This window comes from Paenibacillus sp. F4 (assembly GCF_002894905.1).
In the GTDB taxonomy this organism is placed as follows: Bacteria; Bacillota; Bacilli; order Paenibacillales; family Paenibacillaceae; genus Paenibacillus; species Paenibacillus polymyxa_B.
On the sequence record NZ_POVS01000009.1, the window covers coordinates 346030 to 403700 of the forward strand.

The 57671-nt window shown below is 45.6% G+C and carries 46 protein-coding genes and 1 pseudogene (2 of these 47 only partly in view); 15 read left to right on the plus strand and 32 right to left on the minus strand.

All coding sequences use genetic code 11. The features are described 5' to 3' along the window. Both C1T21_RS08580 and C1T21_RS08585 read left to right on the plus strand, forming a co-directional pair. Positions 1-1236: the final stretch of an efflux RND transporter permease subunit gene (locus C1T21_RS08580; RefSeq protein ID WP_103047931.1), read on the plus strand. It extends 1845 nt beyond the left edge of the window; only the last 1236 of its 3081 coding nucleotides appear in the window; its start codon lies off the left edge, out of view; it ends in the stop codon at positions 1234-1236. Then, positions 1233-2114 carry a TetR/AcrR family transcriptional regulator gene (locus C1T21_RS08585; protein ID WP_028542754.1) on the plus strand — a complete coding sequence of 294 codons (882 nt, stop codon included), beginning with the start codon at positions 1233-1235 and terminating at the stop codon, positions 2112-2114. The genes C1T21_RS08580 and C1T21_RS08585 overlap by 4 nt, the downstream gene beginning before the upstream one ends. A gap of 104 nt (positions 2115-2218) precedes the next feature. Here the strand turns inward: C1T21_RS08585 and C1T21_RS08590 are convergent, their stop codons facing one another. From C1T21_RS08590 to C1T21_RS08635, 10 genes are all read right to left on the minus strand, one after another. Beyond that, positions 2219-2857, minus strand: a complete 639-nt coding sequence (locus C1T21_RS08590) for a GDSL-type esterase/lipase family protein (RefSeq protein ID WP_061831326.1) — start codon at positions 2855-2857, stop codon at positions 2219-2221. Positions 2858-2928: 71 nt separating this feature from the next. After that, a complete protein-coding gene (locus tag C1T21_RS08595; RefSeq protein ID WP_103047932.1) occupies positions 2929-3351 on the minus strand; it encodes a GNAT family N-acetyltransferase in 423 nt (140 codons plus the stop codon). Between the two features lie 43 nt (positions 3352-3394). After that, positions 3395-3949 (minus strand): nucleotidyltransferase family protein, encoded by a 555-nt coding sequence (locus C1T21_RS08600; RefSeq protein WP_103047933.1) that lies wholly within the window; start codon positions 3947-3949, stop codon positions 3395-3397. A 34-nt stretch (positions 3950-3983) separates the two neighbouring features. Further along, a complete protein-coding gene (locus C1T21_RS08605) occupies positions 3984-5222 on the minus strand; it encodes an MDR family MFS transporter (RefSeq protein ID WP_103047934.1) in 1239 nt (412 codons plus the stop codon). Positions 5223-5276: 54 nt separating this feature from the next. Further along, positions 5277-6992, minus strand: a complete 1716-nt coding sequence (locus C1T21_RS08610) for an ATP-binding protein (RefSeq protein ID WP_103047935.1) — start codon at positions 6990-6992, stop codon at positions 5277-5279. A gap of 49 nt (positions 6993-7041) precedes the next feature. Beyond that, a complete protein-coding gene (locus tag C1T21_RS08615; protein ID WP_103047936.1) occupies positions 7042-8106 on the minus strand; it encodes a cobalamin B12-binding domain-containing protein in 1065 nt (354 codons plus the stop codon). Between the two features lie 194 nt (positions 8107-8300). Then, on the minus strand, positions 8301-8762 hold the full coding sequence (locus C1T21_RS08620; protein WP_013309820.1) for a MarR family winged helix-turn-helix transcriptional regulator: 462 nt from the start codon (positions 8760-8762) through the stop codon (positions 8301-8303). 199 nt (positions 8763-8961) lie between these two features. After that, positions 8962-9411, minus strand: coding sequence for a VanZ family protein (locus tag C1T21_RS08625; RefSeq protein WP_103047937.1), 450 nt, complete (start codon positions 9409-9411; stop codon positions 8962-8964). Beyond that, positions 9411-10079, minus strand: a complete 669-nt coding sequence (rpiA, locus tag C1T21_RS08630) for a ribose-5-phosphate isomerase RpiA (RefSeq protein ID WP_103047938.1) — start codon at positions 10077-10079, stop codon at positions 9411-9413. Before rpiA ends, C1T21_RS08625 begins: the two co-directional genes overlap by 1 nt. 60 nt (positions 10080-10139) lie before the next feature. After that, a complete protein-coding gene (locus tag C1T21_RS08635) occupies positions 10140-10610 on the minus strand; it encodes a GNAT family N-acetyltransferase (RefSeq protein WP_103047939.1) in 471 nt (156 codons plus the stop codon). Positions 10611-11077: 467 nt separating this feature from the next. Between C1T21_RS08635 and C1T21_RS08640 the strand changes: the two genes are divergently transcribed. From C1T21_RS08640 to C1T21_RS08650, 3 genes are all read left to right on the plus strand, one after another. Then, positions 11078-12847 carry a methyl-accepting chemotaxis protein gene (locus tag C1T21_RS08640; RefSeq protein WP_103047940.1) on the plus strand — a complete coding sequence of 590 codons (1770 nt, stop codon included), beginning with the start codon at positions 11078-11080 and terminating at the stop codon, positions 12845-12847. Between the two features lie 145 nt (positions 12848-12992). Next, positions 12993-16688: a non-ribosomal peptide synthetase family protein gene (locus C1T21_RS08645; RefSeq protein WP_103047941.1), complete on the plus strand. Its 3696-nt coding sequence runs from the start codon at positions 12993-12995 to the stop codon at positions 16686-16688. A 119-nt stretch (positions 16689-16807) separates the two neighbouring features. Continuing rightward, positions 16808-17806, plus strand: a complete 999-nt coding sequence (locus C1T21_RS08650; protein WP_103047942.1) for a polysaccharide deacetylase family protein — start codon at positions 16808-16810, stop codon at positions 17804-17806. Positions 17807-17896: 90 nt separating this feature from the next. On the opposite strand, the gene C1T21_RS08655 is transcribed toward C1T21_RS08650, so the two are convergent. Beyond that, positions 17897-18517: a TraX family protein gene (locus C1T21_RS08655; RefSeq protein WP_103047943.1), complete on the minus strand. Its 621-nt coding sequence runs from the start codon at positions 18515-18517 to the stop codon at positions 17897-17899. 23 nt (positions 18518-18540) lie between these two features. Next, complete coding sequence (locus tag C1T21_RS08660; protein ID WP_103047944.1) at positions 18541-19251, minus strand: CBS domain-containing protein; 711 nt, start codon at positions 19249-19251, stop codon at positions 18541-18543. A 185-nt stretch (positions 19252-19436) separates the two neighbouring features. On the opposite strand from C1T21_RS08660, the gene fsa reads away from it, so the two are divergent. From fsa to C1T21_RS08675, 3 genes are all read left to right on the plus strand, one after another. Further along, the gene (fsa, locus tag C1T21_RS08665) at positions 19437-20084 is read left to right on the plus strand and encodes a fructose-6-phosphate aldolase (protein ID WP_013309811.1); all 648 of its coding nucleotides are present in this window, start codon (positions 19437-19439) and stop codon (positions 20082-20084) included. A 188-nt stretch (positions 20085-20272) separates the two neighbouring features. Further along, a complete protein-coding gene (locus C1T21_RS08670) occupies positions 20273-20728 on the plus strand; it encodes a MarR family winged helix-turn-helix transcriptional regulator (RefSeq protein ID WP_103047945.1) in 456 nt (151 codons plus the stop codon). 1 nt (position 20729) lies between these two features. Further along, complete coding sequence (locus C1T21_RS08675) at positions 20730-21929, plus strand: MFS transporter (RefSeq protein ID WP_103047946.1); 1200 nt, start codon at positions 20730-20732, stop codon at positions 21927-21929. A gap of 54 nt (positions 21930-21983) precedes the next feature. On the opposite strand, the gene C1T21_RS08680 is transcribed toward C1T21_RS08675, so the two are convergent. Both C1T21_RS08680 and C1T21_RS08685 read right to left on the minus strand, forming a co-directional pair. Continuing rightward, a complete protein-coding gene (locus C1T21_RS08680; RefSeq protein WP_103047947.1) occupies positions 21984-23294 on the minus strand; it encodes an MFS transporter in 1311 nt (436 codons plus the stop codon). Between the two features lie 90 nt (positions 23295-23384). Next, the gene (locus tag C1T21_RS08685; protein WP_103047948.1) at positions 23385-25103 is read right to left on the minus strand and encodes a methyl-accepting chemotaxis protein; all 1719 of its coding nucleotides are present in this window, start codon (positions 25101-25103) and stop codon (positions 23385-23387) included. A gap of 271 nt (positions 25104-25374) precedes the next feature. On the opposite strand from C1T21_RS08685, the gene C1T21_RS08690 reads away from it, so the two are divergent. Further along, entirely contained in the window at positions 25375-26328 is a 954-nt protein-coding gene (locus tag C1T21_RS08690; protein WP_103047949.1) for a serine hydrolase domain-containing protein, read from the plus strand. Positions 26329-26486: 158 nt separating this feature from the next. On the opposite strand, the gene yicI is transcribed toward C1T21_RS08690, so the two are convergent. After that, complete coding sequence (gene yicI, locus C1T21_RS08695; RefSeq protein WP_103047950.1) at positions 26487-28811, minus strand: alpha-xylosidase; 2325 nt, start codon at positions 28809-28811, stop codon at positions 26487-26489. A gap of 181 nt (positions 28812-28992) precedes the next feature. Between yicI and C1T21_RS08700 the strand changes: the two genes are divergently transcribed. Next, positions 28993-29913, plus strand: coding sequence for an AraC family transcriptional regulator (locus C1T21_RS08700; protein ID WP_103047951.1), 921 nt, complete (start codon positions 28993-28995; stop codon positions 29911-29913). Positions 29914-29928: 15 nt separating this feature from the next. Here the strand turns inward: C1T21_RS08700 and brnQ are convergent, their stop codons facing one another. Beyond that, positions 29929-31287 carry a branched-chain amino acid transport system II carrier protein gene (brnQ, locus tag C1T21_RS08705; protein WP_103047952.1) on the minus strand — a complete coding sequence of 453 codons (1359 nt, stop codon included), beginning with the start codon at positions 31285-31287 and terminating at the stop codon, positions 29929-29931. A 773-nt stretch (positions 31288-32060) separates the two neighbouring features. Between brnQ and C1T21_RS08710 the strand changes: the two genes are divergently transcribed. Beyond that, the gene (locus C1T21_RS08710) at positions 32061-33335 is read left to right on the plus strand and encodes an oligosaccharide MFS transporter (RefSeq protein WP_069291668.1); all 1275 of its coding nucleotides are present in this window, start codon (positions 32061-32063) and stop codon (positions 33333-33335) included. 96 nt (positions 33336-33431) lie between these two features. Here C1T21_RS08710 and C1T21_RS08715 read toward each other — a convergent pair whose 3' ends face one another. Together C1T21_RS08715 and C1T21_RS08720 are read right to left on the minus strand one after the other, a co-directional pair. Further along, entirely contained in the window at positions 33432-35135 is a 1704-nt protein-coding gene (locus C1T21_RS08715; protein ID WP_103047953.1) for a methyl-accepting chemotaxis protein, read from the minus strand. Positions 35136-35168: 33 nt separating this feature from the next. Beyond that, positions 35169-36443, minus strand: a complete 1275-nt coding sequence (locus C1T21_RS08720; protein ID WP_103047954.1) for an ABC transporter substrate-binding protein — start codon at positions 36441-36443, stop codon at positions 35169-35171. A gap of 244 nt (positions 36444-36687) precedes the next feature. Between C1T21_RS08720 and C1T21_RS08725 the strand changes: the two genes are divergently transcribed. Continuing rightward, on the plus strand, positions 36688-37536 hold the full coding sequence (locus C1T21_RS08725; protein WP_103047955.1) for a copper amine oxidase N-terminal domain-containing protein: 849 nt from the start codon (positions 36688-36690) through the stop codon (positions 37534-37536). Positions 37537-37677: 141 nt separating this feature from the next. Here C1T21_RS08725 and C1T21_RS08730 read toward each other — a convergent pair whose 3' ends face one another. From C1T21_RS08730 to C1T21_RS08750, 5 genes are all read right to left on the minus strand, one after another. Next, positions 37678-38019 (minus strand): darcynin family protein, encoded by a 342-nt coding sequence (locus C1T21_RS08730; RefSeq protein ID WP_103047956.1) that lies wholly within the window; start codon positions 38017-38019, stop codon positions 37678-37680. Positions 38020-38102: 83 nt separating this feature from the next. Further along, positions 38103-38684, minus strand: coding sequence for a Crp/Fnr family transcriptional regulator (locus C1T21_RS08735; protein WP_103047957.1), 582 nt, complete (start codon positions 38682-38684; stop codon positions 38103-38105). Between the two features lie 125 nt (positions 38685-38809). Continuing rightward, positions 38810-40651 (minus strand): adenine deaminase, encoded by a 1842-nt coding sequence (locus tag C1T21_RS08740; protein ID WP_103047958.1) that lies wholly within the window; start codon positions 40649-40651, stop codon positions 38810-38812. A 153-nt stretch (positions 40652-40804) separates the two neighbouring features. Continuing rightward, positions 40805-43183: an RNA polymerase recycling motor HelD gene (helD, locus tag C1T21_RS08745; protein ID WP_258012398.1), complete on the minus strand. Its 2379-nt coding sequence runs from the start codon at positions 43181-43183 to the stop codon at positions 40805-40807. 356 nt (positions 43184-43539) lie between these two features. Continuing rightward, positions 43540-44571 carry an FUSC family protein gene (locus C1T21_RS08750; RefSeq protein WP_175405266.1) on the minus strand — a complete coding sequence of 344 codons (1032 nt, stop codon included), beginning with the start codon at positions 44569-44571 and terminating at the stop codon, positions 43540-43542. Positions 44572-44757: 186 nt separating this feature from the next. Here C1T21_RS08750 and C1T21_RS08755 point away from each other — a divergent pair, with 186 nt between their 5' ends. Next, entirely contained in the window at positions 44758-46080 is a 1323-nt protein-coding gene (locus C1T21_RS08755; RefSeq protein WP_374703718.1) for an MFS transporter, read from the plus strand. Positions 46081-46173: 93 nt separating this feature from the next. Next, positions 46174-47343 (plus strand): glycosyltransferase family 4 protein, encoded by a 1170-nt coding sequence (locus C1T21_RS08760; protein WP_103047959.1) that lies wholly within the window; start codon positions 46174-46176, stop codon positions 47341-47343. Positions 47344-47400: 57 nt separating this feature from the next. Here C1T21_RS08760 and C1T21_RS08765 read toward each other — a convergent pair whose 3' ends face one another. From C1T21_RS08765 to C1T21_RS08795, 7 genes and pseudogenes are all read right to left on the minus strand, one after another. Next, positions 47401-48033, minus strand: a complete 633-nt coding sequence (locus C1T21_RS08765) for a DUF2238 domain-containing protein (RefSeq protein ID WP_071640354.1) — start codon at positions 48031-48033, stop codon at positions 47401-47403. A gap of 25 nt (positions 48034-48058) precedes the next feature. Beyond that, positions 48059-48262, minus strand: a complete 204-nt coding sequence (locus tag C1T21_RS08770; RefSeq protein ID WP_103047960.1) for a YwbE family protein — start codon at positions 48260-48262, stop codon at positions 48059-48061. 64 nt (positions 48263-48326) lie between these two features. Then, a complete protein-coding gene (locus tag C1T21_RS08775) occupies positions 48327-49067 on the minus strand; it encodes a DUF1361 domain-containing protein (protein WP_069080066.1) in 741 nt (246 codons plus the stop codon). 211 nt (positions 49068-49278) lie between these two features. Next, a pseudogene (locus C1T21_RS27840) lies at positions 49279-49512 on the minus strand (hypothetical protein); the annotation flags it as partial. Then, positions 49436-49897: a hypothetical protein gene (locus tag C1T21_RS08785; protein WP_374703719.1), complete on the minus strand. Its 462-nt coding sequence runs from the start codon at positions 49895-49897 to the stop codon at positions 49436-49438. The gene C1T21_RS08785 and the pseudogene C1T21_RS27840, both read right to left, overlap by 77 nt. A gap of 235 nt (positions 49898-50132) precedes the next feature. Beyond that, a complete protein-coding gene (locus tag C1T21_RS08790; RefSeq protein ID WP_103047961.1) occupies positions 50133-52685 on the minus strand; it encodes a beta-mannosidase in 2553 nt (850 codons plus the stop codon). Positions 52686-52891: 206 nt separating this feature from the next. Continuing rightward, complete coding sequence (locus tag C1T21_RS08795) at positions 52892-53959, minus strand: LacI family DNA-binding transcriptional regulator (protein WP_103047962.1); 1068 nt, start codon at positions 53957-53959, stop codon at positions 52892-52894. A gap of 280 nt (positions 53960-54239) precedes the next feature. Here C1T21_RS08795 and C1T21_RS08800 point away from each other — a divergent pair, with 280 nt between their 5' ends. Beyond that, entirely contained in the window at positions 54240-55931 is a 1692-nt protein-coding gene (locus tag C1T21_RS08800; RefSeq protein ID WP_103047963.1) for an ABC transporter substrate-binding protein, read from the plus strand. A gap of 96 nt (positions 55932-56027) precedes the next feature. Here C1T21_RS08800 and C1T21_RS08805 read toward each other — a convergent pair whose 3' ends face one another. Both C1T21_RS08805 and C1T21_RS08810 read right to left on the minus strand, forming a co-directional pair. Further along, on the minus strand, positions 56028-57215 hold the full coding sequence (locus tag C1T21_RS08805) for an MFS transporter (RefSeq protein WP_258012399.1): 1188 nt from the start codon (positions 57213-57215) through the stop codon (positions 56028-56030). A gap of 2 nt (positions 57216-57217) precedes the next feature. Continuing rightward, positions 57218-57671, minus strand: partial view of a GNAT family N-acetyltransferase gene (locus C1T21_RS08810; protein WP_103047964.1) — the 3' portion only. The gene runs 107 nt beyond the window's last position; 454 of the gene's 561 nt are visible here — the last part of the coding sequence; its start codon lies beyond the right edge, outside the window; it ends in the stop codon at positions 57218-57220.

The window sequence follows — 57671 nt, forward strand, 5'->3', positions numbered from 1 at the left end:
ACAGGCACAACCGTGGGTCAAATTGCTATTATTGGGGAAGAAGGTACATTTGATCCCGATGAAATGGCAGACAAATGGCCCTCCATCTTAAAGGATCGTTATCCGGGTCAATCCATTTCCTTGAAAATAGCCAAAGTGGGGGTGCCTCTCGGTAAGCCGATCTCCATTCGGATTTTAGGCAATGATGTAGATCAGTTGCGTTCGTTGTCACAGCAGTTAAAAGAAGGCATTATGGCTACCAAAGGGACACAGGACATACAAGATAATATGGAAAATGAAGGATATACGTTGGATTTCCAAATCAACAAACAAGCGATGGATCAATATCAGGTAAGCAATAATGATCTGACACGTACACTCTTGTTAATGGGTAATGGCGTGAGCTTTAGCCGATTTGATACGGGGAAAGATTTGATCAATATTAAGCTGAAGCTAAGCCAAACCGATCAAAATCCTGAAATTTTGTTTCAGCAATTGAATGTGACCAATGCCAATGGTATTCAAATCCCTTTATCTCAATTGGCTGAGTTGAAACCATCCTTTGCAACACAAAAAATTAACCATTATAATTTAAAACGTTCGATTACTGTTGAAGCTGAAGTTCACGGGCGTACAGCTTCCGAAGTCATGAAGGATGTCAAGCTTAAATTGCAGGACATTAAATTTCCTCCAGGCTACACTTGGGAAATTGGCGGCGAGATTTCAGGACAAGATGACATTTTATCAGAAATAGGATGGTTATATGTTGTCGTCATACTATTAATCTTCATGCTGATCTTTTTGCAATTTTATTCTTTCTCGACTCCACTCATCATATTGACTACCGTGTATATGGCAGCAGCAGGCGGATTTCTTGGCTTGTTCATTCTAAATACGCCGGTTAGTTTTATGGGCGTGTTGGGCTTAATGACCTTGGCAGGTATTGTCGTACGTAACGGCATTGTGCTGATTGAGTTTATTGAGGATGCAAGACATGAAGGGATCGAACTGAAGGAGGCCGTTGTTGCAGCGACCAAAGCGCGTTTCCGTCCCATATTGCTTACTTCACTGACAGCCATTGTCGGTCTGATTCCGATTGCGCTTATTGGAGAGCTTATGTTTAGACCGCTGGCGTATACCATTATGTTTGGATTGATGTACTCGACCATTCTTACGATGTTTGTGGTTCCGTCCCTGTATATGGTTATTGCCCGCTGGAAATTAAAGAGACAGAGCAAAAAATTGGGGGTACAATGAAAAAAATAACGAGTGAAGATATTATCTATGCCGCCCTTTCCCTGTTTTCTGAAAAAGGGTACGATGCCACCTCGGTGGATGAAATTGCCCGCAAAAGCGGGATGGTCAAGGCTTCCTTTTATAAATACTTTCAAAGTAAAGAAGAGTTGCTGCTGGGGACAATCGTCCTGATTGAAAAACTTCTTGATGCAGATATTAAAGAACTTTATTTGAAGCACCAGCTACCTTCCCGTGAAAAGTTGAGACAACTGTATTTGATTGCGCTGGGCCGGATTTATAAGAATAAAGTTCATTTGCTGGTATACTCCGTCCCTTTAATCGGTTCTAAGGAAGAAAAAATCGCACAAGCCATTGATCGTGTTGAACATTATTTGTCTAACGTGATGGTTGATTTCTTAATTGATGCTTATGGACAATCTATACGTGACTATGCGCACGATATCAATTTTGTCATCAAAAGTATCATTATTAATTCCTTCCGAATGAGCGATTCAGAACTGTCCTCGACGGAGCATCAAACACTGGCTGAATTTATTGTCAGCATTACGGATATACTGGCACAAGGAATGTTGAGCCCTGATGTTCAACATCAAATCATGTGGGGCCGCGATTCCGTATTTTATGAAGATTCTGATCAAATCTGGACCAAAGGAAAACAAATCTCCTATGCACTGCAACGTATAGATACGGTTCTGAAACAAACTAAATTAAATGAAGCTACCCGGAATGAATATGTGCAAATCCTAAGCAGATTACAGCGTGAGATCTCGGAAGAAAACGTGGAAATAGCTCACGTGAAAGCCCTCCTTCTATTTTTGGGGCAGCTGCCCGAGTTGCTGGAAGACTGTACCAAGCTGAAGGCTGTATTGGAGATTTAGCACGCCGAAATGCATAAAAAGAGGTTCATGATGGTCAGTTTCTACTGCCATCATGAACCTCTTTCTTTAATATACTTTGTCCGATCCAAAGCATCCTCTCACGCTCACCGTAACGGCGCATAACCAAGCCGATTCAACTCTTCCGCAATCACGCGATAACCACGACTGTTCGGATGCACCCGATCTAACGAAAGCAGTGCCCGTTCATAGCCCTCAAATGCGGGGTAAATGTTCGCCACCCGGTAATTTGGTCCGCCCAATGTATAGAGAAACGAGTTATACTGGCGCACATATACTCCCGCCTCCCTCACCCCTGGAAAAGGATTATATAATCCCACCATTCGGATGATAAATGGCTCACGCTGACCGGACTTTATCTGATACAGGGCATGTACAATTTGGCGTACATGTTCTTTTGTGTGATTCAACGCTTGCGGAATGGAAGAACCCGACAAGCCAGAACCTCCAGCAAGGGCGCTGATGTATGGGCGCAGATCATTCCCGCCGATCGTTACTGTTATAAGTTCAGCCCGGCTGAGCGCCGACCGAAAAAGCGGATTGTTGCGGACCATTGACAGCAACTCCTGCGATGTCAGCCCATTGATTCCTAGATTCTCGTAACTGACTGGCGTACGGAGATGTCTTTCTGCCATTCGCCGATAGATTGGTACAAATCCGCCACTCAGCAACGTCCCCGCACCTGTCGTTAAAGAATCTCCAATCGCTGTGTAGTGGTACGCCAATGAAACCCACCTCCCTCTTTCTACATAACATATCTTATGTTGAAAGAGGGAGGCGGGACCCGGGGATTTGCTTATTCTTCGTCCATTTCATATACACAATGGAATTGCCCACCATCCGGCAAATCCTCTGATCCATAGACGGCAAAGCCCACGTTGCGAAAGAAATCTGCCCCCTCCGCATCTGTGTCCACAGTAAGCCGTTTCGGCTTACGCTCCTGAATGAGCGTAAGCAGCATGCCTCTGGCATATCCTCTATGACGGTTTTCAGGCAACACGGCCAGATGACGGATTACGGTTGTACCATCCTCCTGCTCCTCAAAGCCGACAATACCTACAATAAGTCCTTCATCTTCTACACCGAACAGCTTCCAGTCATCCGAGGCTTGATAGGTACGTAAAGCTGCTTCTCCGCGTTCAGGGTGATCCAGCACAGCGTAGGTTAACAACTCCAGAACCTCCTCACGATCTGAATCTGTTTTTATATTTTTAAACATTGTTTGTCGTCTCTCCTTAATATCCTGAAATTAGGATTACACTCTAATTCTCCATAATAAGCAACGGCCAGTTATCAAGCCATTGCTTCTCAAATACACGCTGACGAAAAGCTGTTGTGTGACGAAACAAAGGGCTTTGCCGTACCCGCATATCCAGTAAATCTTCCAATCCATGCGGACAAATGACCTTTATTTGATCCTTGTCATTCAATCTAACCGCCACAGCCGTCGCCGTCTCTGGCCAGCGGCTCATCGCATCCTCTACCGAGGAATACGGAGCCTCCCCGTTGCGAATATGCATCCGAGCCTGATTTTTGACAGACCAGTTACGTCCGGCCTGCTTACGGTTCAAGGACAATTCTAGATACTCATCTCGTTCCTCTATCGTATTTTTCGGGTCAAAATAAATAACATCAATATCGTTTAAAGGTGTAGCAGTTGTATAGCCATGGAGCTTGTCCCAAACCCGGTTACGCACATAGCCTGCGGCAATACATCCTTGCGGCAACTTCAGCTCTCGCACATAACGCAAGTCTTGCAGTACCTGCGGATCATTCATATATTGTATGATTCGTAGCACATTTTCTTCCGACTTCATCCTGCACTCAACTCCCTTTTTATGATGACAGTTGCTACACCGATTCTCCTCCTTGAGCCGCGATCCGTGCTGTACGCTGCACCAGACGGCGGCGTGCGACCAGAAGGAACGGAATGCCAATCACAACCGACAGGGCAACCGGAACAAAAACGGCAAGCGGCGCCGTTTGACCATAGATATCCAGCAACCAGCCACCAAATAAAGGAGCCAGCACGCTTCCCAAATTATTAAAGCCGATTGTACCGAAGTAGGTCCCTTTATATTGAGCATCTGCAATTTGGTCAATCAGTACGTCCAACATCGTGAACAATAACACTTCACCAACCGTGAACAGCACCATATCCAGTATAAACATCCAGCCTGAGTTTAGCATACCGCACAGCAACAGGCTGACCGCAATACATATATTCCCTGCAATCAAGGAATTCACCGGGGAAAATCGACTTGCCAGTCGCACCAGCGGATATTGAAATGCCAATACACAAACCGCGTTGACCGTCAGCATGTATGTAAACCATCGGGTTCCTTCTGCGAAGGATAAGGACAAGAATTGAGGCATTGTGGAATTGGAATGAGCATAGCCCATCACACAAAATACCGTTCCCAGCAAAATCGGCATAAACACCGGATCACGGCTGGCTGTACGGAATGCCTCACCCATTCGCAGTGGAGCCTCTCCCGCCGTTGTACCTATATGCAGATCCGATGCATACCGGGCAAATTGGATCAACAACAGTACCCCGTACAATGCGTACACACCAGCAGCTACCATAAACGGCGTACCAGTGGATGCAGATCCTAACATTAAACCAAGCAACGGCCCTGCCACCACCCCAACATTAATGGCCGCATATCTCATATTGTAGATAAGCAGTCTTTTCTCCTTCGGGGTTACATCTGATAACAGTGCCCGTGAGGTTGGCTCGAACAAGGATCTGCACAGTCCATTCAGAGCATTAATGACAAAAAAGGCCCAGGCCGCTTCCGCCAACGCAAAAGCAACGAATACAAGCGCCCAGCTCGCAATGGACACCAGCATCACCTTACGCCGTCCGATTCGATCTGAAATATATCCACCGTAAAAGCTGGCAAAAATGCCGACCAACGAGCTGACCGATACGATCACCCCCGTATGAAAGGGGGACACCCCTAGACGGGTGGTAAGGTAAATAGACAAAAACGGGATACTCATGGATGTCGCCATCCGCCCAAAAATAGTACCGACAATAATCGTCCAGGCCAGCGGGTGAATGGAACGCAACTGTTCTTTCATATATGTCTCTTACGTCCTCCTTCCGTATGCAAGTCTAACAAGGGGGAACCCTGTCTAGCAGTGGTGAATATAGCGTTCCAGTTCTAAACACGTTGCTTGATAGACAGATTGGAGCGCAGACAACTTCGCTTTCGCATTCTCAAGTCGGTTCTCCCGTGCAAGCTGTTCAATATCGGACAGCAACGAGGACAAACGCCCGACCCCCAGACTCACGCTGCCTGATTTCAACTCATGAGCAGCCTCTACTACTTTTGTGGCTTCGCCCGCAGCAGCCAGTTCTCTTAACCTATTGATTTTGGCAGGTGTATCACTTGTATACATTTCGACCAATGACTCCAGTAGTCCCGTGCTGCCATCCTCGTCCAGCAGCATAATTTCACGTATAACTTCCTCATCCAAAATCGGCTCAGTTTCCGGCTTTGGAAGCCATTTGACAAGCTTTTCAGAGAGCTTTTCAATCGTTACTGGCTTCATCAAGTAATCGTTCACTCCAACCTCCTGGCCCCGTGCCTGATCCTCCTCGGACACATTTCCGGTCAAAGAAATGATCGGTACAGGTGGTTGCTGGTTTTCTGCTTCCCGCTGGCGGATCGCTTTTGCCGCATCATGACCATTCAGCAGAGGCATATGATGATCCATTAGAATACAAGCGTAGGATCGTTCGGAGGCCGCTCTTACAGCAGCTTGTCCATCCTCAGCAAAATCAATATGCTGGAATCCCAAGTGGTTAAGCTGTAATTGCACCACCTGCCGATTCACCCGATTATCCTCAGCCACCAAAATAGTTTGAGAATGACTATGCTCACGCAGCAACTCGCTAAATGCCTTCAAATCACCATTTTCATGCTTCTCCATTTCGTCTGCCTGCTCCGATCCTTTCATAAAGGGAATTTCAAACCAGAACGTGGAGCCTTGGCCTTCTTTACTGACGACCCCAATTTCTCCCTGCATGAGTTCCACAAATGAACTGCATATCCATAGCCCCAGACCCGTTCCTCCATATTGGGAGGCGATGCCTTCACCGGCTTGTACATAGGGCTGAAACAGCTTATTCTGATCCTCCGGTGAAATCCCAATACCCGAATCCTGCACCTCAAATCGAACACGTTGGGAATCTTTTGTTTCCTCCACTAATTTTGTTCGAACGATGAGCAATCCTTCACTCGTAAATTTATTCGCATTGTTCAACAGATTGAGCAAGATCTGCATGATCCTTGCCGAATCTCCCTCCAGATGCTCTGCCACACTGGTATCGGTCTCTATACTCAACCGGTTACCCATCTGATAGATTTGCGGCTCCAACAACTGAGCAACGTGGCTCATAATCGCCTGAACTCTGACATTTCCGATCTCCAGTTCCATCTGTCCTGCTTCCACTTTGGATATATCAAGCAGATTATTAATCATATTCAACAACAGGGAGGCTGACTCACGTATCACACCGATGGCCTGTCGTTGATCAGGGGAAAGTTTGGATGAACCTAACATTTCGATCATTCCAAGTATTCCATTCATTGGCGTTCTGAATTCATGACTAACCACAGCCAAAAAAGTGCTCTTTAGGTCATTAGCCCGTACCGCTTTTTCCTTCGTCCGTGTTAATTCCGCATTGCTTTTGGCAAGCTGACGCTGCAGATTGACCAGCTCGTTGTTCATTGATGAAAATTCATTCAGCAGCTTTTCTTCCTCAGCCTTGCTTTTCACAATCTCATCCGTTAATTGTTCGACCGTTTTACGCAGGACAGCCATTTCTGCTGCCGGTTCCTTCATATTAAAAGGCCCCCTTTACAAAATGACTTACAGGTTCACAAAACTAACCTTATTTCCTGAGCGAAAGTAAGTCACCTGCAACCTCCAGCGCTTCCTCCGCACCTGGTGCGTATCCGTCCGCCCCTACTTCCTGCCACAAGTGGGAATCGAGATTAAAAGGTAAGCCTCCGACCATAATTTTCACATGGCTAGTCGTTGGGTCTTGCCGAATGAGAGCAATCAACTCTTTCACTAGATGGACATGGTAAGCCATGGTAGCTGAGATAGCCACCACATCCGCCTTGTAACTCCCAAGGGCCTGAAGCAGACTCCGGTTAGGTACATTGGCGCCTAAATAGTACGTATCCCAACCATCCATCTCAAATATATCAGCCAGCATACGCAGACCAATTTCATGCTGCTCGCTACCTACACACGCCGCCACGAGACAGCGTTCCTTACTTCCACTCCCCATCCATCTGGGGTACAGGCTGCAAATAATAAATTGAGTCGCGGCAGTGCAAAAATGCTCTTGACCGACGGTGATTTTGCCTTCATGCCATAGACGACCTATTTCATATTGCGAAATTTGAAAAATATATTTATACGTATGTTGAATAGAGATGCCCTCATTCAGCAAACGAACGATCCAATCCAAAGCCTGTCTGCGATTACCTGAGAGTAAATATTCCAAATATTGAGCCACGTCAGCAGCATAGGGATTATCATCTGTAATAAAAGAGGCATACTCCTCTTTCTTCCCAATTTGCTGTATCCCCAAATCCAGATGCTCCAGCACCATGGCTTTATCCGTATGATCGAAGTGTTCTACCAACGTCTCCTGGATTAATCTGAAATTGATGCTCAAATCTTCTTGGGTTATGCCGAAACCCTCCAGAAGCTTTTTTAACCAGGAAACATACTGTGTAAATAAAATAGGGCTGTTCATGATTACACTTTCAGCTAAATAGTTCAAGCTATATATAGAATCCTGTTTTGTCTTTATTTTACCGTTATCCCCAAAACGCTGCAAAAGATCGGGCTGTAATTCGTATTGCTTATGGGTAACTAATTCAGCCAAAGCTCCTGCTTGCATCAATAGCGATTCACCTGCGGTATATTGCTGTATACTCATGTACAGCTCCTTCCCCGACAAGGTATTTGTATTCGAAACAGGTACTGGGGAATTTGTTCCGGACGTGACTATTAGATAATTATACCTGATTTATGCCTCTACATTAACCCTACTCCCCCAAAATACGACAAAAAAATAAAATACCGAGAAGTCGGTATTTTATCTAAAGCAGATTTAACCTGCACATGCACAATTTATGATCCGTTACTCTTCTGCCCCTCAGCCGTGAGTCCAAGCTTTTTTAACAGATGAATAGCCTGCTCCTTCTCTTCCACGGATAAGCCATCCACGGTCTCCATAATGACACGATGATGCTGCGGGAATATTTGCTCAAAGAAATGACGTCCATCATCAGTCAATTCTGCATAAATCACACGCCGATCATCTTGTGATGCACGACGGGTAAGTAAGTTTTTTTTCTGAAGTTTATCTACCACATACGTAATATTTCCACTAGAGATTAGTACCTTTTCTCCAATCTTCTGCAAAGGTTGTGGTCCCCGATAATACAGCAGATCAAGCACACCAAATTCTGTTGTATTTAAACCATGACTATGAATGTCCCGATTCGTACGGGACGTGACCGAATTATAAGCACGAGCCAGAACCACGAACAAATTAAGCGCTAAGTCCTGATCATCTGGTTTTACAGACATATTAACAGCCTCCGTTACTCATATCTTTATTCCAAGATATCTTAATTGTGCACTTTTGTCAAGTTTAAGCCTTCCTTCCCCTGCTCCTACGGCCTATAAATGGAGGAATTACCGTCTATTATGTGAAGGTTACAGTACATTATGTAAAAAAAGCCCGCTCTTAGACAGTCTTAAAGCACTGATCCAAAGAGCAGGACAATTATATTGCAATCCCTAACTTCTTACGTAAAAATACGTAGGCAACACGGCCGCATAATACTCCCAGAACATTCAGTATGATGTCATCTACATCCATTGTACCTGCGCCCAGCAGCATTTGGGACACCTCAAGAATGACCAGTGCGATCACTATCGTTAACAACAGACTGCCTATACTTCGCATAGACACCCAAATGATAGGCACAAGGATACCGAAGGGAATGAATACGCCAATATTGCCGAGCAAATTAACACCCCATACCCGAAAAGGAAACGACTCCATTGCCCGCCAGTATTGTCTGATCGTATCAAACGGAACAATATTATACGAATACAGGGGTCCTGGCCGTAATATACGACCAAAACCGAGAAACATCCAATATAATAGAAGCCCTGTATATAAAATCAATAACACCAATGCCACATGATGAAGCAGGCGAGTCCTAGACATTACTTGTTACGGACGTCGATCTGTCCATTAGCCCGTGCGATAATAACCTGGTCCGCCATATTAATGAACAGTCCATTATCGACTACACCCGGAATTTGATTCAAGCGGATTTCCAATTCCTGCGGATTCTCGATCGTACCATATCGACAATCGGCAATATAATTACCATTATCCGTAAGGAAGCGCTCGCCGTCTTTCATACGCCACTCCGCTTTACAGCCCGTCTGCCGCAAAGCCTCCAACGTCCATTCACTGGCAAAGGGTACGACCTCAACGGGTAAAGGGAATGCACCCAGCACCTTCACATCCTTGGACTCATCGACAATAATAATTAATCGGTCGCTATTGCTTTCCACAATTTTCTCTCTCAGTAGGGCTCCGCCTCCACCTTTCACCAGCACCAGCTGCTCGTTCACCTCATCTGCACCGTCGATGGTAACGTCAAGCCTTCCAATCCGATCAAACGGAATGATGGGAATTCCCAGCTCCCTGGCCTGATCCTCCGAAGCTTGGGATGTAGCTACAGCCTGTATATGTAATCCTTGCGCTACACGCTCACCAATTTTTTGAATAGCCCAAAAGGCTGTCGATCCTGTACCAAGTCCTACTTTCATGCCGTCCTGAATCGCCTCAACCGCTTTTTCGGCCGCTTTTTGTTTCAAATTCATTATCATCTCTCCCGCTATATAGGCTAGTATTGATCATCATCCATTTTATAAGAGAACGCTTTATAATAACAGAGACAGCTTTTTACCATAACAAAGACTGTTTTCATCGTGTTCATACTCCCCAAACCGTTCAATAGGTTCGTATCCCCGTTTGGTATAGAGAGCAATCGCTTCAGGTTGAGCCGCTCCGGTCTCCAGTTTAATCCTTACAACTCCCCGTTTGCTGGCTTCCTCTTCCAAAAAAGATAATAGGCTCACCGCAATTCCTTGTCTGCGATAAGAGGAATCGACATAAAATCTTTTGAGCTCCATTTCTTCCGCATCTATAGGCCTAAGCCCTCCACAAGCCACCGGTTTTTCGTCCATATACACAACAGCGAAAACCATTTCTTTAACTTTCGGATTGGAAAAATCAACCAAGTAAATTTCGTCGGCAGGATACCTTTCCAGCAAGTCCTCATCCAGCCTTTGAATCAACTCATGCAGATCCTCGTGATTACTCTCAACCTTTAAAATCGTAAGCTTGGACATTCTTCTTATCCCTCTTCTCTTTGCATGGATATAAGGACTCATTTCGCAAACAATTCACAAAAACCGCGATAAATCAAGCATTTTCAACATCAAATATGAAAAATGTCCCAAATTGATAAGTGCATTTGACTCTATTATAAAGTATGATGGTTTCTGTTGAATAGTTGCTTATGGACTGTAATGAATTCGAATTTCAAGTTGAAGTATAAATTGGAATATACTGAAACACAGACAGCGTTTACCTATTAAAAATTAATTTTTTATTGTGTAAGGTATTCATTTCAAGGGCTTTTCGTACGACATATATATAGGGATATCATACTTGTCTGTAAAAGGACTTAAGACCTATTACATAAAATTCAAGGGTCTATTATCTCGATTATTATGTTTGTAAGGGGGACTTGATTATCTCATTCGATAAGCGGTTCAACACCATATACAAAAATACAACCAGGGAGTGGAACATTTTGAAAAAGTGGAGTAGCTTATCATTCTTCACCAAAAACTTATTATTATCCTTCTTCAACATCGTATTGATTGGGCTAGTCCTTATTGTGTCCAGTTATTTGATCCAACGTACGATTTTGATAGACCAATTGCATGGGCAAGTGGAAAAAATCACATTGAAGTGGGCCCAGGGCATTAATTCCGATGAAGTAACCCAAGCGGTTCAAGAGAAAAATTATGATGGACCCGTTCAAACCAAACTCCGCGCGTACCTAGATAACATCATGGCGACCAATCCGAATATCTCTCATGCCTATATATTCGGGACGGAGCTCGAAAATGGCAATCTAACATCTATTGTGGCGATGCCAACGGATCTCAGAGAAGCATTTGAAAAAGATAAGCTGCTCGTTGGCTCTATGTACGAGCAACCCAATGTCGTGGCAGTAGGCGTAACCGGTATGCTGGACAGTGGCAAACCAACATTTACCAGCTTCTACGATGATTCTTTTGGTACATGGACGACTTTGATGACTCCGATTAAAGATCCAAGTGGCAAAATCTTTGCATATTTTGCAGTTGATGCAGATGCCGGTGCCGTACCTGCAGGATTGACCAAGCTGCTCATTAGCGGCGCTACCATTTTAGTGATTTTCCTACTGATCTGTCTGGCGCTTCAATATTGGGTTGTGAAACGCACGCTGTCCCCGATTAAGCAACTGATGTACGGTATCAGCGAAGTAAGCAGAGGAAATCTGGATGTTCAAATTCATGCAGGTCATGATGATTTGGGGCTCGTGAATCAGAACTTCAACGATATGGTAAGTCATATTAACAGCATTATGACCAAAGTGAAGCAAACAACTGATGAAGTCAATGAATCTGCCAAGGAATTACTCGCAATCTGCGAACAAAACGGAATCAATTCCAACATAATTAATCAAAACATCAGTGAAATCACCGAGAATATCCGTTCGCAGGAAAAAGCAACAGAAGATAGTGCACGTGCCATGGCTGAAATGGCTTCGGTAATTCAAAATATTGCCACGAGTTCTTCCAATGTTGCGGAGGAAGCCAATTCGGTAGAGAAACGTTCTAATGAAGGCAACGAGATTGTAAGTAAGGTATCATCCCAAATGCACTTGATTACCGATACAGTCACCAATACTTCCCGTATCATCAAGTTGCTAGACAGTCGTTCGCAGGAAATTGGCAATATCATCAGTACCATTTCTGGCATCTCCAGTCAAACCAACCTGCTCGCATTGAACGCTTCTATTGAAGCTGCGCGCGTTGGTGAAGAAGGTAAAGGCTTTGCCGTTGTTGCCAGTGAAGTACGTAAGCTGGCAGAACAATCTGCGGATGCAACCAAACAAATCACGTCCCTGATTGAAGAAATTCAAAGTGAAATCGGACAAGCTGTGAAGTCGATGGAGCAAGGAAACGTTGAAGTTCAAAACGGAATCGTCGTTGCCGGACAAGCAGGCGTGCTGTTCAATGATATTCTTCAAGCAACTAAAAATGTAGCATGGCAAATCCAAGAAGTTTCCAGCGCTACTGAGCAAATATCTGCGGGTACACAGGAAATGACCGCGACAGCAGACGATCTTTCTTCCACTGTAACCAAAACAGCCAATAACAGTGTTCACATTGTGCAAACGGTGGAGGAACAAAAAGCTTCTTTGGATTCGATCATTGATTCATCCCATAAATTGACGTCCATGTCTGAAGAGCTTCAAGAAATTACATCTTATTTCAAAATTGCAGACACCAACCGTACCAAATCATAATAACCATTTATCGACTCCAAAATTTATTTTATAAGTAAATCAATCGGTAATGCCTCCCTCCTGTTCATGCATTTGAAGGGATCGGAGGCATTTACTGAGTTTTACCATTTATATTAAGAATTCATACATTCAGGAGGTTAGCGTAATGGCTTCATTACTACAAAGCAGCACACAGACAACCCCAACCCCATTCCTAGTTCCCTTGGATTGTGCACGTATACAACGCAAGCATACATCCTCTACTTATCAAGTAGAGTTAGAAGCGTCCATCTCGGAACAATTAAATCAGCAAAAAACTGCGGAAGACAAACAAGCGTTGCTCTTATCAGCATATACTGCATGGGTATATCGCCTATCCGCAGAAGAAGAAGTTTCTTTTTCTACATTTGTGCCACAAACCGGTCTGCTTACAGCTTCGCTGACAGTCGAAAAGGAAACGACTTTTCATGAACTAGCAGGCTTATTTCAGGAGATGCTCCGTGAGCCTAATGCATACCTTGCGGAACCACAAGCCGATACTTCATTTTCGGCAAATCTGCCTACGGACAGCGGTGTAGAATCCCGTATTATGGACTGGGCTGTTAGTGAACACAATGGCACTTATCAAATACAGATCCGATATGATCAATCACTCTTGCTGGAAACAACGGTTGTCCGATACGCAGAATACTTTGAAACCCTTTTGCGTGGCGCGCTAATCAACAGCCATGCACTTGTGAATTCCATTGATATATTATCGGATGCGGATCGAGCTGCTCACGAAGCTTTAAATAATACAGTCGTGAAATATCCTGAGCATCAAACTATTCATGGAATGTTTGAGGAGGCGGCTTCAGAATACCCTGATCGTCCGGCCATTGCTTCCCACACTGGAGAGTACACATACCGTGAGTTGAACGAACGTGCTAACCAAGTCGCACGTGTCTTGTTATCCAAAGGTCTTACCAAAGGTGAATTCGTGACTATCTTTATGGAACGGAGCTTAGAGACCGTTATTTCCCTGCTTGGTATCCTGAAAGCCGGGGGCGTGTATGTGCCTGTTGATCCCGCTCACCCCGCCGACCGGAGTAGCTACATTGTCGAAGACACGCGTTCTCCTTTTGTCTTAACAACTTCCGCACTCATGGAACAAGCGACTGAACTGTGCGGTTCCATTGATACGGTAAAAGAAATTTTAGCAATTAACGGACCACTGGCAGGCTATGCTGCAAGCAATCCAAACGTTAATGTAAGTCCAGATGATCTAGCTTATGTCATCTATACATCCGGCTCTACAGGCAAACCAAAAGGTGCCCTGATCGCTCACCGCGGTGTCGTAAATCTAGGAGCTGTCGTGCAACGCGATTGCGACATTACCCCACAGGATGTATTGACCCAATTTGCAACCTACAGCTTCGATGCATCCGTTTGGGATACAATTGGAGCCTTGTTTTACGGTGCAAAATTGTACTTGCTGTCTTCCGAGGAACGTGTATCTGTTGAAGAATTCGCTGAAGCCATTGCACGTACAGGCACGACGATTATTACCATTTTGCCGACCGTATTCTTTAATCAGCTATCTACGTACTTGTCAGACGAAGGCTATCGCAAACTCGCTAAGGTACGGATCGTTACCGTGGCCGGCGAAGCGCTGTACGGCTCACAAGTTCGAGCGTTCCAAAGTAAATTCGGTACAGATACCGACATCGTAAACGTATATGGACCGACCGAATGCACCGTAGCGACAACGACCCATCGGGTCCGTGGTGCCGTGCCTGAGCATGTCGTCAATATTCCGATCGGCAAGCCGATTTACAATTACAAAGTGTATATCGTTAACGATGATAACAAGCTTTGCCCTGTCAATATTCCGGGCGAAGTATGCATTGCTACTCCTGCGTTGGCCCATGGCTATCTCCATCAGCCAGAACGTACAGCCCAATCGTTCGTGGACAGTCCTTTTGTTCCGGGTGAAAAAATGTACCGCTCGGGTGATATCGCCAAGCTGCTGCCAGACGGTACGATTGAATACGTAAGCCGCAAGGATTCACAGCTCAAAATTCGGGGGAATCGGATTGAAATTGGAGAAATTGAAGACCATTTTTCCAAACATCCAGGTGTTCAGGACGTCGCTGTAGTAGCCGTCAAAGATCACACAGATCAGAACATGTTAGTTGGCTATTTCACCACTTCGGATGGACAATCCATTCCACAAGACGTTATTCAGTCTTATATTGGGGGCAAGCTGCCTTCTTATTTTGTACCAAGCCATGTCGTTCATCTGGAAGCCATGCCAATTTCACCAACTGGCAAGATCGATCGCAAAAAGCTGGCCCTGCGACCACTGCCGGAAGTGTCTGATCTTTCATTTGGCGGGGAACCTCTCCGAGAAGGAACCGAAACACTCATTGCCGAAGCATGGACTCAAGTGCTTGGTAAAAATAACATTGGCGCTACCGATGATTTCTTCCTAATCGGGGGCGATTCGCTTCGTGTCATTCATGTGTTGGCTATTCTAAAGCCGCGTTATGGCGCGCTGCGCATCGGAGATTTTTTCCGCTACAAAACCGTACGCGAGCTTGCTGAATATGTGGAACAATTAGGTACGGAACAAACGCCGCAACGCAAGCCTCTCGCGCTTTCTCAAGAAAAAATGGACTTGAATGAGCATCCTATTGAGTTGTCTGGTGCTTCTGACTTAGCTGAAGTCCGCGACTTGCGCGTGATCTTGTTGACCGGAGCTACAGGTTATCTGGGCTCGCACATTCTATATGACCTGCTTCAACGGACAGAAGCCAAAGTATACGCGATGGTACGCCCTTCTCAAGACGGTCCATCCGGTATCGAGCGTATTCAGTCCGTATTGACAGGATATTTTGGACAAGATGTCTCCAGCTCGATCGAAGGACGGGTAAAGGCTGTGTATGGGGATCTGGAGCAAGCTGATCTTGGTCTCTCTTCCGTCGACCGCCATATGCTGGAGCACCAAATCGACGGCATCATTCACAGCGCCGCTGACGTTCGCCATTTTGGTGATTCAGCAGCCTTCGATCGCACCAATGTGACCGGAACACTGGAACTGCTGAAAATCGCTCAAGCCAAGCCAGGAGTATCCTTCCATCATGTCTCCACTATGGGAATACCGGAGGATCTTGCTAACGAAGGAAAATGGGAGTCTGCATTGGAGCTTTCTGCCTTCCCAGACGAATTGAACGTGGACAACCTGTACACGAACAGTAAACTCGCGGCGGAGAAGCTGTTGTTCCAAGCAGCTCAAGCGGGTACGCCTGTCTCGATCTATCGCGCGGGTAATTTGACAGCCCATTCGGCCAACGGACGCTTCCAGCGAAATATCGACAGCAATGCTTATTATCGTATGATGAAGGCGATGCTGCTGCTGGGCAAAGCGCCACAAGCTGATTGGCATACGGACTTCACACCGATTGATTACGCCAGCCGTGCTATCGTAGAGCTGTCCGTTCATCAAAAAAGCGCAAACCGCATTTTCCATATCTGCAATCCGAACCCACTGCCATATGATGAACTGATCGCTATGGTAAACCAACTCGGTTACGCAGTAGAAACTCTGCCTTTTGACGATTACAGCGCTTGGCTGCTGAATCCGTCTTCCGGCATTCAGGAGGATGCCCTTCACCTTGCTATGGGACAACTGGAAGGTGACGGAGCCAAGGATTCAGCTTACCGTTACGGATGCTCTGTAACCGCAGCTCTGCTGGAACAAGCTGGCGTTCAATGCCCGGCAACCGACCTTAACTTTATTCGGAACATGATCCAGCATGCCGTCGAGATCGGTTACTTCCCGACCTCTCCATCGGTATCTGTAAAAGCAACACAGAGGTAACAAAGTTGTGATATTTCCCCCGCATGTTTTCGGTATGATAGACTAGATTTTGCTAGTTTCATATTTAGTATAAACCTCTATACTTTCAGAATTTTTTTGCATGCGGGGGATGTCATTCAATGAAACACACTTTTTTTAAAAGAACGTTGCTAATCATAAGTTTGTTGGCTATTTTAGGGATTTTGGTGTATGAAGCACGTAGCATATACCACACACCCACAGTTAAGGGGACTCATCGTACACGTACAGCTCATGCAGATCGACTGGTACGCCATTTGTTCTCACTGACGCCTACACCAGATAAAGTATATTACCAAAACAAAGTAATTGTCCTGATGTATCATGAGGTGACCAAGACTCCACCTGATCCCGGCGCTCTCAAGCTTAGTAATTTAACGAGGCAGTTGGACGAAATGAAAGCTAACGGCTTCCACTGGATCACGATGAAAGAGTATACGGACTTTATTTTACATAAAGCCAAGGTTCCTGATAATGCAGTACTTATGACATTCGACGACGGCTATGAGTCCTTTTATACGGACACTTTTCCTGTGTTGAAAAAGTACCAGGTACCGGCAACCAATTTTCTCATCACGTCCACGATCAGCAATCCCAAACATATTGGTATTCCAAAGCTGACATGGGATCAAATTCATCAGATGCATGCCGAGGGTATTGATTTTTACAACCATACCAATGACCAGCATGCTTACGGATACTCCAACACAGCGCGCACCCAACAAAAGCCACTTCTGATGGGTCCGGTGTATTCGAAAAAGCTGGGGCGAATGGAAACCGAGAATGAGTTCAAACAGCGGATTTATACCGACTTGGGCATGGCTGACAAGAAGCTGTTCAAGCATCTACACAATGATCAGAATGTACTTGCCTTCCCTTATGGTGGGTATACCAAGGAGACGCTGGAAATTTGCCGTTCCTTGGGAATTGACGTTACATTCACAGTGAAACGGGGGATTAACTCGCCCGGGCAAACGAACGGCTATCGCGTCAATGCAGGTGGAATACACAATATTCCAGAAGTATTGGTGCAATACATGAAGGAAGGTGCTCCCCTTCGCCCACTTCCTTTTGCCCAAGGTCCCAACAAAGTATCCTAAACGTTGGCTAGCTTATTGAAGGATAAAAAAGAACCTTTAAAACCATTTATGTCGTGGTTTTAAAGGTTCTTTTGTTGTATGAGATGTAGATTAGGGCCAGATGCGAATTGCCGCGATAACAGCCAGATGTACCGGGTAAAAGCTGCGCCACAACCAGCGCGGTACCCGACTATAAAATCCGCTTTCTCCAGTTGCAAAACATGCGATCAGAATGCTAGACAGCAGACTAAAGTGTTGGAGATTCGCGTGATGCACCATATCATACACTACGTTCAAAACAAAATGGGCCGCAATCATTATATATGAACGGGTGTATCGATAAATGAGAACCAACAGCAGTCCATAGGCTCCGTAATCCATCTGGCTGAGCTCCATAACCAGAGCTGAAAGGACGTACAGACCCGTTACAGCTGTCCAATACTTCAAGCGGGATGCAGCAGCCAGCGTGAGCAACGAGGCCAATAGCGTCCAGATTACGTTCGGTCTAAGCACATCAAATGCCAGCATATAGGGCACCTGAGAAATCAGAGCCAGTCCGAGTAGACGGAGCATATAGCTCCGAATGTCTCGGGTATGAGTATATCCCAAATACAGCGCGTAGGCGTAGATTGGAAAAGCAAGCCTGCCGGCAATTCTCCAAGCCGGATCCGTCGGAAAAAACACAAGTCCGACATGGTCAATCAGCATCGTCAGCATGGCCAACCAGTACATACAAGGCCCCCTTATTCAATGTTTTACGTTTTTTCTTCTGTCAAGCTCAGAATGGCGTTCATGATATCCGTTTTCGTAACCCGTCCTACCAACCCCCGAATTAGAGTTGAGGAGCTACATTGCTCGTCCAAAACTGGAAGACAATTGACCTGATGCCGAATCAGTCTCGATATCGCTTCCAGTAAAGTGTCTTCTGGAGCAAGCGTCGTCATTTGGGCCCGGCGCGTCATGGCCATGGTCACCGGGACGGTGTGAAGATCGGTATGCCCCAGCATGACCTTCAGCAAATCCTTGCGGGTAACAATTCCAATGAGCTCCTGCTCCTCCCCTGTGACCATCAGCGTGCCTGTATTTTGCTGAAACAGCATCAGCACCGCATCATAGGCGGTAGCGTCACCGGAAATCAAAATCGGATCGCTAAGTATATCTGCCACAGTCAGCTTTTTGAGCATGTTGCCGATATGACTATCATATTTGGGGTAACGTCCTGGCAGGTAGCCTACCTTCGGTTTGGCATCCACCAGCCCGAGCATAACGAGCAGAGCAAGGTCAGAACGGAGAGTCGGACGCGTCAATCCCAGTGTTTCAGCAATTTTATCCCCCGTAACAGGTGCCAGACGCCGGACAATATCAACAATTTCCCGCTGTCTTTCAGACAGTTGAATAATGATTACCTCCTTATGGAGTGGGGTAGTATACATTATAGACGAGCATAGATCGATAAATTTCAGCATCTTCCGACAATTCATCAAATTTTAATCATACACAGCTTGTTTTCAAATTTAAAATGTGTCACAATTAAGAATGTAATACATACTAATTATAAGTTTAACGTGTGCAATATGCTACATTTAAATGAACTATTGTACATCGCATGTGATATGTATTATGTATTATCTAAACCTGAGGAGGAAATCAAATGAAATTTTTCTTGGATACTGGTAACATTGAAGAAATCAAACGTATTGAACGTTTGGGTCTGGTTGATGGTGTAACAACGAACCCTTCACTGATCGCTAAAGAAGGTCGAGTGTTCAAGGAAGTCATTCAGGAGATTTGCAGTATCGTTGAAGGTCCTGTAAGTGCTGAGGTTATTGGTCTGAAGGCTGAAGATATGCTCAAAGAAGCTTATGATATCGCCAAGTGGGCACCGAACGTGGTTATCAAGCTTCCTATGACCGAAGACGGCTTGTACGCTTGTAACGAGCTGACCAAGAACGGAATCAAAACGAATGTAACACTGATTTTCTCCGCGGCTCAAGGTTTGATGGCAGCCAAAGCTGGCGCTACTTTTATCAGCCCGTTCGTAGGACGTCTGGATGATATTGCTGTTGATGGTATGAAGCTGATTCGTGAACTGAGACAAATTTTGGACATTCATGGTCTGAAATCCGAAATCATCGCCGCATCCATCCGTAATATTAAGCATGTAGAAGATGCTGCTCTGTCTGGTGCACATATTGCCACCATTCCAGGTTCCTTGCTCCCTTCTCTGTGGAAACACCCGCTGACAGACAGCGGTATCGAACGCTTCCTGAAGGACTGGGAAACTGTACCAAAAGCTTAATTCGCCAGTCATGACAAACGATATTATATCAACCCAAACAGCCCGTATTTTACGGGCTGTTTTTTGTTTTGCTTTAGTGATGGCAGATCCAAAAAGCTGAACAACTTTTTTTGACAAAATAACTTGTTGTTCATATAATTGTTATAACAACTAATTAATTTATGTACGGGAAACAGAAAGGAGTAACTATGAATAACTTGCCTCCCGATTGTTCCATTGGGATGTTGCTCGGGATTACTCACCGCAAAATGAGTCAGCAGCTCTTGCACCGCCTCAAACCTTATGATATTTCCCCAGAGCAATGGTCGGTTCTGTACCAAATCTATCAGGCTGAGGGTTTAAATCAGAAAGAAATTGCAGCTAAGGCCGTGAAGGACCAGCCTACCACGACTCGAATTATTGATATGTTGGACAAGAAGGGCTGGGTACGGCGTGTCAATAGCCCACAGGATCGTCGGGCCTATCTGCTTCATTTGACTGAAGCAGGCCGACAGCTTGTGGAGAAGACTCTTCCTGTCGAACGTGATGCCAATCACGATTTTGTAAAAGGAATTTCCTCGGCCGATCTGAAGCAATTCCGCCAGACTCTTTTACAAATTCACGCCAACATGACTGAATCAGAAAAACAAGGAGAGACCGATTAATATGCAACAGGGCAAGCAACCTCTTTGGACCAAGGAATTTATCGTTCTTACGGTTTCCAATCTATTTTTATTTCTGGAATTACAGATGATCCTATCTTCCATTCCTTCTTATGTGAAAAATACATTCCACGCTAGTTCCGTTCAGGTGAGTCTCGTTACCACCTTATTCGCTTTAAGTGCGATTGCAGCACGACTCTTTTCAGCCCGTATGCTGGAAAAAGGACACCGCAGTACCCTGATCTTCGTGGGCCTGCTATTTGCATTGGCAGGAACGCTGGGGTACAGTGTTTCACCGACGATTACAGTGCTTCTGCTCATGCGGATGTTATTTGGGATCGGCTTCGGTATGAGTAGTACAGCCTTTCCAACGATGGCCTCTGATGTCATCCCGCCCAAACGTCTCGGTGAAGGAATGGGTTTTTTTAGTCTGTCCACCAGTCTAGCGATGTCGATTGGGCCAACCATCGGCATTTCGATGCTGCAATACGGGAGTTTCAACCTGCTTGCCTATACGACAGCAGCTGTAATTGTTGTGATATTCCCGTTGGCTTACTGGCTGATTCGTACACTACCTAAGGGGCACATCGAACCACCTATGGTTCCTTTGGAAGAAGGGCGAAAACCGGCATTTAACCGTAAATTGTGGATTCCCGCCTTGTTGAACATGCTGATGTCTATCACATATGGTGGGTTACTCGGCTTTATGGCGCTTTACGGGGATGAAGCAAATCTTGCGCATCCTGCCTACTTTTTCCTGTTTAATGCGGTATCCGTGCTGATCGTGCGTCCCTTCTCGGGCCGTATTTATGACAAAAAGGGGGCAAAAGCACTGCTCATCCCCGGCTCTCTGTTTTTAATTGGCGGTCTGATCCTGCTTTCCTACGCACACAGCGATGTCTTCATGTATATGTCTGCTCTTTGCTACGGTATCGGGTTTGGAGTCATGCAGCCGACTCTGCAAACCTGGATGATTCAGGTCGTGTCTCCTAAACAGAGGGGTATGGCAAACGGTATGTTTCTCAATTCCCTCGATTTCGGGGTTGCAGCCGGAGCGCTTATACTTGGCATTATCGCCAAAGCAAGTGATTATGCGTGGATGTACCGTCTTTCCTCGCTGTTTATTGTACTGTTCTTACTGATCTATGTTATACAAATCGTCGCAAGCCGTAAGCCTAAGACGCATGTCCCTCTAGAAGGGTAAGAGGAATCAAAAACACCCGTTGCCATGATTTCATGGACAACGGGTGTTTTTTCTTTATTTCACAGGAGCTTTGCGTCTTAGCTTGGGAGAAAGAGGCTTTTCTCGGGACACATCTTTTAGCCCCTCATCCACATTCACAGGGTCACTGGATTTGTCATCTGTGGGTTCATCCTGCTTGGGTCTGACCGCAAACAGCATCAGCAGAGCTGCAATGCCTCCCACTGCGGCCATCACGCCAAAGAGCAGACCATGTCCACTGCGACCCAGCAGCAAGGAAACAACCGGAGGGCCTAACGATACCCCGACAAAGCGCATGCTGCTATACAATGAAGTAATGGTTCCGCGCTCCTCTTTTTCAATTCCCTTTGTAATGAGGGAATCCAAACAAGGCAGTGCGAGCCCAATTCCGCCGCCCCCTAACGTAAACAGTCCGATCACCGCATAAATATTTTGGAAAAATCCGAGAATGGCAAAGCTGATCGTCAATACGGCCAAACCACTGAAACCAATCCATTTCATGCGCTTTTTGTGCTTGCCGATGATCTTGCCTCCTACATATGAGCACAGACAGAGGGAAATCAGCGGAATGGCTAACACAAAACCTTTCCACACTCCATGAAGGTTGTAACGACTTTCTAGTATGTCGGATAAGTAGAACAGGACGCCAAAAATGACAAACATACAAATACCGCCCATGGCGAAAATAGCATAGAGCCAGCGTCCTTTTTCGGCAAGCACCTGCTTCACATTTCCCACAAACTCTCGAAACATAATCGGTTGGTTCTTACGCTTAGGCACATGGATCAGCCAAAGCACTAAAATGAGCGAAATCAGACAAAGTCCCGGAATCACCGCCAATGGCAAAAACCATAGGACTGCTCCCAACGCAGCACCGAGTATCGGACTTAGCACTTTACCAAATGTGTTGTAGGTCTCAACTACCCCTAGGTTCTTGCTGGCCTCATCCTCGTTTTCGTACAGATCGCCCACAAGCGGAATGACTATAGGAAAAGCCCCTGCCGCTCCCGCACCCTGAAGTAGACGGCCTGCAATAATGGTCCAGTAAGCTGCCAAATCGTGAAGCAGCCATGCCCCCACCGCAGAAATCCCCCCTCCAATCACAGTCAGAATCAGACAGGGAACAATCACCGCCTTACGGCCAAATCGGTCGGAGAGATAGCCCGCAATCGGTATCAGTAAAATGGCCACCACCGCATATACTGTAATCAACATACTAATCCGAAAAGAGCTTACATGTAGCTTACGTCCGATTTCCGGTAAAACTGGAATCAGCATGGAATTACCCAGCGTCATCATCAGCGGGATGGAACCTAACGCAAGCAGATTCCCTTTATTTTGTTGCATCCCGTTACCACCTTTGCAAAAGTAATAACACAGCTGTTCTGATTCGTTCAACAGATGTTATTGTGTTTACATTGGTGGGAATTTATACGGCTACACTTTAAATCCACCGACCCTTGCATTCAGCAGTTGCGACATATCCGCCAGTGTATGAATAGATGATGCAATTTCCTCCATGGAAGCCAGTTGCTCTTCAGCCGCCGCACTGACACTCTGGGTTCCCCCTGCCGACTGCTCTGCTACTTCACGAATACGTTCTACTGCTTCCACCATTCGCTCGGATCCGCCGGACATTTGTTCTACGGACCGATTTACACTGTGAATCTGTTCGCTGACCTGTTGAATGGAACTTCCAATCTGACGAAATGCGGTTTCTGCGGATTGCATGACCTTTACGCCAGACTGCACTTCAATCGTCCCGGTCTGCATACTGGAAGCGACATTTCCAACATGCTCCTGAATATTTTGCACAAATTGTGTGATTTCTGCTGCTGAAACTGATACCTGCTCGGCCAATCTTCTTACCTCAGAGGCTACAACAGCAAATCCTTTGCCCTGCTCTCCGGCTCTTGCCGCTTCAATCGACGCGTTGAGCGCCAGCATCCCTGTCTGTTTGGCTATTCCGGTAATGACCGCTCCAATCATGCCAATCTGTTCGGCCTGTTCACTAAGTGAACGCACAGCACGCGCAGAGCTGTCTACACTTTCGCTTACCTTCTCCATCTGACGCATAGCCTGACCTATAGATTGTTCTCCTGCTTCTGCATCTTTAGCGGCTGTATCAGATAACTCGTACACCTGCTGGCTCGTAGCTGCAATATGCTCCAGTTCGTGGGCTAGCTCTTTCACGGTATCTGTAGTTTGTGTAATATCATCGACCTGATGCTCCATACCAGCCGCTAGCTCTTCCATTACACCGGAAGTATGACGATTGGCCTGATTCATTTCCTCTGTACTTACGCTAACCCGCTCTGCGGTTACGGTTAATGTACGCGCCGTATCCTGAGCATCCACTATAATACTGCGGAATCCCTCAATAAGCTTGTTGTAGGAGCTTGCAATCATACCGATTTCGTCTTTGGACGTAATATCCAGTCGGCTACGCAAATCTCCCCCACCTTCAGACATTTCCAACAGCTGCCCATTCATATGGTGTAATGGACGAATTGAACGAATCAGAACAATGGATTGAAAAATACTGTAAATGATAACTAGAAGTCCTACAATACTCGTAATCAAGGATGTATTCGTCATCGTTTGGTGCGCTTGCTGTACTTTCACCGTTACCATATCTTCTTGAGCTTTGACGAATGCTACTACCTTGGTATCAAGCTGCTTACGCAACACCCGTTCGTTTTCAAAATCATCGAGCAAATCAGAAAATGGCGGGAAAGCATCATCTCTTGTACTCTGATACCCCGCTGTAGCCAGTAAACGATGAACTTGATTCATATAGGTATTAATCCCCGTCTTGAGATCAGTCATCTTTTTCTTAGAATCCTCATTGCCTGTACTAAGCAGAGCTTCTGTCTCCTGTAGCAACTTTGCAACTTCACTCTGCTTGTTTCCGATCTCTTTCCCATACTGTTCGTCACGAGTTAGCAAATATGCCCGCTCATCATTAGATATGCCGTTTAACAAAAATTGAAGAGACTTCGAGTTATACGCAATAGCCTCTTCACGATTCATAATATCCTTGTACTCATTCTCACTATGTACGCTTAAAATGTAATTGGTAAGCAGCATAGCTGCAATCACACTCGGGATCAGTATCGCGCTAAGAATCATTTTGGCCTTAATTGTTAAATTCATGAATCGGTCCCCCAGTTATTTCTGAATAAAATGTCCAACTTACTATATATCGTTTTATCCGATTGTTTTTTTGAATGAAACAGAAAAAGTGTATAGATTTTTAAATATATTTGTGTCTATTCAGTGAACATATATATCTTTTTTAATATCAAAAAACAAAAAAATTCAAAATTAGGTAAATGAACTGTTTTCAGTTTGTAGCCTTCGAATTTCAGACTATTAAAATGATATACTATGTATTGGTATGCCATAAGCCTCAAGGAGGATCTGCATGAAAAGTCTGGAACTCAAACCGCTTATTCACGTGCTTAACGAGTTGGAAACCCGTAGCTGCCTTATTGAGCAGCAGGGTAACATGATCATGAATTACTATCGTGAACCTCAAATTGCTAACGAACTCTATAAAATAAATTCCTGTACGAAAAGCGTGATTTCCGCATTAGTTTGTATCGCTATGGACCAGCAACGGGGACCGAAACCGGAGACGCCAATCCTCGAATTCTTTCCCCAGTTGGCCACAGATAGTGATTCTCGAAAGCGTGATATAACGATTGAACATCTGCTGACGATGTCCGCAGGCTTTAACTGGACGGAATTTGGCGGGCAAAATTCTTTTCCTACCATGAGCAAAACGTCAGACTGGGTGCAATTTGTGCTTTCACAGCCATTATCGGATGTGCCAGGCACACGAATGGAATACAGTTCTGGCTGTTCTCAACTTTTGGCCACCATACTACGTAATATTTCTGGACAAACAGTTGCTGAATTTGCCGAGCAGCAATTATTCCAACCGCTCGGTATCGAAAGCTACCATTGGGAGACCGATCCTCAGGGCACTCATACGGGTGGATTCGGGCTGCATCTCAGGCCGATGGACATGCTCAAATTCGGGCGGCTTTATCTGAACGAAGGAGGCTGGGAAGGACGGCAGATCATCCAAACAAAGACAGTCCGATATTCAACCCGTCCGTTTCTTCCTGCTGCCAAACCACAAAAAGCATTTTACGGCTGGCACTGGTGGACTTCTTCCTTTTCAGATGAAACAGAGACAGGAACTGAAAGGGACTATTTTTACGCTCTCGGCTTCGGTGGGCAGTACATTGTTGTCGTCCCGTCGTATGACATGGTTGTTGTCGTTACCGCTGATAAATTCAAAAAGAAACGGGCTCCTGTGGATATTTTCCGGCAGTATGTTGTACCGCTGCTACTCCAGCAGAATGGATAGGAATAATACCGATGCTAAAAGTTGCAACTGGTCTCTATTCAAATTGATCTCTATCAAAAATCTGCATCAAAAAGGGCTTGCCTGTTGGATCAGGCAAGCCCTTTTTTGCATATAATCGCTACATTATGACATACTTCATCCACTTTCTAGAGCCTTACCTAGCCCAAGTGAATCGTAAGCTCTTGCTGTCCGCTGGAAGCTGGTGTAATGATTACACCCTGTACTCCCGGCTGGCTGCTGCCTTCCTCCACTTGAACAGTCTCATGGATACCGCGCAGGACTATCGACCATGGTTTAACAGCACCTTCAGCCTTCACCGTAATGACAGAATCCTTGCGGCTTGCAGTAACCGTTAGCTCTTCTTCACCTGACGTATTCACGATAACCGTTCGAGCCTGTTGACCCTCACCAAGCTCAAACAAATGAAGTGCCACTTGATCAGCATAATCATAATCCGGACGACTGTCCTCATGACCGATTGCTAACAGTGTGTTCGGCTTCACGAGCACAGGCAAAGTTGTAAAATCATGATGCTCGTTAACCCAACAACCACCTGACACTCTCTCATTCGTAAGTAAATTTGTCCACTGACCCTCTGGTACATAATACTGCACATTGCCTTCTTTATTAAAGATCGGGGCTACCAAAATGGAATCCCCCAGCATGTATTGCAGATCCAGCGTTGCACAGGTTGGGTCCTGTGGGAATTCCAATACCATAGCCCGCATCATCGGCAGTCCCTTTACTGAGGATTCCACAGCAGAAGGATACAGATATGGCATTAGCGAGCATTTGAGTTTTGTAAAGCTACGCACCACGTCGACTGATTCTTCATCAAACAGCCAAGGCACGCGATAGGATTCGTTTCCGTGCAGACGGCTATGGGAGGACAAAAGTCCAAATTGTACCCACCGTTTGTACACGTCCGGCGCAGCCGTTAACTCAAAGCCGCTAATATCATGGCTCCAGAAGCCGAAGCCGCTCAAACCAAGCGACAAACCGCCTCGCAAGGATTCCGCCATCGACTCATACGTCGACGAGCAGTCTCCGCCCCAGTGAACCGGGAACTGTTGCCCCCCGGCTGTAGCGGAACGTGCAAATAGTGCGGCTTCATTTTTACCCAGCTTTTCCTCCAGCACATCAAATACAGCCTTGTTGTACAAATGCGTATAATAATTATGCATCTTCAGTGGATCAGAGCCGTCATGATATACCACATGGGTAGGGATGCGCTCGCCAAAATCAGTTTTGAAGCAATCCACCCCCTGATCTACCAACACCTTCAGCTTATCCTGGTACCAGGCGACTGCAGCCGGATTTGTGAAGTCAACCAGCCCCATCCCCGCCTGCCACATATCCCATTGCCACACGCTGCCATCGGCGGTTTTGACCAGATAACCATTTTCCATACCTTCATCGAACAAAATGGATTTTTCCGCAATATACGGATTGATCCATGCACAAATTTTGAGACCCTTTGCCTTCAATCTCTGCAGCATGCCTTCCGGGTCCGGGAACATGTCTTGATCCCACTGGAAATCGCACCATTGGTATTCCTTCATCCAGAAGCAGTCAAAATGGAATACCGAGAGTGGCAGATCCCGCTCAGCCATCCCGTCCACAAAATGGTTCACTGTCGCTTCATCATAATCTGTTGTGAACGAAGTGGTCAGCCACAAACCAAAGGTCCAGGCTGGTGGTAATGCAGGCTTACCCGTCAGCTTGGTGTAATTGTCCAGTACCTCTTTAGGGTTAGCTCCACCAATAATAAAATACTCTAACGATTCGCCGGAGACGCTAAACTGAACCTTTGATACATTTTCCGATGCAATCTCATAGGATACCTTTTCTGGATGGTTGACGAACACACCATACCCTTTATTAGATAGATAAAATGGAATGTTTTTATAGGCCTGCTCACTGCTAGTCCCGCCATCTTCATTCCAGATATCGACCACTTGGCCATTTTTTACGAACGGGGTGAAACGCTCTCCAAGTCCGTATACGTACTCACCGATGCCAAGCTCCAGCTGTTCCCGGAAAAAAGGCTGATCCTGCGGGTCTGTAATATAGCCTGGTCCCCGATGTCCGCTGCCTGTGACTTTGCGATCCTCGACATAAAAGCCTACATCCCAGCTCTTCCCACGGCCAACTCGCACACTCAGATCGCCGCTTTTCAGTACCGCTACGTCCTCATCCACCGTAATGTCTACCTCTGTTGGTAAGGTGTGAATTTCAAAATTCGGTCCCTGATGCACCCGTCCCTTATGGTGGTTCAGACGCACCTGAATGACATTCGGCATAGGCGAGCTGTAGGTCACTTTCAGCAACGCTCCGTTCAGCGTATCTCCTTTATGCTCGATCCGGTGGGTCGCTGCATATACCGTCATGGAAGCATCGTCCGTCACAATATCACGGATTTCAGCAGGATTTTGTATTTCATAGCCCTTGCGAACCAACCAATAGCCATCTGTAAATTTCATCTGTTCCTTCCTCCGTCTCGATCTTTATATTCTTGATTCCAAATCGCTTGTTGGATTTTTTCGAAATCCTTACTATAATAATATTGATTTATGTAAGGGTTTACTTCTTTTATTTTGACGTATTGTATCAATATTTTGATGTTTTCTATATAAATCAGTTTGCGGAAAAGGAGTCATAGACATGCAAAGAGAAATGTTGCGGGAAAACCGCATTCATGGCAATCCTATGTACCCAGTCAGCGTATACCCAAGCGTGGAGCAGTTGAACGGAAATAGTATATTGGAGTCTCATTGGCATGAAGAAATGGAGTTTATCATAGTAGAACAGGGGAGCGCCGTATTTCAGACGGATATGGTCTATACGGAGGTGAACGAAGGTGAAGCTCTTTTTGTCAACAGCGGCGAGCTTCACGCCGGTTATTTACAAAAAAGCCCTCGCTGCATATTTTCTGCGGTGGTGTTTCATCCAGACATGCTGCACAGCCGCACGCAGGATACGGTGCAAACGCAGTTTATTGACCCATTTATCAGTAAAAAGCTTGTCCCTCCCCCTCACATTCGCGGCGTGCAGCCCTGGGAGCAAGAGGTGCTGGCTGCATTGCGACACATTATCACCAGCCATGAGCAGAATACGCCTGCCCGTGAACTGGCGACCAAGGCGCAGCTCTATAGCATGATTGCCTGCCTGTACCCACACATGACCCCCGCTAATGGAGAGGATGTGATTATGGCAGGTCAACGCAACAAAGTGGAACGGATCAAAAAAGCGTTGGCGTATATCAACAGTCATGCTCATGAGCCTATACGTTTACGGGAGATCGCAGATGAGATTGGAATGAGTGAAGGGCATTTTTGCCGTTTTTTTAAGCAGATGGTTCAGAAAAGTCCGGTAGAATATATCAACTATCATCGGATTCAAAAGGCTTGCAGGTTGCTGGAGCAAAGTGATCGCAAAGTGGTTGATATTGCGCTGGATGTTGGTTTTGACAATCTAAGTTATTTTATTGCGACCTTTAAAAAATGGAACGGCCTGACCCCTTCGCAGTACCGTAAGCAGCACGAAGCAGATCAGGCGCTTGCTGTCCCTTATATAACAGACTAATATGCATAGGATAAATCATTTATTTTTTTTGGGCTTCATAAGTACTAAAATTATTTTTCTTCCTCTTAACTTAGTAAATATGTAGCCAGCTACGCCTCCCAAAACAGAGGGAATTAACCACCCTAACCCTACATTATATAATGGAAGAAGATGAGTGAAAAAATCGTTAATTACATTAATTTTTATTCCAGCAGCATTCAAGCCATCAAATAAACTAATGATAAAGGTTAATATCAAACTGCCTTGATATACTTCTGACTTTCCTTTAAATACGGGATGTAAAAAAGTTAAAAATATTAGAGAAATAGCAATAGGATATATTGCCATTAATACCGGCGTTGAAACCTTAATGAGCTGTGTTAAACCTATGTTGGCTACAAGGGTACTAAATATAGATAACATGAGAGCAACTCTTTTATAAGAGATTTTTGGAAATAATCCATGAAAAAAGGAAGAGCAGGAAGTGATAAGCCCCACACTTGTCGTTAAACACGCTACTGTAATCATTAAGCCTAATAGAATAGAACCATAAGATCCAAAATAATAGGAGGAAACCTTAGCTAACACCTCAGCGCCATTTCCTAAAACACCCAATTTTTCAACGCTAGAAGCTCCCATGTATGAAAGAGACGTATAGATAAAAGCTAAGAGTATAACCGCAATTGCTATCGCTTTGGCACAAATGATCATCAACTCTTTTTTGGTAGTAACTCCTCTATCCTTAATTGCATTAACAATGATAATTCCAAAAATAAAGGCAACAAGAGCGTCCAATGTTAAATAACCCTCTTGAAAGCCTTTGAAAAAGACATTCGATGTATAACCTTCCGCAGGTTCTTGGAACTTTCCTATTGGGTGAATAATAGCTACAATCACAAGTAATCCAATGAAGGTCAATTTAATGGGTGTTAGGAACTTTCCGATTACATCAATAATTTTTGTAGGATTAAGTGATAACAAACATGCAACTGCAAAAAAAAGGATAGTAAATACAAAAAGTGCGACAGGATGATCTGCATTGTTTGAAAAAAAAGGTTTTACTCCAATTTCAAATGACACACTACCGGTTCTAGGAATTGCATATAAAGGCCCGATGGCTAGATAAAGGATTGTTGTAAAGACAAGGCCGAATACAGGATGTACACGACTCGCTAAAGTTTGCAAATTGCTTTTGCCCGAAAAAACAAAGGCTGTGACGGCTAGTAATGGTAAGCCAACTCCGGTAACCAAGAAACCCGCATTGGCTATCCATACATTCTTTCCAGCCATTTGCCCAAGCATAGGTGGAAAGATTAGATTCCCTGCACCAAAAAATAAGGCAAATAACATTGATCCTATAATGATAATAAAGGACGAAGAAACACTTTTCGACATAATAAATCCTCCAACTACGAACTCACAACATTTTGTTTTTATTCGTTTTCTTTTTAATTTGTATACTATATGTTAATAGGGACGTAGCCCATTGTTGCATCCAAAGGACGGTATCTGATTGGCTAGAGTATGTAACCCTCGTGCTTTTCACAAATAATCCTCAGTTCGATCTAAATACAGCATCAATCAGGGACAGCCATCCGCTCCCCCTTCTGACCGGTATAGGAAAGTTTTTAATCAATAAAACGTGGCAACTATAAAGACTGCCGTATTCTCGATTCGCATCCTACTTCTATCTGGATGTTAGCAATGTCTATTGAGCCTAGTGATAACCTGTGCCTTTAGGATGAGTGGGCTTCGTCCTAACTCTTCGTTACACAATACTCTATATACGATCAGTGTTTCAAGTAACTTTGTACTTGCAAAATGAACTTAGTGAGCTTAATGAACTATAAGAGAATTTTACACTTAGGACTTATTTCTTACAAGATGTAGATGTAGTTACACACAAGCATGTTCTCATGGTTCAATCTTTTCACTATTCATCCCCTACTATTCCTCTTCAACATATTTAAAATAGTTTGAGCCCCAATTTAATCCATATCAGGATCTGCTGTTTTATTCGAATCCTCAACTGATTGAAATAAGCACAGGAAATCTTGGGAAAATGCCCTATGGAAGCAAATGAAAAATCCTTACAATTAATAGTATTGACAATGCATATTGACGTTGACAACACATTGAGCGGCTACAATTTGAAGGGGTGCTTAAACATGATGAATTTGGCAAAACGCAACTATTGGTCTCTGAGTATTTTTAACTTCGCTTATCTGTTTACATGGTCTGCTGCCATGTCTTTTTTTGTCATTTGGCTGGGACAAAGCCTGGGAATTTCAGAAACCTACACGGGATTTCTATATGCGGCTAACTCAATCGTGGCCTTGATCATGCAGCCCCTGTTCGGTTACTTATCCGACAAGCTGGGTCTGAGAAAACATCTGCTGTACATACTCTTTACGATTCTTTTGCTCGTCGGACCCTTTTTTATTTATGTGTACGGTCCATTACTACAAACGCAGTTCGTCATTGGTGCCATTGTTGGTGCGCTATTTATCGGCCTGGTATTTAATGCAGGTAACGGTGTCGTCGATTCGTATATGGACAAAGTTTCGCGTAAATATGGCTTTGAATACGGACGGGTTCGTATGTGGGGTTCACTTGGGTGGGCGGCGGCTACTTTTGTTGCAGGACGGGTCATCAATATCAATGTAAATCTGACCTTCTGGATTGCCTCGGTATCTGCCGTTGTTGCCATGATCTGCATCTTCCTGACCAAAGTCGAAATTTCCGGACAGGAGCAGCAGAAAACAGAATCATTGAAGCTAATTGATGTGCTGCATCTCGTGCGTACCAAAAAGTTCTGGTTTCTTATGCTATTCATGGTTGGCGTGACCCAAATCTATGAGGTATATGACCAGCAGTTTGCCACATACTTCGTATCGCAGTTCAGTTCCAAAGCGGAAGGAAATCAATTCCTCGGCGATTTGAGCGCTGTGCAGGTTTTCCTGGAATTTGTGTTCCTTTTCGTTACCCCTTGGTTTGTGAACAAAACGACCGCCAAATGGGCATTAATTATTGCCGGGTCGATCATGTCTTTGCGTATTATCGGCTCTTCGTTGCCATTCGGTTCCATATGGGTAGCTGCAATGAAGATGATTCACTCCTTGGAGAAACCGCTTATTCTGGTAGCCATCTTCAAATACATTACCGTTAACTTTGACCAGCGCTTGTCCTCCACCATGTACCTGCTGTATTTGTTTATGGGCTCCCTGGTGGTTTCCATTTTCTCGCCCATTGTGGGGCATATGTATGAAGTATTAAATTTCCCGATAACTTATGTAATTCTGGGTTCCATTGCAGGCCTGTTCACCATCATATCCTGCTTTACACTGACAGCAGACAAGAAGAATGGGGAGCGGTATCTGGAGGAACGCCGTAAACAGGATCTGAAAAGAGCAGCCAAAAAAGCTGAAGCCGTTCATTCGTAATCTAATGGTTTGAGCTTAACAAAACAGCGGCAGTCTAGGACTTTTTTTCTCGTCCAAGGCTGCCGCTCTTAACTCCAGTTGATTTGAAAGCTTATTTTAAATCTTGAATACCGACACCGTTTGATTCATCTCTTCCGCCCTCTTGGCAAGCATATTAGCACCTGCAGACACTTCCTGCATGGATGCGGTAGTTTCCTCAACTACGCTTGCGACTGTTTGAGTAGAATCTGCTGCACGTTCTGAGATTTCAGAAATTTTCTTCATCGATTCCACCATAGAAACGGTTCCTTCATTTACGGATCTTGCTTCTATAGCCGCTGTGTCCACCTCACCGCTCACTTCTTCAACGGCACCGACAATCTCAGAAAAAACGTTACCTACACCTTCGACAAGCATCATGCCTTCATTCAGAGATTGAACACCTTCATTCATTGAAATCACAACTTCATCTGTTCTTAAGGTAATTTCGTTGACGAGCGAAGAAATCTTGCCCGTTGCTTCACTTGCTTGTGCCGATAAATTGCGTACTTCATAAGCGACAACCGCAAATCCTTTTCCCTGCTCTCCCGCTCTTGCAGCTTCTATACTCGCATTTAGTGAAAGCAAGTTGGTTCGGGCTGCTATATCACTGATCATAGCTGTGATCTGTTTAATCTCCGCCGACTTTTCGCCTAGAATATTTACCACTTCAGCAGATTGAGTTACCTTGGTATGCACATCTCTTATTTGGGAGACAGTGGAAGACATTTGGGTTTTCCCGTTGTTTGCTTTTTCTTGTGCTTGGGTTGTGAGATTCGCCACATTCACAAAGCGATTGGTTATGTTCTCTACACTTTTAGAAACGTCTACCGTATAATTCAGCGTTTCAGCTATATCTGCAAGCTGTGTCTGAGATCCCTCTGCGACTTGAGTGGCACTTATAGCTATCTGCTCGGTAGCGATGCTTGTCTGTTCCGCACTGGCCGTTAACTGTTCTGCTGTAGAGGCAACCAGTAAGGAATTATCCACAACTTCCTTTAAAAGGTTACGCAGTGAATCGCACATTTCATTAAAATCGGATGCCAGTTCCCCGACCTCATCTTTTGATCGGATACTAAGGGGTTCCACTTGCAGGTCCCCTCTCGTTACCAGCTTTATCTGTTCCGCTATCTTTAATATGGGCTTAGTGAACGATTGAGCCAGTAAAAAAGAACCGATGATTCCAAGGATCGTACATATGATAGTCAGAGAAATCATTAAAATTCTACCTGAATGGTAAGATTGACTCGATTGATTAGCGGCATCAGTGGCGTACTGCTCATTAAGTAGCTTCAGTTTATTTACATCGTCTAATGCTGCCTTATAAATAGAAGAATTTCCATGAATGATCATGTAGGCCATCACTTTGTCGTTTTCTTCCATGGCAGCGGAAACCACCTTTAGATGGCGAAGATACATTGCCCACTGACCATAAAAGTTGGTGAACAGTTCTCTTTCCTCTGCCGTAGAGGCTAAACTTTGATATTCATTTACACTCTTATCCATTGAAGCTGTAGCTTTGGTTAATTCTTCTTGATAAGTGCTGCGAACAGCCGCATCCTCTTCAAGTATCAATCGAACGGTGAGTCTATCGATTTCTGTAATCTGCTTATCCATACCCTGAAGAAGAATAACCGCGGGTAAAGACCTGTTATTTACCTTATCAGAAGCCTCACCCATTTCCGACATCTTAATGACGCCTATAACACTTGAAAGGGACAGTACGATAACCAGTATGAGCGCTGCACTAATTATTTTTTTCTTTAACGTTAATTTAAACATCTTTATCTTCCTCCCGTAACTGGTCTCGTATCATCACTGCTGAGCTTTCCAGTATATGCGTATTTGGCGCAATAGCTCAGTCTTATCTATCTTTCCACTGATATAGCTTTGGATAGATGCTCCTGTGATGCCCCCATGATCAGGTGGAAGGGTTGCCATAAACGGTAGTGTCTTTCCGGTCGAGATATACGACTTGATTGATCGTCCCAAAGGATCGGCAGGCTCTAAATCAATATTTTTGAACGCAGGTACCGTATTAGCCTTGTTTACCAGAAAATCTTGTCCGGACTTGTCGTATGCCAGCCAGTTCAGAAATTTCTTTGCTTCCTCTTGCTCCTGAGGTGTGGTAGCTGTGGAGTCAATGAAAATATACTTTGTTACACCGACTGTAATCTTAGCATTGTTAGGGTCATCCGTATTATCGCTTAACGGAAGGGGCAAAAAACCGTATTCCTCATTTGCTGTATCATTGCTCTTAATCCCAGCCCAAGCCCAGTTGCCCATAAACCAAAGCCCCACTTTTCCCTCTCCTAATGCTTTGGCTCCATCGTCATACGTGCTGTCCAAAGGCGAATTCTTATTGATGCTGTTATCCTTGAGCAAGTCTAAAGTTTGTACCCATCCAGACATTACATTATTTTGGGACATGTCTATGGAGTTATCCTGCATACCCTTAACAAACTCCGGAAAACCCCCAGGCTGAACAGAATAAGACAGAGCTAAAAGATGTGAGCCGAGAGACCAGTCCATTGGTGAAAGCATGACCGGTGCTACTCCCGTCTTCTGAATTTTAGCCATTAATGAGTTCAGGTTGCTTCTACTTTTTACCGAGGAAGCATCAAAAGCCCCCCCTGTTGCTTTGTCAAGCACTTTCTTATTGTAAATTAATCCGTAGCCTTCCACTGCAAATGGAAACCCCAGCACAGCATCACTTTTCTTAACGGCGTCAAGTCCATTTTCTATCGTATCAGCTACCCACTTTTCTTTGCTTAAATCAACGGCTTTATCCAGAAATTGCTGAGCATCCCCAGGATCAAGCATCGACATGGTAGCGGGACTTCCTGAGCCGTACATCGACATCAGCTTTTGATATGCAGACGTCCCCTCAGGAGCGGTTATAATCTCCAAAGATACTTCAGGGTGCTCTTGATTGTATTGTTTTGCTACTTCTTCTAATTGGGTTTTTATTTCAGATTTGGAATTCAAAAGTGTAATCTTGGTCGTCTGCTGTGATACTGGTGAAGCTGAACAACCTATAAACATCATTAAACATACTAGAGAAATCGCAACTTTTAGCTGTTTTCTCATTAACTTTCCCCCTAAGGATTTACTTTGATAAATTTTATGAATAATATCCAATGTTATCGACATAATTCTCCAGGAAGATTAGCAATTTTTAGTTGGTATATATCGGAAGGTGATCAAATAGTACAAACTGGTTGTTACGTTAAGTTAACGGACAGGACAGCGCAACGTTTTTTTATCCAGTTGCGTCTTAATATGGGGGAAAGTTACTGCACAACAAATTTAACCAAAAAAGGAGCAATCATTTATGAAAAAAGCATTCTTTGCGGCTTTTCTTGCAATTTTTTTATTTATTTCATCGTCCACAACTTATGCAGCACAAAATCAGATCAAAGTTGACGGTGTGACTATTACATCCGATGTGAAGCCCGAAATGAAGAATAAACGCGCCATAGTACCTCTACGTGTTATGAGCGAAAGTTTGGGGGCTAGTGTCGAATGGTCCAATTCCGAGGTTATTCTCGCTAAAAGCGAGATGAAAGTAAAATTAGCAATAAACAGAAGCATAGCGGAGAAAAATGGTAAAAAGATGCTGCTTGATGTAAAACCATACACGAAAAATAATCGCATATATGTTCCACTTCGTTTTATTGCAGAGACGTTTGGCTGCAATGTCAATTACAGCAACTTTGCAGTGACTGTTGATACTAAACCATTGTTCATAAACGGTGTACAAGTAAAAGCACTTCAACAGGAATACCATATGACTTTGGGCGGCGTAGTTCAGCAAATTAATGGCAATGCATATAATGAAACCATTTATAATATTTTCGCAAAAAACAAAGGTGAAAAGGTCGAAGCACCTGAAAACTATTCTTGGAGCTTAACTCTTGACACACCTGGATCTTATTATAAAAATGCACAATATGATTTTTTAGACCAAAAAGGGAAAAGCTTAGTTCGTTTTGATATTTATTCTTTAATTAGTCCTGTTCCATCTGAACTTTCAACAGAATATCCAGAGATTTTGCTTCATGACGTATCGAAAGATGAGTGGTATTTGTTTAACGATACCGCAGGAAAATCCATTAATCAGTTAATGGATACCGCTGGGAAGAACGGTTTTCTGAAGATTATAAGTAACACAGTTGTATAATGTGATTTTTTCTTATTACACTTTTTCGTCTCCAAAAGATAAAAGGCGAATTTCCAGCTGAACATAAACAGCACAGGAATTCGCCTTTTTTAACCGTATATAAGCTGAACTCTTCATTTTACATAGAAAGCGGAATGACGGTTATTTTTCCATCTGTAGCATTTCTGACTCATAGGACTGAAATGCATTTTCCATACCCATCACTACATCTTTAATCTTCATGTATCCTTTGGTATACGGCTCCGAATCGCGAATTTCTTCCCACATATAGTGATATTGCTTCATGTCCTCCGTTTCGCATACGACGAAATCAGTGTAGTCGTTTCCAGGCAGTGCTTCTGCATCAAAAAAACGAACCTGAACATGTTCGCTATATTTTTGAATGGTAGCCTGCAAGGCCCCCGCATGTTTTCGACGTTCCTCCCGAGGTAGAGCCAACCAGGAAGGGTAGAACTCCAATAATACAATCATCATATAACGCATATGCCTTATCTCCTTTTTTGGTGAAGCTTGAATGATTTATCGTTATTGTACGCTGCTTGTCTACAAAGTCGCATTAACATAGGTTAATGCGGATCACTACGCAGCAAACGACTAAGTGATACAGGGGAGACGCCTATGTACGAAGCTATATGATATTGGGCAACTCGTTTGTCCAATCCGGGGTATTTGAGAAGAAAAGCATGATAACGCTCCTTAGCGGAAAGATACAATAATTCGCGCTCCCGTTCCTCTTTTCGAATATAAAGTCTTTCTACACTTTTACGGACGAATCTTTCCCACATATGGCTTGTATCCATAAGCTCCTTCAATACGTGATATGGAATTTCAATAACAACCGAATCTTCCATTGCCTCGATCGAAAAAGTGGATGGTTCTCCTTGGATCATAGCCCCATAAGAGGTTACGTAATCATCTTCTGGCGAAAAACCGACATTATATTCTCTGCCATCTGCTAATGGATAAAATAAACGGAATAATCCCTCTGAACAAAAATAGGCATGTTTCACAGGCTCACCCGTTTCAATGAGAACCGTTCCCTGCTGAACATGCTTCACACGGGTTTGCTCTACAAACCTGTTCCAATCCTGCTCTATAATCGAGGCATGATGAGCCATTTTTTCTAGTGAACGATAATAGGGATGCATCTGCCCACCGCTCCTTGACTTTTATAAAGAAATCGAAGATATTTTTTTGACTTCGTGTATGAAAAACAGGGGTTATCCCTCAGGTCTGGGCAGACCTGCAGGACAACCCCCAGCGACGTGTTCTATCAGACTTCCGCAGCATCCTCTTCCACGAAAAGAGATACCTTGCGGATGCCATCCGCTCCGATCACGACAAGCCCCTGATCCGACAGACGGATTTCAGGGATAACGACCAGTGCGAGCAGTGACAGTGTCATCAGCGCGTTGTTCAGCATGCAGCCGGATTGCTGAAGCGCCCGGCTGATACTTTCGGACTGCGCAGCTACCTCCGCAAACGGAGCTGGGGACATCAGCCCGGCGATAGGCAGCGGGAAGCGCGTCTCACCCGAGGCGGATACGACCACCACGCCACCACGCAGGGCAACAGCCTGCTTCGCCGCCTGGGTCATGAGCTCGTCATCATTACCAATGACGAGCAGGTTGTGGCTATCATGCGCGACGGTCATGGCAATCGCAGCCGGCTCGGTGAAGCCGACACCTGTCACAAGTGCCACCGCGTGACTGCCACTGGCATGATGGCGCTCGAAAACAGCTATTTTGCACAAATCCTGTGCAGGATCTGCCGTGACTTCTCCATTACGGACCGGAACGGTCATTCGCACTTCCTTCGTGTCCACGTGATTTTCCGTAACACGAATCACCCGTACAGGTACATTCCCCTCCTGTACTGGAGCCGCAATGCGAAAATCTGCAGCACTCAGCTCTCGTCCCAGATGGACCGTGTCCATCACTTCAGCAGGATAAACGAAGCCGTCCCAATCGGCGACCATTTGACCGTGCTCGGCCACCAGCTGGCCCGCTGCAATGGTAGCCGTCACATTCACTTCGGCCAATCGGCCATCAAGCAAAATAATGTCGGCAATCGCACCCGGAATGATCGATCCGATGTCCCGTGCCACGCCGAAGCGCTCTGCCGTATTCAGTGTGGCCATCTGAAACGCGGTTACGGGCTTGACGCCCTGTGCAATGGCATGACGCACGACGAAGTCCATCTGCCCTTCATGGAGCAGGGATTCTGCGCTACGGTCATCCGTTACCAGCATCATGCGGCGCGTGTCGAGACCCATTTCCGTGCTGGCTCGGATCGTCTCGGCCACATCATGCCAGGCAGAGCCTTGCCGCATCTTGGCATACATGCCGAGCCGGATACGTTCGGCTACATCCTCGGGCGTGACACACTCGTGGTCGCCCGTAATTCCCGCGGCTGCATAGACCGGCAGCCGCCAATCATCGGAGGCCCATGTAAAATGGCCATCCGCCACCTTGCCCGCGCGCAGCGTGGCCTGAATTTCCCCGATCATCACATCGTCTCCATAGACGACACCAGGGAAATTCATGACTTCGCCCAGCCCGATCATATCCGGGCCCCAGCTTAACGCCTCTGCGACTTCCGCCGGGCCGAAGGAGGCACCCGTCGTTTCCAGCTCCGGACCTGTGGACGGGACGCAAGAAGCCACCTGCATGTAAGCAGCCAGCGGTGTCGTACGTGCTTCGTCCAGCATCAGACGAAGCCCTTTTAGACCCAGTACATTGGAAATTTCATGCGGGTCAAAAAAACCACCCGTCACTCCCAGCGGCAGTACAGCCTTAGCGAACTCCGTTACGGTCAGCTGCGTGCTTTCGATGTGACAATGTCCGTCCAGTAACCCCGGTGCCATATAGCGGCCTTCCGCTTCAATGATTATGGTGTCTTCTCCAATCGTATGACTGACGTCCCTACCGACGTAAGCGATACGAGAACCTTGCACAGCAATAGACATGCCTGGCAGCAACTCGCCCGATACCACATTGACCAGTGTTCCTCCGCGGATCACCAACGATGCCTTGCGCTCTCCTCTAGCTGTAGCTACCAACTCGGGTACACAGTCCGCCAGCGGCGGGCGTTGAAATACACTCTTCATGTCCATTACGTTTGTAACCTCCGTTTATGCTTCTTACCTGTTTTGCCTATTTGCTTATGTTACTGGAATACGCTCCATAATGCCAGCCAACTCTACATCTATTCAAGTATCGCATAGGTTCCTAAGGTATTGGTCCCCAGCTGATTGCCAATGTCCTCTCTATAGAACACGATCACTTTCTTCCACTTTGCGGGTATACGTATCCGAATCCCGTAAACTCACGAATGGCGTAATCTCCCCTATGCTATAAATATGCAGCAGATGCATCGCTCGCGTACAGGCGGTGTAGAACAACTTACGCTCACTCTCACGCTGGTATTGTTTCGCTGATCCGTCATAAATCAGGACCGCATCGAATTCCACGCCTTTTGCCAGGTAGGCCGGAATGATATGAATCCCCTTTTCAAAAGCAGGAGTTGTTTTCTTAATTAATTTTGGCTTCACTGACAGCTGTCCTTCCAGCGCTTCGTAGGCTGCCGCGCTTTCGTCAGCATTTTTACAGATCACCGCGATGGATTCATAGCCTTCTGCCAATAATTCTGTGACATTCCCTGCTATCTGTTGATGCAACTTTTCACGCGAACGCACCTCGGTTACAAGAGGCTTCTCACCCTTACGGTTAAACGGTACAATGTGCTCTCCCCCAGGGACCATCCCCCGGGTAAATTCCACAATCTCCTGTGTTGAGCGATAGCTGCGTGTCAGGGAAATCATCTCGGTCTGATCTGCACCATACAAGTCATACAATGGCTCTGCATCCTGAAGCACCGAGGCATGGGCATAGATAGCCTGATTAAAATCACCCAGTGCCGTCATTTTAGCCTGTGGAAATAAGCGCTTGAAGAAAGCCAGTTGGAATGGGGAATAGTCCTGTGCCTCATCAATAAACACGTGACGGATGTTGCTATTGGAACGGAAACCCAGCATCAGCTCACGCAAATATAAAAAGGGTGTCACATCCTCATACGCTAACTCCCCAGCCTGAATTCGTTCCAGAGTTTGTCGACTAATTTCACCCCAGCTGACGGGTAGCTCTGCATGATTCGCCAGTTGGCTCAACAACGCCTCATTCATAAACAGCTCGCTGTAGAGCCGGGTCGTATCTACGAAGCGAAGCGCCTTAATCCATTTGCGCAGGGGCTTCAAGCGGTCACTGACCACCATACGCGCCAATATTTCTCTTTCACGCGTAAAATCGTCGAAGGTATCGCCCTTATTCTTGGATTTACGGCGCATGCGGTTATAGGCACGCTGATAATCCTCCGGCTCCATCAGATCCATCTGTTGATCCACCCATGGGGCAGAGCATTCTTCCTTACCAAAGCGGGCCAGCTCTTTGAGCATCCAATCCCGCAGCAGTTCCAATCGGTTCGCCAGCCGCACCGTAGAGTCGAATTCATAAAACTTGCGGGCCATTTGCTCTACTGAAACCACCTCACGTCCCTGAAAGCGGATGGGTTTAAAACGCATTCCTTCCTGTTCCAAATACGTCTTGTAGCCTGTAATCACATGTAAGAACGTCTTGGACGACTTAAAGCGGATACCCTCCATCCTGGCTTCATACCCAGGCTGTAACGACGCTGAAAGCACATATTCCAGCTGTTCAAATGGATCTTCTAACTGAAACTCCCGGCCCAAACGCCGCTCCAAATATTCCTGAAACGTGGCCTGAAGCATATTTTCCTCACCCAATTCAGGCAATACTGTCGATACATAACTGTTAAACATCGGGTTAGGCGAAAATAACACGACCTGATCTGCTCGTAAGCGATCCCGGTACTTATACAGCAAATACGCTACTCTCTGAAGCGCAGCAGAGGTTTTGCCACTTCCTGCCGCCCCCTGAACAATGAGCATCCGGCTTCGATCATCACGGATGATGCGATTCTGCTCCCTCTGGATGGTAGCGACAATACTTTTCATTTGAGCATCCGAGCTGCGGCTCAATACTGCTTGAAGAAGTTCGTCTCCAATCGTCACCCCTGTATCGAACATAAAACGGATCTGTCCATCACGGATCGAGAATTGGCGCTTGAGCGTGAGTTCCCCTTCCATCTCCCCTGCCGGGGTCTTATATGAAGCGGGCCCCGGCATGTTATCGTAATAAAGATTGGAAATAGGCGCACGCCAGTCGTAGATCAGAAATTCCTCATCTTGATTATCCAGCAGGGAGGCAATCCCCAGATAAACACGTTCCGCAGTCTGCCCTTCCTCAGCAAAATCAATGCGTGCAAAATACGGTGAATCAAGCAACTTTTTCAAACGACCTAACGCCTCTGTGGAATGCTTGTGTCTTCGTTCCCGCTCAGACAAAATCTCAGACTGCTGACGCAAACTGGTGGACGTCTCACCCACATCATCTGCCTCACTGAAATTGATCGTTACCTCATCCCAGAAGTCTTTACGCATATCGACGACATCTCCGCGCACAGAACCAACCTCTGTCTCTAGCTTCCGAATACGCCGGCTAATCACTGCGGTCACATCTTCTACTCTTCGTTGTTCTTCATTCCATTGCTGTTCAGTAGTCACTGACATCGCTCCTGTTCCGTTTCCTCCTGCTCCACGCAGGGCTCCCTTGCGTACAAACTATGCTCTATTATGGACCCGGGCATACTCGCGGCATCCCCCTGATCCGGGAAAATTGACTAATCCTTTGAAGCATGCTATAATGTAAAAAGAAGTGTGATTCACAACTTATGCATATGGTTTCACCATAAAACAGAGCATCCTCTATTGTAGCAAGTTCAGTCCCTGTTCGCAACCAGCGGGCTTTTTTTGTGCGTTCTGGCAACTTTCTATTAACCTGTTCTTACACACTTGAATTCATTACATAAAAAAGCGACCGGCCATCTGATTGATGAATGCGGTCGCTTTTCTTTTAGGAAATTCGCCTATCTGCTCTCTTCTACAGGATGAATATGGTCGGCCAGTCTGCTCAACCTCTCCAGCTGATGACCATAGTCGTACATCGCCGCAGCCACAATGGAAAGCCGCAGCATTCCTTCCTGACAATGGTCAAAACGTGTAATCGCATGCTTCATAAATTCGCCGTTGGCTTGTTGAAACAATTCACTTTCGTCCTCATTCGGTTTTAGCTTATTTTCGAATTTCAGTAGAGCATGCTCGTGAAAACGAATCAGTAACTCCAGATGACTGTCAAAAAAAGCATCCGTTCCCTTTGGCCGTAAAGACTGGAAATAGTGCCTTTCCACTGCATCCAGTACCTCATATCCTTTGTGCAAACTTCCGAGCATTTGTTTGTATACTACCATTTGTCTCGTTTGACTAAACTTAGAGCGCTTGAGCTTCTTCTGCTCTTCCTCGAACAAATGATATTTGTCCGACAGCGATTTAATGGCTCCCTCCAGATTGCCTTTTTCCTCTTTAAAGACAGACTCCTTAATCTCATCGGAAATGGCAGTACGCAGCAGCAAGGACATGCTGTTAAATACATTTTGAATCTGATTAATAAACTGCCTTTTCGGTTTCGGGGGAAAAACGCTAACATTGATGACAAAAGCAGACACAATCCCAATCAAAGTGAGCGCAAAGCGGGTCACCGCAAATTTCCAGTCCCCTGAGGCTTCCATTACAGAAACAACGGTCACGAGTGTCAATCCCACCGTATCAGCCATATTTATTTTCAGACATATCATAAGTACCAATACACATACCAGTCCAACTGCAATCGGCTCATTCGAAAATACCATTCCGCCCAGCAACGCCATGATTGCACCTAGTGTGCTTGTTTGGAGTTGATCCAGAAAATAACGCCACGACCTATATATCGACGGTTGCATGGCAAAAATAGCGGCTATCGCTGCCCCCACAGGCGAATGGGTGTTCAAAAGCGTGCTCAGAAAAAGGGCGAGCGTCACTGCGATTCCCGTTTTTAACACCCGTGCTCCAAAAGCCAAAGCCATCCCTCCTGCTTACCTTTCAAATTTATTCATACCGAATTACTATAATGAAAATTCAATGTAAAGTCCATGCTTTATTATTACCCAAAACAATCGGAGATCAGGAATATTTATGAAATGTACAGTTCCTGCTAGAATACATATCAACAGTATTAACTTATTTGCAACACGTCACAGGAGGAACTCATCGTGCCATGGATTAGTAAAATGTTAGAAGAGCCCCAAAAGTGGCCGCGTAATATCCGATTGTTTTTTATGGCCAATCTGTTGTACCAGATGGGCACGGGAATGTTTTCTGTACTGTATAACCTGTATATCCAAGGGCTTGGCTTTGATGATGATATGAACGGCCGGGTGGTCAGCTTGCAGGCGCTGGCGACGGCGTTGCTGTTCATTCCGGTCGGATTTTTGGGGGATCGGACGAGCCGCAAAAATATGCTGGTTATCGGCGCATTATTCAGCGGCCTGGCCTTTCTCGCCCGTACCTTTACAGATACCAGCGGAAGCATGTTGGTATTTGCCGTAATCTCAGGTGTATTCGCCGCCTTTATTCAGGTGCTGGCTGTGCCTTTTTTAGCGGAAAGCATTAGTAAATCCCAGCGTTTAAAAATATTCAGCTATTACTCAGCTCTTGTACTGGCAGCCCAAGTCCTGGGCAGCTTCGGGGGTGGCGTACTCGCAGATGGGCTGCAAACGTGGGGAATCACACCGCTATCCAGTCTGCGGGTTGCTCTGTTCCTTGGAGGAATGGCAACATTGACTGCTTTTATTCCTCTATTGTTCATCACAAAAACTACGGCAATCATAGAAGCACCAGCTCCTGCCCAATCTTCACCTCAAACAGAACAAGTACATATACCGCACAGTACACCCGATATCCCTGCATCAGAGACGCCTGCTGTTTCTTCTGATCGCCGGGTTATTGGACAATTTGTTCTGGCCCAGTTTTTTCTTGGGTTAGGTTCAGGTCTGGTCATCCCGTATCTTAATTTGTATTTTACGAACCGCTTCTCCGTATCGCTCAGCGCAATGAGTTTACTGATTGCACTCGGCCAGCTCATGACCATCCTCTCCATGTTGATCGGACCTACCCTCGGCAGCCGAATTGGACTGGTCAGAGCTGTAGTTGGCTTCCAACTGCTTTCGCTACCGTTCCTTCTCATTACAGGCTTTACGAACGTGCTATGGATCGCTTCCATCAGCTTTCTATTCAGGCAAGCACTAATGAATGCAGCCAATCCGCTGCAAACCGCCATTCTCGTCGAACGTGTGTCAGATAAAAATCGTGGCATTGCCAACTCCATTCTCCAGACGACCTGGATGCTAGGCACCGCAGGTATGGGACCTGTACAAGCCTATTTAGTTACAACTTATGGCAACTATTGGGGCTATGCCATCACATTTAGCATGACAGGTGTTTTCTATATTTTGTCCTCCCTCGTCTATTACAGAATGTTCCGAGAAAAGCGCCCGTCCGCGGGCCAGCTTTTACAAAACCCGGCAAGCCCGTAAACAAAATCATGACACAATAAAAGCCGGAGCCTCCAAGCGGACTCCCCTGGAACGTCATAGGATAAATGAGAATGGCGGAGGAGGAATGAAGGCATGCTTCGAGTTGCATTGCTTACGGACACGTATACGCCTGACGTGAATGGCGCTGCTCTGACCCTGGAACGATGGATTGGCTATCTGGAGACACATGGAGTATCTACGCTCGTCTTCGCACCGGAGGCAGACCATCATCTGCCCTCTGGGCCGGGTGTAGAGCGATTTCGGAGTATTCCCTTTTTATTGTACCGGGAATGCAGACTTGCGATCCCCAACGCCAAACAGATCAATGAGCGTCTGTCAGCCTTTTCCCCGCATTTGATTCATGTCGCTACTCCGTTTAACCTTGGCCTGTATGGAACAAGCTACGCAGCCAAACACCATATTCCACTCGTCGCCTCATATCACACCCACTTTGATAAATACCTCGAATATTACAAGCTTCGCTGGCTTGAACCTGCGTTATGGAAATACATGCTCTGGTTTCACAGACATTGCGAAAGGGTGTATGTCCCTTCTCAATCAACCATGGAATTGTTGCGCAATAAAGGAATGGGACAGCTCGAAATCTGGAGTAGAGGCATTGATACAGACCGATTTCAACCAAAGGTGGACCGTAATACAGTATGGAGGAAATGGGGCGTTCATGCAGATGCATTTGTTATTTTGTATGTAGGCAGGCTTGCACCGGAAAAGGGGATAGACACGTTACTGGATTCCTATCTCCAGTTACCCGACGACGTCCGCGCAGCCTCTGTGCTGGTCATTGCAGGAGATGGTCCATTGTATAAGGTCAAAACTGCAGCGGATATAGGAGTGCCGGAGCATGCAGTCCACTGGCTTGGTTTTGTGAAAGGCCCGGAACTAGCTGAACTCTACGCCGCAGCCGACGTATTTCTCTTCCCTTCCACCACGGAAACCTTCGGCAACGTTGTACTGGAGGCTATGGCGAGCGGTACACCTGTGGTCGGTGCCAATGAAGGCGGGGTAAAAGATAATCTAATCCATGGAAAAACAGGGCTATTGTGTCCTGCTGGGGACGCCGCTGCCTTTGCCAAAGCTGTACACCTGTTGTACGAGGATGCCTCACTACGCGATGCTATGTCCAGAGCTGGTAGAGCCTACAGCCTGGAGCAGACGTGGGACCGTATTTTTGAACGGCTACTGGACAGCTACATGGACGCAGCAACTCTACACCTCGACAGCCGTCCCATGACGCGAATGTAGCCTTCAAAAACAGCGAAATTTCAGATAGCATGATAAAGGCGAGGTAAATAAATTCTGCTAATACCTTAATTGTTTCAGCAGCTTGTTATGTACCCCACTCAACAAAATCACTGCTGTCAGGGCGCCGATGAACGCAAGAAGCATATCCCATTGGGTATCCCATACATCTCCCTGTGTGCCCAAAAAGGCTTCTGCTGCCGTTCCGGTTGCCTTGGCTACAGCAAACTCAATCAGCTCATACACAGCGCTGATCGCAAGACACACACTAACCGTGAGGAAAGTGAGCCAGCTCCCGCTTCCCAAAGCCGTTTTACGCAACAGCACTTCCCTGACAATGAGTGCAGGTACAAAACCTTGTACAAAATGCCCAAGTCGATCATAATAATTGCGCTCCAGTCCGAACGTATCCCGAATCCAGTTGAACAGTGGCATTTCGGCATAGGTATAATGTCCACCGACAATCAAGATCAATGCGTGCAGCCAGATTAGGGTGTATACCAGATTGGTAAACCGAAATCTACGGTACAAAGCCGTCAGCAGCACAGCTCCCAAAACCGCGGGTAGAACTTCAAGTACCCATGTAAAATAATCCGCTGGGCGAATCAAGGACCAAATGAGGGCAAGCGCCAGTAATACAAGTAAAACAAGCGGGTAGCGATCATTTTTAGACCATGCCGTTGCCTGGTTCATCTTCATTCCTCCTCAGCCCAAAGCTCTAGCCTTCGTTCGTTACGATATGTTTGACACGCCCAACCTGTCCGTCTGTCAAACGCACTTTGATTCCATGCGGATGACGCGGGGAATTGGTCAAAATATCTTTCACCGTTCCTCGTGTCAGCTTACCGGTAGGCTGATCCTTTTTAAGTACAATATCTACCTGAAGACCAGCGTGGATATCGGATCGATTCTGTCCGTTCATTGTAGCTATTCCTCCTTTATTTTTACATTTTTTGATGATATTCAGCCACTCAGCTACAATTGAATCACCAGCGACGCCATTCGTCCTGGCGGTTGTTCCCCATCCAGACTACGCACATCGTGGATACATAGCTGACGAGCAAAATGACGAATACCATCCCACTAAACTCCACAAAATGAGTACGTTGCAAGGAGTCTGCCCATATGGAAGATACCTGTGCATACAGTTGAGAGGGCGCAGAAACAATATCCCATGTGTTCCCTCGAAAGAAACGGCCAATGTAAATACCCAGGCTGCTCAACAAGAGTACCGCCAGCATAAACAGCCAACTAACAAGCCCACCACGTGCACGCTGTACCAATTGTCGTACGGATTCGAGCGATACAAAACCCATTGTCAGGCCAAGTACGGCTACCAGCAGCATTCCCAGTACATGATTCCAAAAGTACGGATTTCCCCAGAAACGTTGCTCCCCGAGAAATGGATATCTGGCGAATACATGCAGCAAATCTGTGATCAAATAGGGTGTATTGGGATAAAAGAAAAGCCATGCCGCCCCCGTAACCCAGAGTAAAAATGTTCTCGTTCCCCGCCTCCACGAGCTGTACATTACATCAAGCAGTAGCGTCAACAGCATAGGAATCCAAGCCAACATCATATTCCACCAAATAAAAAGATAAGGGCGGCCCCCTGAGGGCAGTCGCACGTTAATGATCCACAATGTACTGATTACGGAGCATAAGGCCAGTGCTAAAAAAACATAGAGTTTTAGTGGATAATTTAACGATCTTAAACGGGCATACATATGTGTCTTTCCTCCTTGTAACCGTCCTGCCTTCCTGACGTTCCAATTTACACCTGTTCTGGACAGTGTACACCACAATGGCTTCAAGCTCAATGGAAGCGCTCTACCCCTGCATAAATGAACATAAAAAACATCTATTCTTTGGGAATGGACCTCATCCCCGAAAAATAGATGCTTACTGTGTTTTAGACTTCACTCACAGGTAAAAGCGTAGCTCCGGTAGTTTTAATATTCGGGCAGCATGAATTAGCATAATATCGCTAACAGCATTATAAATTCCGTTGATGCGCTCCGTCCATTCGCCATCCGGCGTCCCGTCCAACCCTTCAGCTAGCCAAGCCTCGGCCCGCGCGAGCGCTTCGGGTAGATCAAACAGCCCATATAGAAATCCCAGCGCAGCACACAATACCCAACGGTGATTTGGCGTATGGCAACCTCTGGTCACTCAGTGAATTCCGACGCTCCAGTATTTGGGCCCACAACGTTTGGATAAGCAGCAGAATCCCTGCACTGCTCATGGAAAAGCCCTCCAGTTCCTCACTGATATTGTATGGAAATGGAACCTCTACAGGATGCACAATTACCGCTTTTGCTCCGTACCGATGCGCATATTCCACAGATTGCACCAGCAGCTCTATCGCACGTTGTCGCTTGGTTTCAACGTCAAACCCGAGCAGAACGGAATTCGCGCCGTAATCCGGATCTGGTGTATGAGGAAATGTATTATGCACACTCGATATGCCGATTTCTCCCCGCTCAATCATAGGCTCAATCGTCGTTAGCATTTCCCGGGTAATGTTATAGTTCAGCTCCACCCTGCTAAAGCCCAACTGACGGATTTCCTTTACAAGTTCTCGACCAACCGTATGCTTTTTTATATTCCAACAGTTAGTTGCTAAATAGACAGATTTCTTACAAATGATCTGTTACCACTTAACTCCCAAGCCTTCTTTTGTTATGTATATTAACATTATGAAAACGCTATACATATCATTAAATAAATTTATATTATAAAAAAAAGCCTATCCATCATCTACTTAAAGACGGATAAGCTTTTACTGTTGTCTAACCTTGTATCCAATTGACCAATGAATGTACTGTCAATGTACCCGGCGCAGCTGCCACAAATGCTGATGAACCGTTGCGCAAGGCCAAAAACTCCACTGTTTTTGGAATACCGGGAGCCAGATCCAGATGGTTGTCGCTGAAAATACCTTCCTGCTCTGCCGATAGCCACACGTGTCTGGCAAGTACATCCGAACACAGCATGAATCTGCTGCCTCCGCTTCCCTGAATCTCTGTCACTTCAATTTTTGCCTGCGGTAAATCCATCTCTTTCGTGTCTGCAAAATAAATTTCACCAGTGGCCACCTGTTCATCATTCTGCGTCAGACACGCGACCAGCATATGCTCCGCACGGTTCAGGCCACTCAGCCATTTGTCGATAGGCAGTATATGTACAATTCCTGCACCGCCTGCTGGTTGCTTTACCTTAACGTCCTCTTCATGAATAGCCTGGCTGCTACGGATATGCAAAAGAGTCAGCCGCAGCGTACCTGATATCGGCTCTAGTGTATCGTTGACCAGATGCAAGACCTTATTCCCCTGTTCTGTATCGGTTGCACTCAACAGCACATCGGCAAAGCTGCGCTTAGCCGTATATTGGAGCGCCTTCCAACGACCAAAATAGTCCATACTCGACCAGGAGGCAACGGGCCAGCAGTCATTCATTTGCCAGTATAATGTCCCCATGCAATAGGGCTTGTGACGACGATGCGTCTCTATGGCTACTTTCATTGCTTCTGCCTGTAAAATTTGGCTCATGTGAAGAAAACATGTAAAATCCTTTGGCTCTCGCATGTACCGCTCCATATATTCTTTAATCAGACGATTGCCCGCATCGTTCTTCTGATGTGCCAGCATCACCGCAGATTCCAGCTCCAAATCCTTCTCTTCCGCATAAGTACGAACGGACTTGTATTCAGGAAAGGACTGAAAACCATATTCACTCATAAAACGGCCCACATGTACATGATAATTCTCAAACGGCTCAGACGCGTGCCATACACCCCAATAATGAATATCACCTGCAGTTGAAGACCGATGGGCATGCTGGTTCCGATCTCTCGTCAGGTCTATCAGCGGGGAGGAGGGCCAATAGGCTGTCTGCGCAGACCAGGTGTGTACCGCCTCCGGTAGAATCCGATGAAAGAGTGTTTCATAATCATTCCATAGGCGTTCCCGTTGCTCAGGTGTGTAGTCCTTTTTCCAGCCCCAGCCTCCATTCTCTTCATAATGCGCCCATGCAGAATCGATCTCATTGTTGCCGCACCATAAGGCAATGCAGGGATGATGACGCAGCCGCTTAATATTGTCCTCGGCTTCCTGTGCCACATTGTCCATAAAATCCTCATCCCCCGGGTACATACTGCAGGCGAACATAAAATCTTGCCACACGAGCAAACCGTATTCATCACAAAGCTCATAAAATATGTCTTGTTCATAAATACCGCCGCCCCACACCCGCAGCATATTCATATTCGAGGCGGCTGCACTGGCAATTTCATACCGATATCGTTCCATCGTAACTTCAGTGATGAAGCTGTCATTCGGAATGTGGTTAGCCCCTTTTGCAAACACAGGAATTCCGTTCAGCTCAAAATAAAAGCTCTCTCCTGCTGCATCCCGTTCACGTATAAGACGGATGGAACGCAGTCCCGTTTTTACTGATTTTCCCGCGATTACAGCTCCTTGTTCTTGTTCCACCAATTCGGCCACAAACGTATATAAATGAGGCTCCCCCAGTCCACGGCACCACCACAACTTGGGCTTCTTCATCTCCAGCTCCAGCTCCACCGTCTGCTTCCCCTTCAGCAGCCGAACCGGCTTGGACCACACCTTCCCGTCAGCGGAAATACGCAACTCGGCATCTCTAATCTCATCTGCATTTTCGATCTCTACCACTGCCATGAGTTTAGCCCCTACCGAATTCACCTCGTCCTGTCGAATAAACAAGTCTCTCACGATCAGACCGGACCAGGCCTCGATCCGGACCTCTCTCCAGATACCGCTCGTCACCAGCCTCGGTCCCCAGTCCCAACCATAGTGGTAGGGAGCCTTACGTGCGAAAACGCTTACCTTTTTGTCGGACAAACCACCGATCTCAGACTGATCATTGGGTGCAGGGAGTCCATAACCCAAGCTTTCAAGCTTGGGTACATCTTCAGTGATCGGAGAACGAAAACTGATTTCTAGCCGATTTTCCCCTTGCTGAACAAATGCCTTCACATCCTGTCTCCATACCCGAAACATATTATTGACTGACAAGACAGATTGACCATTCACTTTTACATCAGCGTATGTGTCCAAACCTTCCAACACCAACTCTACACATTGACATTGAAGCTGATCTGCATTTATCTCAAAAGGGGCTTCATATATCCAATCCTGTTTATCAATCCACTGTACCTCCATCTCGTTCACACCAATAAACGGATCAGGAATTTTGCCATGTCGTAAAAGATCAGTATGCACACAACCCGGCACTTTCGCGCTAAGCCACTCATCACTTTGTGCTTCCCTAAACCTCCAGCCATCCAATCCTATCACATTAACCATCGTCACAAGCCTCCCTATAAGCATGATTGGGAACATCTGGATTCTTCAGTAACATAACAAAAATAACATTAAGCTAACAAAATAGTCAATTGTTTTTTAGAACAAATGACAAAATACAAAATAAAAGTCGCCCTCTGCCCCTAAACAGGCTAAAAGCGACCTCCTTCGTCTTCACGGTGTATGGTGTCATAACACGCATCTGGACATTAACTATATGTGATTGTGTTAATGGGACGCTCACGGTCATCATTTTCACGACTGATCCGGGGTGCATGAACTTCCCGTACGAATAGCTCAGCATGTAGCAACTTTTTCTCGACAGGCGAGTTCGGGTTCGTTATGCGCCATAACAACTGGTCCACTGCACGCATTCCCAGCAATTCCTTATCCACTCTCACCGTGGCATAAATCGGCATTTGTTCATTCGTATCGTCAAACCCGGTCACTCCGCAACGCCTCGGAACGTCAATCCCCTTTTCTTTCAGCACATCCACGACTTGCGCAGCAGTCACATCATTAGCACATACAAAAACCTCAGGCAGTTCGTCCTCGGACAACTTTTCCATTTCCTCAGCAAGCGCTTGCGCTCCCCTGTGAAGAAGAGCTTTAATCTGCCGCAATTCTACTCCGCTCATTTCCAGTGTGGAACGACATGCTTCCCAGCGTTCGTAGAAACTGTGAGCGTCATCAATATGACCCACAAACTGAAAGCGGGTATAGCCCCTGCACAGCAAGTCCTTCATTAATTCACTCATGCATGTGCGATTATCTGTAAACACCGTATCACTTAAAAATGCAGAATCCCAATGATCTACCATGACGACCGGAATACCCATCCGATAAATGTTTAGCAACAACGAAGTTGAAATCGTCCCTACTGTGATAATCCCTTTAATCGACTCTGGATTCAGTAAAGAAAACATGTCTTCAGTCGAGGGCTCCGTTAACGTGATCATATCCATACCCTTACGGTTCAGACGCTCGGAAATCCCTTCAAATACTGGCCCCCAGTATCTAGATTCCCTGTTCTGATACCTAATATTCGGAAATAACACTAGCACAGTACCTGACCATTCTCTGGTATCTGTGTCCCGAGGCTCTACCCCTGTCATTTTGGGGTGACTGCGAAAATAGCCCATCTGGGCGGCAAGCTTGACCAGAACCGCCCTTGTCTCTTCACTTACACCGGGTTTGCCTGATAGTGCACGCGAAACAGCGAACTTTGAAACGCCCGCCGCATCCGCAATTTCTTGCAATGTTACTTTTCCACGCATCTTCTCACCCAACCCTATTCGGAGTCTTTTTCTATCTTAACCTTTCTAATACACGGGTGTACCTCTAAACTGGTACCATCGTAGCATACTTTGTTTTAGATCATCAAATGATAGATTTGTACAAATCCACACCCTCCACCAAAATATGTTTGCTTAATAAAAAAACAAACCGCATAACAAGCAATTATAAATAACTTGACGAGAGGTTCTCTATTTCCTACAATTTACTATTGAAAGCACTTACATTGTGTAAATCATACTTATTAAGGGGGATTTGCAAATGTTCATGAACAGGTCGGTACGACAGAGCTCCATTCTACTCCTGTCTTTGCTGCTGCTCGTTACAACGGGCTGCGCGAATGGAACAGGCGGTAAGGCAGAAAAGGAAGATCCTAATGACACCAGTCCCATTACACTTACTTTCTTTGGCGGTGATTCCAGCTCTAACTGGAACAACATGAAGGATGCTGTCGGGCAGGAAATTATCAAGAAAACGGGCGTTACGCTAAATGCCGAACATGCTGTCAATGGTCGAGGCGAGGAAAAGTTTGCTTTAATGGCAGCGAGCGGGGAGTATCCAGATCTCGTGTACCCCAAATCAGACATTGGCAAGTTGGTCGATGCCGGAGCACTCATTGACTTAACAGATCTCATTGATAAATACGGCCCTAACATTAAGAAAGTGTATGGAGACTATTTTAATCGTATTAAATATAGTAGTGAAGATCCAGCCATTTACACGATCCCGACCAATTTGGGTGTGGATCACATCGCGTTTGATGCACAAGCTGGCTTCGAAATCCAGCATCAGGCACTTAAGAAGCTTGGATACCCTAAAATCCGCACCGTTCAAGATTTTGAAAAAGCACTTAAAGATTATGTCGCCAAATATCCTACCACCAATGGCCAGCCTACCATCCCCCTATCACTCGATGCCGAAGACTGGAAAATTCAAATTACGGTGACAAACCCGGCTGTTACTGCTACTGGTGGACCCGACGATGGCGAATATTATATTGATCCTAAAACACACAAAGCCATTCTTCACTACAAGCGCCCAGAGGAACGTGAATATTTCCGTTGGTTGAACCATATGTACAATGAAGGACTGTTGGATAAGGATACATTTGTGCAAAAAAGTGATCAGTACAAGTCCAAAATCGCCGCAGGCCGTGTCATCGGACTCATTGATCAGGAATGGAACTATCAAGATGCTGAAAATGCGCTCAAGGCAGCAGGTAAGGATGAATTCACTTACGCCCATTTTCCAGTCACTTTAAATGAGAAATACGAGGATCATTCTCTCCAGCCTATTGGCTTCGATACTGCATCGGGGATCGGAATTACAACCTCATGCGAAAATCCGGTGCGAGCTATCAAGTTTCTGGATTTTCTGGCCTCCGACGAAGGACAAATTTTACGCAATTGGGGAATTGAGGGCCAGCATTACAACGTAGAGAACGGCAAACGAGTCATTCCGGCGGATGTGCAACAACGTAAAAACACTGATAACGCTTCTTTTAGCAGAGAGTCAGGAATCGGTTTGTACTGGATATGGGGGCCACATTATGGCGATAGCGTGAAGGACCCTTCTGGCAACTATTACACAACCAATTATCCGGAAATGATTACCGAAAATTATAGTCAAGCCGAAAAAGAGTCCCTTCAGGCATACAAAGCCCAGACGTGGAAAGACCTTTTCCCGAACGAAAAGGATTTTCCGGTAAAAGAGTGGGGTGCTGCCTACAACATGCCTGTTCCGACCAATACGAATTACAATGTTATTTATCAAAAGTCGCAGGACATTGTACGCAAACGGATTCCTGAGGCCGTACTCGCCAAACCAGATCAGTTCGACGCTGTGTATGACCGCATGCTCCAAGAGCTGGATCAGGCAGGTGTGCCAAAGGCTGAAGAAATCTATACTGGCCTAATCCAAAATCGGCTGAAGCTGTGGTACGGCGAAAAATAGGGTTTGTCTTTAATGAAATATTATAGGGCTGACAGACCATGCTGTTCAGCCCTTCTACATTAAACATTCTGTTTGGTTTCTTTGTCTTCCCAAGAATTACTTTTCCTTGATACCCGATTGACGTAAAGCAAATAAAATGATTGGAATCAACGCAATCCCGCCACACATCACCCAAGATATTTGAATCGGCGTTTGATCGGAAGACAAATCCGTAAATTTACGGCTTATGATCCCTGTCACGATTAAACCTACGCACATGCCTAATTGTGAAATCGCAGAATCCAGAGATAGTAATGTGGAACGATACTCATTCGTGATTCTTTTGTTGAGAAAAATTTGTTTGGCAACCGGGTACATCCCGCGCCCAATCTCATAAATTAAAAAGGTAAGCAATACAGGATAAAATGTGTTGAACGCACCGGCTAAAATGAGCCATATCCCAATCATCCCGCAAGCATACATGAGTATATGTACATCACTGTATCTGGCGCCTAGCTTTCGAACTAGATAACTTCCCAAAGTCATACATAGTGAATAGCCTGCCTTGATAAACCCCATAATCCAAATCCCTTGTTCGGAAAGGCCAACCAGACGTGGCTGTTGAAATGTATTCCCCGCTGAGTTCGAAAAGCTGATAAATAAACCAATCATAAATACAATCCAGATAGACTTATTTTCAAAACCGATACGGACACTTTCTCCGATAATCGTTTTAATGCGAGTAGTAGACGTCTTTTGATGAGCAACATTCTCCTCATCCATATAAAAGGAGCATAGAAAAATGCATACAATAATAGATAAAATACTGACCGCCCATGGAAGTGAATAGTTATAGGTTGCGAGAAAGGCCCCCAACAGACCACAAATAAATCCCGAAATGTACTGTATACTGTTAGAGGTTGTAAAAAGAACTTCCATGGGCTTATCACTGTTTTCCACAACCCAGGATTCCAACGAACCTGATTGTAAACATATAGCCAGACCCCCAAAAACTTGCGCGAACACAAGCACCCCGATATGATCTGTCCAAACGAACAATACACTGTAGACTAAAAAACAGCAAAGTCCCAAAATAACAGAAATTTTTCTGCCATACTTGTCTGCAATAGCCCCTGTGGGTATCTCAAACAAAAAAATACTTACAAAGAATACAACCAGTAAGAAGTTCGCACTTTGCAGAGAAAGTCCTTTAGCTAATAGAAATAGGATGAGCGTAGTCCCCGTGATTTCACTCATAAAAAATTGAAGAAAGCTGACGGAGTAAAATAGCTTATGAGGTTGCACTCTCAGGATTCCGTCGCTTGCTCTGCAGCCTCATATTCACTTCGCAAAATCCCCATCTGAATAATGTCATAATATTGCCCTTCCCTGAATAGCTTTTCCCGTAGCCGCCCTTCCTCCTTGAAGCCGCATGCCAAATAGCAACGGTATGCACGTTCATTGAACGCATAGACCTCCAACTCCAGCCGATGCAGGTTCAGCGTATGAAATGCGAATTTTTGTAACAGCCCGATCGCTTCCCGTCCGTAACCTTTGCCCAGATCACCGTCACGCCCGATCACAACACCAAAGGTGGCGTGCCGATTCACCCAGTTGATTTTGAATAAATCCAGTTGTCCGATATAGTCCAGTGTGTCTTTATGCGCAATGACAAAACCTTTGATCTCGGGGTTGCCGTCAATCATCATCTGCACAAAGGATTCGCTATTCACCTGTGAATGCGGGTAGATAAACACGTCG

Coding starts and splice junctions, on each gene's coding strand:
- C1T21_RS08585 (WP_028542754.1), top strand. CDS start 1,233: ATGAAAAAAATAACGAGTGAAGATATTATCTATGCCGCCCTTTCCCTG.
- C1T21_RS08595 (WP_103047932.1), bottom strand. CDS start 3,351: ATGTTTAAAAATATAAAAACAGATTCAGATCGTGAGGAGGTTCTGGAG.
- C1T21_RS08600 (WP_103047933.1), bottom strand. CDS start 3,949: ATGAAGTCGGAAGAAAATGTGCTACGAATCATACAATATATGAATGAT.
- C1T21_RS08605 (WP_103047934.1), bottom strand. CDS start 5,222: ATGAAAGAACAGTTGCGTTCCATTCACCCGCTGGCCTGGACGATTATT.
- C1T21_RS08610 (WP_103047935.1), bottom strand. CDS start 6,992: ATGAAGGAACCGGCAGCAGAAATGGCTGTCCTGCGTAAAACGGTCGAA.
- C1T21_RS08615 (WP_103047936.1), bottom strand. CDS start 8,106: ATGAGTATACAGCAATATACCGCAGGTGAATCGCTATTGATGCAAGCA.
- C1T21_RS08620 (WP_013309820.1), bottom strand. CDS start 8,762: ATGTCTGTAAAACCAGATGATCAGGACTTAGCGCTTAATTTGTTCGTG.
- C1T21_RS08625 (WP_103047937.1), bottom strand. CDS start 9,411: ATGTCTAGGACTCGCCTGCTTCATCATGTGGCATTGGTGTTATTGATT.
- rpiA (WP_103047938.1), bottom strand. CDS start 10,079: ATGAATTTGAAACAAAAAGCGGCCGAAAAAGCGGTTGAGGCGATTCAG.
- C1T21_RS08635 (WP_103047939.1), bottom strand. CDS start 10,610: ATGTCCAAGCTTACGATTTTAAAGGTTGAGAGTAATCACGAGGATCTG.
- C1T21_RS08645 (WP_103047941.1), top strand. CDS start 12,993: ATGGCTTCATTACTACAAAGCAGCACACAGACAACCCCAACCCCATTC.
- C1T21_RS08650 (WP_103047942.1), top strand. CDS start 16,808: ATGAAACACACTTTTTTTAAAAGAACGTTGCTAATCATAAGTTTGTTG.
- C1T21_RS08655 (WP_103047943.1), bottom strand. CDS start 18,517: ATGTACTGGTTGGCCATGCTGACGATGCTGATTGACCATGTCGGACTT.
- C1T21_RS08660 (WP_103047944.1), bottom strand. CDS start 19,251: ATGCTGAAATTTATCGATCTATGCTCGTCTATAATGTATACTACCCCA.
- fsa (WP_013309811.1), top strand. CDS start 19,437: ATGAAATTTTTCTTGGATACTGGTAACATTGAAGAAATCAAACGTATT.
- C1T21_RS08670 (WP_103047945.1), top strand. CDS start 20,273: ATGAATAACTTGCCTCCCGATTGTTCCATTGGGATGTTGCTCGGGATT.
- C1T21_RS08675 (WP_103047946.1), top strand. CDS start 20,730: ATGCAACAGGGCAAGCAACCTCTTTGGACCAAGGAATTTATCGTTCTT.
- C1T21_RS08680 (WP_103047947.1), bottom strand. CDS start 23,294: ATGCAACAAAATAAAGGGAATCTGCTTGCGTTAGGTTCCATCCCGCTG.
- C1T21_RS08685 (WP_103047948.1), bottom strand. CDS start 25,103: ATGAATTTAACAATTAAGGCCAAAATGATTCTTAGCGCGATACTGATC.
- C1T21_RS08690 (WP_103047949.1), top strand. CDS start 25,375: ATGAAAAGTCTGGAACTCAAACCGCTTATTCACGTGCTTAACGAGTTG.
- yicI (WP_103047950.1), bottom strand. CDS start 28,811: ATGAAATTTACAGATGGCTATTGGTTGGTTCGCAAGGGCTATGAAATA.
- C1T21_RS08700 (WP_103047951.1), top strand. CDS start 28,993: ATGCAAAGAGAAATGTTGCGGGAAAACCGCATTCATGGCAATCCTATG.
- brnQ (WP_103047952.1), bottom strand. CDS start 31,287: ATGTCGAAAAGTGTTTCTTCGTCCTTTATTATCATTATAGGATCAATG.
- C1T21_RS08710 (WP_069291668.1), top strand. CDS start 32,061: ATGATGAATTTGGCAAAACGCAACTATTGGTCTCTGAGTATTTTTAAC.
- C1T21_RS08715 (WP_103047953.1), bottom strand. CDS start 35,135: ATGTTTAAATTAACGTTAAAGAAAAAAATAATTAGTGCAGCGCTCATA.
- C1T21_RS08720 (WP_103047954.1), bottom strand. CDS start 36,443: ATGAGAAAACAGCTAAAAGTTGCGATTTCTCTAGTATGTTTAATGATG.
- C1T21_RS08725 (WP_103047955.1), top strand. CDS start 36,688: ATGAAAAAAGCATTCTTTGCGGCTTTTCTTGCAATTTTTTTATTTATT.
- C1T21_RS08730 (WP_103047956.1), bottom strand. CDS start 38,019: ATGCGTTATATGATGATTGTATTATTGGAGTTCTACCCTTCCTGGTTG.
- C1T21_RS08735 (WP_103047957.1), bottom strand. CDS start 38,684: ATGCATCCCTATTATCGTTCACTAGAAAAAATGGCTCATCATGCCTCG.
- C1T21_RS08740 (WP_103047958.1), bottom strand. CDS start 40,651: ATGGACATGAAGAGTGTATTTCAACGCCCGCCGCTGGCGGACTGTGTA.
- helD (WP_258012398.1), bottom strand. CDS start 43,183: ATGTCAGTGACTACTGAACAGCAATGGAATGAAGAACAACGAAGAGTA.
- C1T21_RS08750 (WP_175405266.1), bottom strand. CDS start 44,571: ATGGCTTTGGCTTTTGGAGCACGGGTGTTAAAAACGGGAATCGCAGTG.
- C1T21_RS08760 (WP_103047959.1), top strand. CDS start 46,174: ATGCTTCGAGTTGCATTGCTTACGGACACGTATACGCCTGACGTGAAT.
- C1T21_RS08765 (WP_071640354.1), bottom strand. CDS start 48,033: ATGAACCAGGCAACGGCATGGTCTAAAAATGATCGCTACCCGCTTGTT.
- C1T21_RS08770 (WP_103047960.1), bottom strand. CDS start 48,262: ATGAACGGACAGAATCGATCCGATATCCACGCTGGTCTTCAGGTAGAT.
- C1T21_RS08775 (WP_069080066.1), bottom strand. CDS start 49,067: ATGTATGCCCGTTTAAGATCGTTAAATTATCCACTAAAACTCTATGTT.
- C1T21_RS08790 (WP_103047961.1), bottom strand. CDS start 52,685: ATGGTTAATGTGATAGGATTGGATGGCTGGAGGTTTAGGGAAGCACAA.
- C1T21_RS08795 (WP_103047962.1), bottom strand. CDS start 53,959: ATGCGTGGAAAAGTAACATTGCAAGAAATTGCGGATGCGGCGGGCGTT.
- C1T21_RS08800 (WP_103047963.1), top strand. CDS start 54,240: ATGTTCATGAACAGGTCGGTACGACAGAGCTCCATTCTACTCCTGTCT.